The 57,671-nt window shown below is 48.7% G+C and carries 55 protein-coding genes, 1 pseudogene and 1 riboswitch (1 of these 57 running past the window's edge); of the genes and pseudogenes, 46 read left to right on the top strand and 10 right to left on the bottom strand.

Translation table 11 applies throughout. The features are described 5' to 3' along the window. Both pheA and ilvE read left to right on the top strand, forming a co-directional pair. On the top strand, positions 1-700 hold the 3' portion of the coding sequence (gene pheA, locus H1R82_RS08730) for a prephenate dehydratase (protein WP_181731756.1). The gene continues 194 nt to the left of window position 1, outside the view; 700 of the gene's 894 nt are visible here — the last part of the coding sequence; the start codon falls outside the window, past its left edge; its stop codon occupies positions 698-700. A 254-nt stretch (positions 701-954) separates the two neighbouring features. Next, complete coding sequence (gene ilvE, locus H1R82_RS08725; protein ID WP_255516959.1) at positions 955-1,866, top strand: branched-chain-amino-acid transaminase; 912 nt, start codon at positions 955-957, stop codon at positions 1,864-1,866. A gap of 42 nt (positions 1,867-1,908) precedes the next feature. Here ilvE and H1R82_RS08720 read toward each other — a convergent pair whose 3' ends face one another. From H1R82_RS08720 to H1R82_RS08710, 3 genes are read right to left on the bottom strand one after another with little or no spacing between them, the layout of a single operon-like run. Further along, the gene (locus H1R82_RS08720; RefSeq protein WP_181731755.1) at positions 1,909-2,892 is read right to left on the bottom strand and encodes a DUF2705 family protein; all 984 of its coding nucleotides are present in this window, start codon (positions 2,890-2,892) and stop codon (positions 1,909-1,911) included. After that, a complete protein-coding gene (locus H1R82_RS08715) occupies positions 2,889-3,818 on the bottom strand; it encodes an ABC transporter ATP-binding protein (RefSeq protein WP_181731754.1) in 930 nt (309 codons plus the stop codon). Before H1R82_RS08715 ends, H1R82_RS08720 begins: the two co-directional genes overlap by 4 nt. After that, positions 3,796-4,617 (bottom strand): GDSL-type esterase/lipase family protein, encoded by an 822-nt coding sequence (locus H1R82_RS08710; RefSeq protein ID WP_181731753.1) that lies wholly within the window; start codon positions 4,615-4,617, stop codon positions 3,796-3,798. The genes H1R82_RS08715 and H1R82_RS08710 overlap by 23 nt, the downstream gene beginning before the upstream one ends. Before the next feature lie 124 nt (positions 4,618-4,741). On the opposite strand from H1R82_RS08710, the gene H1R82_RS08705 reads away from it, so the two are divergent. The 13 genes from H1R82_RS08705 to yajC all read left to right on the top strand — a co-directional run bounded on the left by H1R82_RS08705 (position 4,742) and on the right by yajC (position 14,437). Next, positions 4,742-5,362 (top strand): LysM peptidoglycan-binding domain-containing protein, encoded by a 621-nt coding sequence (locus tag H1R82_RS08705; protein WP_181731752.1) that lies wholly within the window; start codon positions 4,742-4,744, stop codon positions 5,360-5,362. 116 nt (positions 5,363-5,478) lie between these two features. Continuing rightward, the gene (locus H1R82_RS08700; protein WP_181731751.1) at positions 5,479-6,327 is read left to right on the top strand and encodes a phosphotransferase; all 849 of its coding nucleotides are present in this window, start codon (positions 5,479-5,481) and stop codon (positions 6,325-6,327) included. Positions 6,328-6,398: 71 nt separating this feature from the next. Next, the gene (locus tag H1R82_RS08695) at positions 6,399-7,250 is read left to right on the top strand and encodes a nitrilase-related carbon-nitrogen hydrolase (RefSeq protein ID WP_181731750.1); all 852 of its coding nucleotides are present in this window, start codon (positions 6,399-6,401) and stop codon (positions 7,248-7,250) included. Between the two features lie 2 nt (positions 7,251-7,252). Continuing rightward, a complete protein-coding gene (locus H1R82_RS08690) occupies positions 7,253-8,104 on the top strand; it encodes an NAD+ synthase (protein ID WP_232333874.1) in 852 nt (283 codons plus the stop codon). 22 nt (positions 8,105-8,126) lie between these two features. Continuing rightward, a complete protein-coding gene (locus H1R82_RS08685) occupies positions 8,127-8,885 on the top strand; it encodes a YebC/PmpR family DNA-binding transcriptional regulator (protein ID WP_181731749.1) in 759 nt (252 codons plus the stop codon). A gap of 221 nt (positions 8,886-9,106) precedes the next feature. Continuing rightward, the gene (locus H1R82_RS08680) at positions 9,107-9,280 is read left to right on the top strand and encodes a hypothetical protein (protein WP_181731748.1); all 174 of its coding nucleotides are present in this window, start codon (positions 9,107-9,109) and stop codon (positions 9,278-9,280) included. A gap of 146 nt (positions 9,281-9,426) precedes the next feature. Beyond that, positions 9,427-9,936: a crossover junction endodeoxyribonuclease RuvC gene (gene ruvC / locus H1R82_RS08675; RefSeq protein ID WP_181731747.1), complete on the top strand. Its 510-nt coding sequence runs from the start codon at positions 9,427-9,429 to the stop codon at positions 9,934-9,936. Continuing rightward, on the top strand, positions 9,933-10,535 hold the full coding sequence (gene ruvA / locus H1R82_RS08670; protein WP_181731746.1) for a Holliday junction branch migration protein RuvA: 603 nt from the start codon (positions 9,933-9,935) through the stop codon (positions 10,533-10,535). Before ruvC ends, ruvA begins: the two co-directional genes overlap by 4 nt. Before the next feature lie 11 nt (positions 10,536-10,546). Then, on the top strand, positions 10,547-11,545 hold the full coding sequence (ruvB, locus tag H1R82_RS08665; protein ID WP_181731745.1) for a Holliday junction branch migration DNA helicase RuvB: 999 nt from the start codon (positions 10,547-10,549) through the stop codon (positions 11,543-11,545). Then, positions 11,542-11,760 carry a DUF2905 domain-containing protein gene (locus tag H1R82_RS08660; protein ID WP_181731744.1) on the top strand — a complete coding sequence of 73 codons (219 nt, stop codon included), beginning with the start codon at positions 11,542-11,544 and terminating at the stop codon, positions 11,758-11,760. Before ruvB ends, H1R82_RS08660 begins: the two co-directional genes overlap by 4 nt. A 51-nt stretch (positions 11,761-11,811) precedes the next feature. Next, positions 11,812-12,846, top strand: a complete 1,035-nt coding sequence (queA, locus tag H1R82_RS08655) for a tRNA preQ1(34) S-adenosylmethionine ribosyltransferase-isomerase QueA (protein ID WP_181731743.1) — start codon at positions 11,812-11,814, stop codon at positions 12,844-12,846. 107 nt (positions 12,847-12,953) lie between these two features. Beyond that, complete coding sequence (tgt, locus tag H1R82_RS08650; protein WP_181731742.1) at positions 12,954-14,090, top strand: tRNA guanosine(34) transglycosylase Tgt; 1,137 nt, start codon at positions 12,954-12,956, stop codon at positions 14,088-14,090. 14 nt (positions 14,091-14,104) lie between these two features. Further along, entirely contained in the window at positions 14,105-14,437 is a 333-nt protein-coding gene (gene yajC, locus H1R82_RS08645) for a preprotein translocase subunit YajC (protein ID WP_181731741.1), read from the top strand. Positions 14,438-14,491: 54 nt separating this feature from the next. Here the strand turns inward: yajC and H1R82_RS08640 are convergent, their stop codons facing one another. Beyond that, positions 14,492-14,887 (bottom strand): TIGR04086 family membrane protein, encoded by a 396-nt coding sequence (locus tag H1R82_RS08640; RefSeq protein WP_181731740.1) that lies wholly within the window; start codon positions 14,885-14,887, stop codon positions 14,492-14,494. Positions 14,888-15,055: 168 nt separating this feature from the next. Here H1R82_RS08640 and H1R82_RS08635 point away from each other — a divergent pair, with 168 nt between their 5' ends. Next, the gene (locus tag H1R82_RS08635) at positions 15,056-15,667 is read left to right on the top strand and encodes a DUF421 domain-containing protein (RefSeq protein ID WP_181731844.1); all 612 of its coding nucleotides are present in this window, start codon (positions 15,056-15,058) and stop codon (positions 15,665-15,667) included. A 5-nt stretch (positions 15,668-15,672) separates the two neighbouring features. Here H1R82_RS08635 and spoVB read toward each other — a convergent pair whose 3' ends face one another. Continuing rightward, positions 15,673-17,238: a stage V sporulation protein B gene (gene spoVB / locus H1R82_RS08630; protein WP_309544809.1), complete on the bottom strand. Its 1,566-nt coding sequence runs from the start codon at positions 17,236-17,238 to the stop codon at positions 15,673-15,675. A gap of 190 nt (positions 17,239-17,428) precedes the next feature. On the opposite strand from spoVB, the gene H1R82_RS08625 reads away from it, so the two are divergent. From H1R82_RS08625 to H1R82_RS08590, 9 genes and pseudogenes are all read left to right on the top strand, one after another. After that, positions 17,429-17,743 carry a post-transcriptional regulator gene (locus H1R82_RS08625; RefSeq protein WP_309544808.1) on the top strand — a complete coding sequence of 105 codons (315 nt, stop codon included), beginning with the start codon at positions 17,429-17,431 and terminating at the stop codon, positions 17,741-17,743. Between the two features lie 107 nt (positions 17,744-17,850). After that, positions 17,851-19,981: pseudogene (secD, locus tag H1R82_RS08620) on the top strand (protein translocase subunit SecD). Between the two features lie 117 nt (positions 19,982-20,098). After that, positions 20,099-22,519, top strand: a complete 2,421-nt coding sequence (gene recJ, locus H1R82_RS08615) for a single-stranded-DNA-specific exonuclease RecJ (RefSeq protein ID WP_181731738.1) — start codon at positions 20,099-20,101, stop codon at positions 22,517-22,519. After that, positions 22,458-22,973, top strand: coding sequence for an adenine phosphoribosyltransferase (locus tag H1R82_RS08610; protein ID WP_037993958.1), 516 nt, complete (start codon positions 22,458-22,460; stop codon positions 22,971-22,973). The genes recJ and H1R82_RS08610 overlap by 62 nt, the downstream gene beginning before the upstream one ends. Before the next feature lie 204 nt (positions 22,974-23,177). Further along, the gene (locus H1R82_RS14660) at positions 23,178-23,306 is read left to right on the top strand and encodes a hypothetical protein (protein WP_255516960.1); all 129 of its coding nucleotides are present in this window, start codon (positions 23,178-23,180) and stop codon (positions 23,304-23,306) included. Positions 23,307-23,453: 147 nt separating this feature from the next. Next, the gene (locus H1R82_RS08605) at positions 23,454-24,104 is read left to right on the top strand and encodes an FMN-dependent NADH-azoreductase (protein ID WP_181731737.1); all 651 of its coding nucleotides are present in this window, start codon (positions 23,454-23,456) and stop codon (positions 24,102-24,104) included. A 90-nt stretch (positions 24,105-24,194) separates the two neighbouring features. Then, complete coding sequence (locus H1R82_RS08600; protein ID WP_181731736.1) at positions 24,195-24,827, top strand: FMN-dependent NADH-azoreductase; 633 nt, start codon at positions 24,195-24,197, stop codon at positions 24,825-24,827. Between the two features lie 394 nt (positions 24,828-25,221). After that, positions 25,222-26,394: a homogentisate 1,2-dioxygenase gene (locus tag H1R82_RS08595; RefSeq protein ID WP_181731735.1), complete on the top strand. Its 1,173-nt coding sequence runs from the start codon at positions 25,222-25,224 to the stop codon at positions 26,392-26,394. Further along, entirely contained in the window at positions 26,394-27,056 is a 663-nt protein-coding gene (locus H1R82_RS08590; protein ID WP_181731734.1) for a flavin reductase family protein, read from the top strand. The genes H1R82_RS08595 and H1R82_RS08590 overlap by 1 nt, the downstream gene beginning before the upstream one ends. Before the next feature lie 38 nt (positions 27,057-27,094). Here the strand turns inward: H1R82_RS08590 and typA are convergent, their stop codons facing one another. Beyond that, a complete protein-coding gene (gene typA / locus H1R82_RS08585; protein ID WP_181731733.1) occupies positions 27,095-28,912 on the bottom strand; it encodes a translational GTPase TypA in 1,818 nt (605 codons plus the stop codon). 122 nt (positions 28,913-29,034) lie between these two features. On the opposite strand from typA, the gene H1R82_RS08580 reads away from it, so the two are divergent. Both H1R82_RS08580 and H1R82_RS08575 read left to right on the top strand, forming a co-directional pair. After that, positions 29,035-30,768 carry an ABC transporter ATP-binding protein gene (locus H1R82_RS08580; protein WP_181731732.1) on the top strand — a complete coding sequence of 578 codons (1,734 nt, stop codon included), beginning with the start codon at positions 29,035-29,037 and terminating at the stop codon, positions 30,766-30,768. A gap of 23 nt (positions 30,769-30,791) precedes the next feature. Beyond that, entirely contained in the window at positions 30,792-32,537 is a 1,746-nt protein-coding gene (locus H1R82_RS08575; RefSeq protein WP_181731731.1) for an ABC transporter ATP-binding protein, read from the top strand. 1 nt (position 32,538) lies between these two features. Here the strand turns inward: H1R82_RS08575 and H1R82_RS08570 are convergent, their stop codons facing one another. Further along, positions 32,539-32,730: an H-type small acid-soluble spore protein gene (locus tag H1R82_RS08570; RefSeq protein WP_181731730.1), complete on the bottom strand. Its 192-nt coding sequence runs from the start codon at positions 32,728-32,730 to the stop codon at positions 32,539-32,541. Positions 32,731-32,889: 159 nt separating this feature from the next. Between H1R82_RS08570 and H1R82_RS08565 the strand changes: the two genes are divergently transcribed. The 9 genes from H1R82_RS08565 (at position 32,890) to H1R82_RS08525 (ending at position 40,474) form a co-directional block, all read left to right on the top strand. Continuing rightward, positions 32,890-34,212: an anti-phage deoxyguanosine triphosphatase gene (locus H1R82_RS08565; protein WP_181731729.1), complete on the top strand. Its 1,323-nt coding sequence runs from the start codon at positions 32,890-32,892 to the stop codon at positions 34,210-34,212. Between the two features lie 104 nt (positions 34,213-34,316). Continuing rightward, entirely contained in the window at positions 34,317-34,688 is a 372-nt protein-coding gene (locus H1R82_RS08560) for a hypothetical protein (protein WP_181731728.1), read from the top strand. 129 nt (positions 34,689-34,817) lie between these two features. Further along, positions 34,818-35,606, top strand: a complete 789-nt coding sequence (locus H1R82_RS08555) for a transporter substrate-binding domain-containing protein (protein ID WP_309544807.1) — start codon at positions 34,818-34,820, stop codon at positions 35,604-35,606. 111 nt (positions 35,607-35,717) lie between these two features. After that, positions 35,718-35,900, top strand: a complete 183-nt coding sequence (locus tag H1R82_RS08550; RefSeq protein ID WP_181731727.1) for a hypothetical protein — start codon at positions 35,718-35,720, stop codon at positions 35,898-35,900. 116 nt (positions 35,901-36,016) lie between these two features. Beyond that, entirely contained in the window at positions 36,017-37,555 is a 1,539-nt protein-coding gene (zwf, locus tag H1R82_RS08545; protein WP_181731726.1) for a glucose-6-phosphate dehydrogenase, read from the top strand. Between the two features lie 16 nt (positions 37,556-37,571). Then, positions 37,572-38,201, top strand: a complete 630-nt coding sequence (locus tag H1R82_RS08540; RefSeq protein ID WP_181731725.1) for a cyclase family protein — start codon at positions 37,572-37,574, stop codon at positions 38,199-38,201. 143 nt (positions 38,202-38,344) lie between these two features. Further along, a complete protein-coding gene (locus H1R82_RS08535) occupies positions 38,345-39,028 on the top strand; it encodes an amino acid ABC transporter permease (RefSeq protein ID WP_231564574.1) in 684 nt (227 codons plus the stop codon). A gap of 15 nt (positions 39,029-39,043) precedes the next feature. Then, positions 39,044-39,787 carry an amino acid ABC transporter ATP-binding protein gene (locus H1R82_RS08530; protein WP_181731724.1) on the top strand — a complete coding sequence of 248 codons (744 nt, stop codon included), beginning with the start codon at positions 39,044-39,046 and terminating at the stop codon, positions 39,785-39,787. 75 nt (positions 39,788-39,862) lie between these two features. Continuing rightward, positions 39,863-40,474 (top strand): class I SAM-dependent methyltransferase, encoded by a 612-nt coding sequence (locus tag H1R82_RS08525; RefSeq protein WP_181731723.1) that lies wholly within the window; start codon positions 39,863-39,865, stop codon positions 40,472-40,474. Positions 40,475-40,535: 61 nt separating this feature from the next. On the opposite strand, the gene H1R82_RS08520 is transcribed toward H1R82_RS08525, so the two are convergent. Both H1R82_RS08520 and H1R82_RS08515 read right to left on the bottom strand, forming a co-directional pair. Continuing rightward, positions 40,536-41,342, bottom strand: coding sequence for a YqhG family protein (locus H1R82_RS08520; RefSeq protein ID WP_181731722.1), 807 nt, complete (start codon positions 41,340-41,342; stop codon positions 40,536-40,538). Beyond that, a complete protein-coding gene (locus H1R82_RS08515; RefSeq protein WP_181731721.1) occupies positions 41,323-43,050 on the bottom strand; it encodes a DEAD/DEAH box helicase in 1,728 nt (575 codons plus the stop codon). Before H1R82_RS08515 ends, H1R82_RS08520 begins: the two co-directional genes overlap by 20 nt. A gap of 165 nt (positions 43,051-43,215) precedes the next feature. Then, positions 43,216-43,308, top strand: a riboswitch (glycine riboswitch). Between the two features lie 162 nt (positions 43,309-43,470). On the opposite strand from H1R82_RS08515, the gene gcvT reads away from it, so the two are divergent. The 10 genes from gcvT (at position 43,471) to H1R82_RS08465 (ending at position 56,578) form a co-directional block, all read left to right on the top strand. Then, the gene (gene gcvT / locus H1R82_RS08510; protein WP_181731720.1) at positions 43,471-44,568 is read left to right on the top strand and encodes a glycine cleavage system aminomethyltransferase GcvT; all 1,098 of its coding nucleotides are present in this window, start codon (positions 43,471-43,473) and stop codon (positions 44,566-44,568) included. Positions 44,569-44,590: 22 nt separating this feature from the next. Beyond that, a complete protein-coding gene (gene gcvPA, locus H1R82_RS08505) occupies positions 44,591-45,940 on the top strand; it encodes an aminomethyl-transferring glycine dehydrogenase subunit GcvPA (protein ID WP_181731719.1) in 1,350 nt (449 codons plus the stop codon). Further along, positions 45,937-47,397, top strand: coding sequence for an aminomethyl-transferring glycine dehydrogenase subunit GcvPB (gene gcvPB, locus H1R82_RS08500; RefSeq protein ID WP_181731718.1), 1,461 nt, complete (start codon positions 45,937-45,939; stop codon positions 47,395-47,397). The genes gcvPA and gcvPB overlap by 4 nt, the downstream gene beginning before the upstream one ends. A 213-nt stretch (positions 47,398-47,610) precedes the next feature. Then, positions 47,611-47,895: a hypothetical protein gene (locus tag H1R82_RS08495; protein WP_181731717.1), complete on the top strand. Its 285-nt coding sequence runs from the start codon at positions 47,611-47,613 to the stop codon at positions 47,893-47,895. After that, complete coding sequence (locus H1R82_RS08490) at positions 47,874-49,352, top strand: MFS transporter (RefSeq protein WP_181731842.1); 1,479 nt, start codon at positions 47,874-47,876, stop codon at positions 49,350-49,352. Before H1R82_RS08495 ends, H1R82_RS08490 begins: the two co-directional genes overlap by 22 nt. A 175-nt stretch (positions 49,353-49,527) precedes the next feature. Further along, complete coding sequence (gene glcT / locus H1R82_RS08485) at positions 49,528-50,373, top strand: glucose PTS transporter transcription antiterminator GlcT (RefSeq protein ID WP_181731716.1); 846 nt, start codon at positions 49,528-49,530, stop codon at positions 50,371-50,373. Positions 50,374-50,544: 171 nt separating this feature from the next. Then, positions 50,545-52,491, top strand: a complete 1,947-nt coding sequence (gene ptsG / locus H1R82_RS08480; RefSeq protein WP_181731715.1) for a glucose-specific PTS transporter subunit IIBC — start codon at positions 50,545-50,547, stop codon at positions 52,489-52,491. 124 nt (positions 52,492-52,615) lie between these two features. Next, on the top strand, positions 52,616-53,593 hold the full coding sequence (locus tag H1R82_RS08475; protein WP_181731714.1) for an NAD-dependent epimerase/dehydratase family protein: 978 nt from the start codon (positions 52,616-52,618) through the stop codon (positions 53,591-53,593). Between the two features lie 50 nt (positions 53,594-53,643). Next, positions 53,644-54,459 (top strand): octanoyltransferase LipM, encoded by an 816-nt coding sequence (gene lipM / locus H1R82_RS08470; RefSeq protein ID WP_181731713.1) that lies wholly within the window; start codon positions 53,644-53,646, stop codon positions 54,457-54,459. Positions 54,460-54,769: 310 nt separating this feature from the next. After that, a complete protein-coding gene (locus H1R82_RS08465; RefSeq protein WP_181731712.1) occupies positions 54,770-56,578 on the top strand; it encodes a serine/threonine-protein kinase in 1,809 nt (602 codons plus the stop codon). Between the two features lie 130 nt (positions 56,579-56,708). Here the strand turns inward: H1R82_RS08465 and dat are convergent, their stop codons facing one another. Continuing rightward, a complete protein-coding gene (gene dat / locus H1R82_RS08460) occupies positions 56,709-57,554 on the bottom strand; it encodes a D-amino-acid transaminase (RefSeq protein ID WP_181731711.1) in 846 nt (281 codons plus the stop codon). Between the last annotated feature and the right edge of the window lie 117 nt (positions 57,555-57,671).

The following is a 57,671-nucleotide window of genomic DNA, read 5'->3' as shown; positions in this document are numbered from 1 at the left end:
TTCCACACTGGATTGGTTGATTCACCATGTGGATCTGCCGGTTTGCGCCGAATTGGTTTATCCGATTGCCCAATGCATCATGGGGCATCCGTCTGTCATCCACCGGGATCCGCATCAGATCCAGCGCATTTATTCCCATCCGCAGGGAATAGCCCAATGCGAGTTAAACCTCAGAAAACGGTATCCTTGTGCCGAGTACAAGATGATGGAAAGCACGGCGCAAGCGGCGGAAATGGTTGCGGGGCATCCCGGGGAACCGTGGCTTGCCGTCGGTCCGGAAGCTGCCGCCAAAGAGTACGGACTGCAAATCATCCAGGAACATGCGGAAGATCATCCGAACAATTTCACCCGTTTTTTTGTCGTCAGCCGCGAAGATTCCTCTTCGTTCCCGGACTCCGACACCCGCAAAACCAGCTTGCAGGTCATTTTGCCTTCCGACTATCCGGGGGCGCTGTATCAGGTGTTGGCGGCTTTTTCCTGGCGCAAGGTGAATTTGACGCATATTGAGTCCAGGCCGACTAAAACGGGGCTGGGTAATTACTTCTTTTGGATCGATGCCGAGTTGCCGGTTGAACATGTCTTGATGCAGGGTGCCATCAAAGAGATTGAAGCGTTGGGATGCCAGGTTCGTGTTCTGGGTTCGTTCCCTTGTTTTTTCAAAGAAGTCGGAAAAACATTAGCGATCCAGCAGAGAAGCTGAGAAATTGTTTGACATCTGCAAACCGGCGGGGTATAATGATTGAAAATTTATCGATAATGAATTTTCAGTTTAATCAGAAGGGTGCCTAGGGTTCCGTTCTTCGGTTGAAGAAGTCTGGACCGAGCGGCACCAACACCAACCGGTGTACACCGTGGGGATAAAAGCCTCCAGCGGCAGGTTCTGATTCGCAAGGATTGGAATTTGCCTCTGAGGGGCTTTTTATCATAACATCCATTCCATAAGGAGTGTTTATTTTGACGGGGACTGAACGATGGATTTTCATGAATGGGGAATACAAGCGAAAAGAAGAAGCATTCATTTCCGTTTTTGATCACGGTTTTTTGTATGGTGACGGTGTTTTTGAGGGAATTCGCGCTTATGACGGAAAAGTTTTCAAGTTGAAAGAACATATTGACCGTTTATATGATTCAGCCAAATCCATTTTGTTGACGATTCCATATTCGAAGGAAGAAATGAGCCGCTTGGTTTGTGACACCGTGCGCCGGAACCGGCTTCAAGATGCTTATATCCGTTTGGTGGTGTCACGGGGAGTGGGGGATTTGGGACTCGACCCGAAAAAATGCTCCCAATCAAGCGTCATCATTATCGCGGACCAAGTCCGGTTATTTCCCAATGAATTTTATGAAAAGGGAATTTCCATCATCACTGTTCCCACAAGGCGAAACATTCCCGATGCCCTGGATCCCAAGATCAAATCGCTCAATTACCTCAATAACATCCTGGTGAAAATCGAGGCGAATTTGGCCGGGGTTTCCGAAGCTTTGATGCTGAATTCCGAAGGATATGTCGCGGAAGGGTCCGGTGACAACATTTTCATCGTCAAAAACAACGTCTTATATACACCGCCCAGTTATATCGGGGCGCTTGAAGGGATCACCCGCGCCACCATAATGGATTTGGCCCGGCAAAAAGGGTATGAGGTCAAAGAACAGCCGTTTACCAGACATGATGTGTATGTGGCGGATGAAGTGTTCCTGACCGGAACGGCCGCCGAAGTCATCGGGGTTGTGAAAGTGGACGGACGAACCATCGGGGATGGGGTTCCCGGAAAGGTGACGAAAGAATTAAAAGAAGAGTTTGCGCAATATGCCCGCCAGGAAGGGGTTCCTGTCTACGAAAACAAAAAATTCGGAGTCGTGGGTTAATCTTCCCTTTGGCCATGCTCAAAAGAGCATGGCTTTGCTTTTTCAAGATAAAATGTCTTTCCGTACAAAGGTGATCCATGAAATGCACAAAGCGGCCAAAGCCCAGATGCTTAAAATGAACAGGGAAAAAGGGAAACTCATGTCTTCCATCATTATCGGTTTTCCGGCCAAATAATCCGTCAGGCTTAAATGCGTGAATGCAAAGTATTTGAGGATCTTCCACGACGGAGCCATTTGCATCAGCAGGTTGCCGGAGATGATGGCGGCCAACAAAATGCCGATGCCGGCCGCCGTGCTTCTTACCAAAACGGAAACCATAAACGAAAGGGTACCAACCACGATGCTTGAAAACCAAACGAGCCCGAAAGCCATAAAAATGTATTTCCATTGCGGGATGAGACGGACATGTCCGGTCAACAGCTGATCCCCCTGGATTTGAAAACCGGTTAAAACCGGCAGGGACCATCCCCGGTAACCAAAGGCGATGCCGGAGATGGCGTATCCGGTGACCGCCGTCAAAAGCAGCAAAAGCGAAATGCCCAGCAACAGCGCAATATATTTGCTGAGTAAAATTTTCCACCGCGGCACCGGCCGGGTTAAAAGCAGCTTGATGGTTCCCCGCGTATATTCCCCGGAAACGATGTCGGAAGCCAATACGACCACCAATAACGGCAGGAACAGGGAAGATGACTGTTCGATGAATTTTCTGAGGAATGTGGGAGCGCCCGGTGCTGCCGGATTGATGTTGTGTTCCAAGTAATATTGTTGCTGTTCAATATTGATTTTGGCCCATGTTTTCCACTCTTCCGGAATTCTGCTGGATGCCAGGCGGTTTTGCTGATCCACGATTTGTTGCTGCAATAACAAGCGCCAGTCGTCAGTTCCCGATTGTTTGATTTGTTCCGCTGTATTTCGGTATTGCGCGTAAGTGAAAAGAGGGATTAAAATAAACAAAATCAGCAATATCACCAAAATCCGTTTGTTTTTTATCATTTTCAGGACTTCATTGTAAATCAAACGGTTCAAGGAGCATCCCCCTTTGTCAGGTTCATGTAAAGATCCTCCAAGGTTTGTTTTCGGGGCGTGATTTCCCACACCTGAATCTGGTGATTTAATAAATATTGGTTGGTTTCGCTGATTTTCCCGGCAGGCATCTCCACCGACAAACGGGAGCCGGGTTTTTTCCTGATGTTTGTAACATAGGGGAGTTGTTGCAAACAATGCATCCCTTGGTTACAAGGAGTCACTTTCCATTCCACCCGTTCAAGGTCGCCGGCGGGGGGATGGACCGGACCGGTATAGATGAATTGGCCGTTTTGGATAATGGCCACCCGGTCACAGAGGGCTTGGATTTCATGCAAAATGTGGCTGGATAGAAACACGCCGATCCCTTCTTCACGGGCAAGCCGCCGGATGAAAGACCGCAAGTCGTGAATACCGGCAGGGTCGAGCCCGTTGGTCGGCTCGTCCAGAATTAGCAACTTTGGCCGGTTTAACAACGCCTGGGCAATCCCCAGACGTTGTTTCATGCCCAGCGAATAGGTTTTGACCGGATCGTGAATCCGTCCGGACAAACGCACTTGTTCGATTACTTCATCAATCCGTTTTTTTGGAAGACCGGCCATGCGCGCGAAGAATTCCAGATTTTCATACCCGGTTAAAGATGGGTATAATTCGGGATTTTCAACGATACACCCGACATGGGAAATGGCTTTGGTAAACGATTTTTTCAGGTCATGGCCGGCAATATGGATGCTTCCTTCACCCGGGCGGACGAGTCCGACCAGCATGCGGATGGTGGTGGTTTTTCCGGCGCCGTTCGGGCCTAAAAAACCGAAGATTTCTCCCGCACGGACTTCAAAGGAAAGATTTTGGACAATGGGCCGGCCGCGGATAACTTTGCCCAATCCTTGAACCGACAGCACCGTTTCATGAGTCGGCTTGTTCTGCATGGGATTTTCCCACCTCCGGGGATTCAAGGGTCATCACTTGCCACAACCGGTCGGCAATGTGTCTGTATCCCTGTTGGTTTGGATGAAAATGATCACTGTAAAGAAACGATTTTGGATGTTTCCAAAACAAATCATACACCGGAATGACGGTGACTTGCGGAAAAGATCGGGCGGTGGCCGTCAGGGTATCATTCCAGTCCGCCACGATTTTGAATGTCAGTTCATTCCCTTTTAAATCGGCAAACGGATTGTAGAGGCTGAGAAGATAAACGGAACCGTCCGGATTCAACCGCTGAATGTCTGACAAGATGGACACGAGATTGTTCCGGAAATGGTTTTTCCTTTCCAAAATGGCTTGGGGATCGGTTTTTGCCAAGTCTTCGCTTCCGTGGAACAAATCATTGCCGCCGATGGTGATCACCAGCGCATCCGCTTCTTTGACAAATTCCCGGATGTGTGCTTTTTTTAATTGATCCCGCAAATGTTGGGAAGTTTGTCCCCGGATGCTCAAATTGATGGATTGGGAACCGGGATAATGGTGTCGCCAATTTTTTTGGATGATTCCGAAGTAACCTTGTCCGCTGTGGTCACCGACTCCGCGGGTCAAGGAGTCGCCGAGGCCGAGCAGCAGTTTTTTGCCTGGTTCCGAAGAAAGGGAGGCCGTTTCGGAAGGGGAATGGCTGTTTTCAGGCGGTTTCACCATCTCACGGATGGCCCATCCGAAACCGGCCAGCATGAGACACAGGGATCCCCAGGTGAGGAAATAGACGGACTTCAACCAGATGGTTTTGGAATTCATCCCGGGCTCCTCCTTATTGGTTCTTGCAAAAGATTTTTATGAAACGCCTTATTTCTTTAAGCAAGAAAGTGTTTGTTTATGCATAGGATGATATTGATTCAGCCTTTATGAAGGGGGTTGTCCAATGAAAATCCATATTGCCCGTGAGGGGGAGACATTGTGGGATATTGCTCAAAAGTATAATATACCGCTGGAACGGTTACAAGAATGGAATGCGGATTTGGCGGATACAGAGAAATTGAAAAAAGGGGAGAAAATCCGGATTCCCACCGGCAAGATTCCCCTGGCCGTTTCCAGACAGGACACCCGGGGAACCACCGGACCGTCGGAAGTGAAGGAATCACCCAAGGGAGAGGAGGAAGAACTGCTTTCCCGAAAGGAGTCCTCCGAAAGCAGCGGGTTTGTGACAGAAGAATTGCCCAAGCCGCCGTCCGTTGGTGAATTTTCGGAGTGGTCACCGGAGGTGTTGGACGATTCTTCCTCGTTTATGGCGGATTCGTCGTATTATGATGATGAACCGAATCTTTCCCATTTGGATTCGCCGGTCCCTTATCCTTCTTATTGGCATGGTTTTGCCCCGATGTTCCCGGTTCCGGTGTTTCAAGATCCCTTTATGATAAGCAGCGGATGGCCTTTGCAACCTTGTTACCCGCCGCCCGTTCCGATGAATCATCCCGATGCCTTTGGCAACCGCATTGCCATGGAATACAGGGAATGGAAAGAAAGTTCTTCAAGTGTAGGATAAAGAATGAGGGAGAGCCGATGATTCAACCCCATCCACTTCATATCCAAAAGTTATTACATACACCAGTCCGGCGTATCAGTCCATATCGAAACAATTGGTGTATTGAGACCGATTTTATGTGGTGGATCGCAAAGCCTTTTGACGGCCTGAAAGCCAGTTGGCTGATACAAGTGGATCGCGAACTGAGAGAGCGCGGCTTTCAGTCGATGCTCCCGATGATTACCGATGGTGAAAGTTGGATTCTTACTCCGTTTATTCAGGGGAAAACTTGCAATTATAACAATGTCAGTGAAGTGATCCGGATGATTCATACTTTGGCGTTTTTTCATCAGGCGGGCCGATATCTGAAAACGCCGCCGCAATCAGGGGCGGCGTTTCTTTTGATTCACCGGTTGCAAAGGAGGTTGCAAAAATTTTATCAAATCCTCACACGAGCGGATCAAATCGAAGACCAACGGTTACGGGATCTTTTAACCGAAGCCGGAACGAATTTTTATTTGGACGGCATCAAAGCCTGGGAGCGGCTGGAGCAAATCCCCTTTCGGGAATGGGTGGAACATGAGCGAATGCAACACATGCTGGCCCATCGCGATCTGGCCAGCCATAATTGGATGATGGATCAAGCGGGAAGACTGTGGTTGATCGACTTTGAAACGGCGGATTATGATGCGCAAGTGGGGGATCTTTGGCAAATGACGATGCGAATCTTGGCTGCAAACCAATTTCCGGATCAAGGATTGGAGACGGTCCTTCAGGCATACCAGTCCGTTCGCCCTTTAAAGCCGGTGGAAAAAGAGATTTTGGCTTGCTTATTCTTGTTTCCAAATGAATTTTTTCGGGAAATGATCGGGTTGGTGGAAAGAAAAAGAGGATATGAAATCAAGGCTTCTTATCCATACCTCAAACAAATCGCGGCCAATAGAAAGAAATGGAAAAAACAAATTGCCCAATTCTTGTATTGGTAGTCTGATCGCGCTTATGTTATGATGTAGAGTGATTTTATCGAAGCCTTGTTCTTGCTTGAGGAGGCAAAAGAATGAGAGTAGGACTTGCACAAATCAGACCACGCTTGGGGCGAGTGGATTTAAATCTGGAATTGCACGAGGAAATGATCCATCGGGCCCGGGAGGAACAGGTGGATCTTCTTGTTTTTCCGGAACTCAGTCTGACAGGATACCAGTTGTTGGATCTGACATACGAAATGGCCAGAGATCCTTTTAGTCCTGAAATACAAGGGCTGATCCGATCCGCAGGCGATATGGATCTGGTGTTTGGATTCGTGGAGCACAGCCCTGAACATATCTTGTATAACTCTGCAATTTACGCGACGGCCGGAAATTTGCATTATTTGCATCGAAAAGTGTATTTGCCTACATACGGAATGTTTGATGAAGCGCGTTATTTTGGGAAAGGCGAATGGATTCGCAGCTTCCCGACCCGGTTTGGACAATTCGGCCTGTTGATTTGTGAAGACGTTTGGCACAGCTCGGCCCCTTATCTGTTGACTCAGGATGGGGCGCAGGTGATGATTGTGTTGTCCAATGCGCCGGTGCGGGATGTCACAAGCCCGGTGCCGGGTTCCAAAAAATCATGGGACTTGATGCTGAGAAACAACGCTGTTTGCCACGGAAGTTACATGATTTATTGCAATCGCGTGGGAACCGAGGACGGAGTCACTTTCTTCGGCGGTTCTCAAGTGGTGGATCCGTTCGGGGAAGTGGAAGCGCAAGCGGAACTGTTTACAGAGGATCTCATCATTGTTGATTTGGATCTGGACAAGATCCGGAAAGCCCGGTTCCAACTTCCTGTGTTGCGGGATGAAAATTTGGATTTGACCATTCGTGAATTAAATCGCATCAGGCAGAAGCGGACTGGAGGGGGAAGCTGATCATGCAGATGATTGATGAGATGTTGGAAAAAGCGCCTTTTTTGCGTTTGGATGAAGAAGTGGCGACCCGTCTCTTGACAACCGCTTTGCGTGAAGAAGTGAACAAGGCTGGATTCGATAAAGTCATTGTCGGCTTGTCGGGGGGAATCGACTCTGCTTTGTCCTTGTATTTGTGTGTCAAAGCTTTCGGCGCGGAAAACGTGATCGCCGTGCGGATGCCGTATAAGACAAGCAGTCCGGCGAGTTTGGAAGATGCGCAACTGGCCATTGACGATACCGGTGTGGAAAGCTTGACCATTGATATCACCCCGCAGATTGATGCGTATTTTGAACGCATTCCGGATGCGACGCCTTTAAGGCGCGGCAACAAGATGGCCCGGGAGCGCATGTCCATTTTATATGACTTGTCCGCTCAATACGAAGCTCTGGTGATCGGCACAAGCAACCGGACGGAGTTGTTGCTGGGTTACGGCACCCAATACGGGGATTCGGCCTCGGCCGTCAACCCGCTCGGGGATTTGTACAAAACCCAAGTCCGTCAGCTGGCGGCTTATTTGGGCGTGCCGGAGCCGATCATCACCAAGCCGCCGAGTGCCGATTTATGGGAAGATCAAACCGATGAAGACGAACTCGGGTTTAACTATTTGGATGTTGACCGGCTCTTGTATTACATGATTGACCGGCAATATACCCTGGAACAGTTGCTTGCCCTCCAGTTTGATGATGCATTTATTCGTCAGGTGAGTCAACGGATCATCCGCAATCAGTATAAACGGACGATGCCGGTGATTATCAAATTGAGCGAACGGACGGTCGGCATCGATTTCCGTTATTTACGGGATTGGGGATCGTAATTTGCAAGGGGAGTGATGGACGATGGCAGGGCATTCCAAATGGAAAAACATTCAACATCGCAAAGGGCGTCAGGATGCACTGAAAGGGAAAATTTTTGCCAAACTGGCACGTGAGATCTATGTGGCCGCCCGAAACGGGGATAAAGATCCCGAAAACAACCACCAGTTGCGGATTGCAATCGCCAAAGCCAAAGCCAAAAACATGCCCAATGAAAACATCGAACGTGCGATTAAAAAAGCCGCAGGCGGCGGAACGGGCGAAAATTATGAAGCGATTACTTATGAAGGTTACGGTCCGGGCGGAACGGCCATCATGGTGGAAGCTTTGACGGACAACCGGAACCGGACTGCGGCCGATTTACGCCATATCTTTTCCAAAAACGGCGGAAACTTGGGGGAGTCCGGTTGTGTTTCGTGGATGTTTGAACGGAAAGGATTGCTGGTGATTGACCGGGATCATACCGATCTGGATGAAGAGGAACTGATGCTGACCGTTTTGGAATGCGGTGCCGAGGATATAGAATCCACCGGGAAAAGCTATGAGGTGACCACAACACCGGAAGAGTTTGAAACGGTCAAAGAAGCGTTGGAGAAAGAAGGGTTCTCTTTTTCCACGGCGGAAGTCACCTTTGTTCCGTCCAACAAAACAGAAATTCACGGAGACATCATCAAAAACGTGATTTCGCTCATTGACGCGTTGGAAGATCATGATGATGTGCAAAATGTTTATGCCAATTTTGAAGTGGACGATGAGGAATTGGCCGAATACATCCAGGATTGAAGCCGTGTATATGCACACGGTCGCCTTTTGAGAAGACCATCTGCCATTGATGGTCTCTTTTTTGTGCCGGGGGACGGGCGCAAATGTTTTTGCCGGGGCGCAGGGAAGTACGGACTAATACATGGGCTGTTGGAGAAAAATAAAAAGAAACAAAGTTCATGTCGTGTGCTTCTCTTCCATAGAATATACTGTAAGCCATATTTGGAACAGGGGTTTTCAGGATGGGAAGGATTTATTGGAACTTTGTGCTTGAAAAGGCGATTCAAGAAGCTTTGAAGATACAAAGCGGTCAAGGGACCTGGGAAGAATGGGAAAGCAGATGGCCGAAAGACGTGAGGGAACAAGCCAAAAGGGAATTAAAAATTTTTGACATGTTGGGATGGAAGAAACGCTGACCTTTTCGGGAAGCGTTTTTTTATCGGGCTTTTTGCCGGAGGAATCCGTGGTGGAAATCTTTGGCCAATTTGGATGGAGACTTGTGATATAATTAGTCGTGGTTTAAGAATAAACGTTCGCTTTGTTCTGGGGAGGAACCACTGAGATGCGTATTATGGGCATAGATCCGGGGATCGCCATCGTGGGATACGGCATCCTTGACAAGCAGGGGGGTACCCGGCTGGTGGATGTCGATTACGGCAGTATCCAAACGCCGGCCGGGATGCCGGTCCCCGCGCGGTTAAAGGAAATTTATGATGCTTGTACATTGCTTTTTTCCAAATACCGGCCGGACGTCGTGGCCATTGAAAAATTGTATTTCAACCGGAATGTGACCACGGCATTTACCGTCGGACAAGCAAGGGGCGTGATGATGCTGGCTGCGGAAGAAGCCGGGATCCCGATCACGGAATACACCCCTTTGCAAGTGAAAATGGCTGTGGTGGGTTACGGGAAAGCAGACAAGAAGCAAGTGCAGGAAATGGTGAAATTGCTGCTTCATTTGCCGTCCGTGCCAAAACCGGACGATGTAGCGGATGCGCTGGCGATTGCCATCTGTGAAGCACATTCTTCCGGAACGGTGCAAAAATACAAAAAGTGGGGATTGAAGCGATGATCGACTTTGTGAAAGGGAAAGTTCATTATCTGGAAGAGGATTATGTGGCGGTGGAAACGGGCGGGATCGGTTACCAGGTTTATGTGACGAACCCGTATGCCTATGATCCGGAGGCGGAAGTATTTTTGTACACCCATTTTGTGGTGCGGGAAGATGCCCAATTGTTATACGGATTTGACACCAAACAAGAGCGGGATTTGTTCCGCCTGCTGTTGGAAGTCTCCGGCGTCGGACCGAAAGCGGCAATGGGTATGCTTTCCGGAATGAAACCGGATCAGTTGGTGCAGGCGATCCAAACGGAGGATGTCAAACAATTGACCCGTTTGCCGGGAGTGGGGAAAAAAACGGCCCAACGCCTGGTGTTGGATTTAAAAGACAAGTTGAAAAAAATGCATTTTCCGGATCTTGTGGCTGTATCCCCGGTGCCCCTGTCCGCGCCGGATGCGGGAGAAAGGGATGTGATTGAAGCATTGAAGGTCCTTGGCTATAATGAAGAAGAAGCAAAATGGGCTGTACAGGAAGCGTTGAAAGGATCGGAAGAAGAGTTGGACACCGAAACATGGATTAAACAGGCATTGAAGATCATGATGAACAGGTAGGAGGGTCGGACATGGAAGAGAGGATCATCTCTGCCAAGGCGAACCATGACGATGAGATGGTCGAATACAGTCTGCGCCCTCGGTATTTTCACGAATATATAGGGCAAAAGCAGGTAAAAGAGAATCTGAAAGTATACATAGAAGCGGCCAAGATGCGCGGCGAGTCATTGGATCACGTGCTGCTGTACGGTCCGCCGGGGCTCGGGAAAACCACGCTTTCCCAAATCATTGCCAATGAAATGGGCGTAAACATCCGGGTCACTTCCGGCCCGGCAATTGAACGTCCGGGGGACCTGGCGGCGATTTTAACCAATCTGGAACCCAATGACTTGTTGTTTATCGATGAGATTCATCGTCTGAATCGCTCGGTGGAAGAAGTGTTGTATCCGGCGATGGAGGATTTTGCTTTGGACATTATGATCGGGAAAGGACCCAGTGCCCGTTCGGTCAGGCTGGATCTTCCCCCGTTCACCCTGGTTGGGGCCACCACCCGGGCCGGCTCCCTGTCTTCGCCGTTGCGGGACCGGTTTGGGGTGATGAGCCGTTTGGAATTTTATTCGGTGGATGAGTTGGCTTTGATTGTGGAGCGGGCGGCCGATCTGTTAAATGTCCGGGTGGTTGGAAACGGAGCGAGAGAGATTGCTTCCCGGGCACGGGGAACGCCGCGGATAGCCAACCGGCTGTTAAAAAGGGTCCGGGATTTTGTCCAGGTTGAAGGAGACGGTTTGATAACGGAAGAAGCCGCCCGGGATGCATTGGATCGCATTCAAGTGGATAAAATGGGGTTAGACCATGTGGATCACCGGCTCTTGCTGACCATCATCGAAAAGTTCCGGGGCGGCCCCGTCGGCTTGGATACGCTGGCGGCCACGATCGGGGAAGAAGCGCACACGATTGAAGACGTATATGAACCGTATTTGATGCAAATCGGTTATTTGGAGCGCACCCCGAGGGGCCGGATGGTGACCAAACGATGTTACGAGCATTTTAACATGGAGTGGCCGAAATGAATCCTTTTGCAAAAACGTTGATTGTCATGGGATTGGTTCTCGTGGTGATCGGGCTTTTTTGGCAGGTGGGCGGGAAGTATTTGCAGTTGGGCAAACTTCCCGGGGACATTGTGATCGAAAAAGGAAACACGCGGTTTTATTTCCCGATTGTCACTTGCATTGTGATCAGCATTGTCTTATCGTTATTAAGCTATTTGTTTCGCCTGTTTCGATAGGAACGGGCTTTTTTCTTTGAGCTTGGATGGAAGAAGGAAGGGAACGACGAAATGGATGTATCCTTGTACGATTATCATTTGCCGAAAGAATTGATTGCACAAACTCCGGCCGAAAAGAGGGATGCCTCCCGGCTGATGGTGGTGGACCGGAAGACATCACAAATCCGCCACGCCAAGTTTACCAATATCCTCGACTATCTGAATCCCGGGGATGTGCTTGTCTTAAATGACAGCCGTGTCCGCCCGGCCCGGTTGATCGGTGTGAAAGAAGAAACCGGTGCAAAGATTGAGCTGCTCTTGTTAAATCCGCTCGGAAATGACCGGTGGGAAGCGCTGGTCCGTCCGGCAAAAAGGGTCAAACAAGGGACCGTGATCCAATTCGGGGAAGGCCGGTTGAAAGCCGTCGCCCAAGAACAGACGGAAGTGGCGGGAGGAAGGGTGTTTCAGTTGCAGTATGAAGGGGGAGATCTTGAAAAGTTGTTTGAACAACTGGGGCAAATGCCTCTTCCCCCGTATATCCATGAACAGCTGGACGACCCGGAACGGTACCAGACCGTTTTTTCCAGAGTGGTCGGATCGGCTGCGGCCCCGACGGCAGGACTTCATTTCACGGAAGAGTTATTGGCCGCCATTCGTGAAAAAGGAGTCAAAGTGGTTTTCATCACGTTGCATGTGGGGCTGGGAACCTTTCGTCCCGTGACGGTCAAGCGGATTGAGGATCACCGGATGCATGCGGAATACTATGAGTTAAGCGAAGAAACGGCTCAAGAAATCAATGCAGCCAAAAAACGGGGGAACAAAGTGTTTGCCGTGGGGACCACCTGTGTGCGCACTTTGGAGACCGTGTACCGGAAATTAAACGGGGAAATCAAAAAAGATCAGGGTTGGACGGATATTTTCATTTATCCCGGGTTTCAGTTCGGTGTGGTCGACGGTCTCTTGACGAATTTCCATCTTCCCCAGTCCACTTTGCTGATGCTGGTGAGCGCTTTTGCTTCGCGCGAACTGATTTTGTCGGCTTACGAGGAAGCGGTCCGCAAGCAATATCGTTTCTTCAGTTTCGGGGACGCCATGCTGATCCTTTAAAAGAGTTTGCCGGAAAAAGGTTGTTCTCGTTCGTGGTGTTCTCTATAATGTTTAGAAGGAGTATGACATTTTTGTCAGAATGGTTAATTTAAGTAGGAGGAAACACCTTGGCTGTAAAATATGAACTCATTAAAACGTGCAAACAGTCCGGCGCCCGGTTGGGTCGCTTACATACACCACACGGAACCATCGATACTCCTATTTTTATGCCGGTGGGAACACAGGCAACCGTAAAGACGATGAGCCCGGAAGAACTCAAAGAAATGAATGCGCAAATTATTTTGAGCAATACCTACCATCTGTTTTTGCGTCCGGGGCATGATATTGTCCGGGAAGCAGGGGGATTGCACGCATTCATGAACTGGGATCGTCCGATCTTGACGGACAGCGGCGGGTTTCAGGTGTTCAGTCTGAGCAAGCTGCGCGACATCACAGAAGAAGGAGTGACGTTCCGTTCCCATATCAGCGGGGAAAAGCTGTTTATCGGGCCGGAGAAGGCCATGGAGATCCAAAACGCATTGGGAGCAGACATTATCATGGCGTTTGACGAATGTCCGCCATACCCCGCTGACCGTGAGTATGTCAAAGCTTCAACCGAACGTACATACCGGTGGTTGAAACGATGCATGAAAGCGCATCAGCGTCCGGCAGAGCAAGCCTTGTTTGGCATCGTCCAAGGCGGGATGTATCAGGATTTGCGGGAGGAAAGCGCCCGTCAGCTCGTGGATTTGGACTTGCCCGGTTATGCAGTGGGCGGGCTCAGTGTGGGTGAATCCAAGGAGCTGATGTATGAAGTGCTTGACTATACCACTCCTTTGTTGCCCGAGCACAAACCGCGCTATCTGATGGGGGTCGGATCACCCGATGCGCTCATTGAAGGATCCATCCGGGGGATCGACATGTTTGACTGTGTATTGCCGACAAGAATTGCCCGCAACGGGACGGCAATGACCAGCCAAGGGCGTGTTGTGGTGCGCAATGCCAAATATGCTCGTGACTTCACCGCACTGGATCCGGAATGTGATTGCTATACTTGCCGAAACTATACCAAAGCATATCTGCGGCATTTGATCAAAGCGGATGAAACCTTCGGCTTGCGTCTGATCACATACCACAATCTTTATTTTCTGCTTGAATTGATGAAACAGGTTCGCCTGGCGATCCTGGAAGACCGGCTGCTTGATTTCCGTGATGCATTTATGATGAAGTATTACGGAAGTTTGCATCCGGAAAAACCTTTTTGAAGGAGGACCAATTTATGGGACAATGGGGTACGTTGATACCGCTTATTCTGATGTTTGTCGTGTTTTATTTCCTGCTGATCCGCCCTCAGCAAAAACGGCAAAAAGAACGGATGGCCATGTTGAATGCTTTGAAAAAAGGGGACAAAGTGATCACCATCGGCGGGATTCACGGAACGATTGTGGATTTGACGGAAGACCGGGTGACGTTAAAAGTCAGTGACAATACCCGTTTGGTTTTTGAGCGCTCTTCGGTGAATTCGGTGGTAACCGATGAGGATGCATCCGCAGAGAAAGAAGAGAAGAAAAAAGAAGAGAAAAAAGAACAAGCCAAAGAGGAATCCAAATAAGGCCAAAAAGCTTCTGATCACAGGATCAGAAGCTTTTTTGGTTTTTCCGGGGATTTAATCCTGTTTGGTTTGCACCCCCATGATTCCGCCCAGTGCGCCACCGCCGAAGGAAAACAAGGAAAGCCAAAGCGGATGAATGGACGTCAGGCTGTCAAAAGCCAGAAAGGCAATGAGCAAGATGATCAGGGCATAGATGATTCCTTGAATCCCGCCAGCCATCCATCCGCGGTACTCCGATTTGCGCGCGGTGACAAATCCCCCGCTTAACAAGGCGGCGAAATTCAACGCATAGGCAATCATCGGGAGGCGGTGGGAGGACAAGGTGGAGTATTGCAGAAACAAAGTGACGATCAACGAGCCCAAAAGGACAATTCCCCAGATGACGCATTGCCCGATGAGCCAAGGAGACCGGACGCCTTTTTTGGCGGAGTCGAAAAAAGCTTCTTTCATTGCTTTTCCTCTCCTTTCTTGATTAATACATCCTTATGCCTGGTATTTTTTGAGCATTCATAAAGAGGCGGCATTTGGTCAAACTATGTTTTGAAAAGGAGGTGACCCGGGTTGATATGGACCATCATTTTACGCACGGTATTTATCTATTTTTTCTTGCTTGTGATCATGAGAATGATGGGAAAAAGGGAGATCGGCAAATTGTCGGTGTTTGATCTGATTGTTTCGTTCATGATTGCCGACCTTTCCGCGATGGCGATCGATTCGGAAAAGCCCATGTTTATCGGCATTATCTCCATATTGACCTTGGCGATCTTTCAAGTGTTTATTTCATATCTTTCTTTAAAAAGCAAAAAAATCAGAGAATGGGCGGACGGGAAGCCGGTGGTCATTGTCGAAAAGGGAAAAATCCTGGATGATCAGATGGCCAAAGCCCGCTATAACATGGATGATCTGATGGTTCAACTGCGGGAGAAAAACATTGCCGATGTGTCCGATGTGGAATTTGCGATTTTGGAAACCACCGGGAAGTTGAGTGTGTTTCCAAAAGAAAAAAAGACCTGCGAAGAAGGTGTACATAACTCCCTGCGACCGTTTCAAATGCCCGTTCCGCTCATCATTGACGGAAAGGTCCAGGATGAAGGATTGAGACAAATCGGGAAAACCCGTTTCTGGCTGAAAAACGAGATTCAAAAACAAGGGTACCGGGATTTCAAGGAAATTTTTTATGCTTCCGTGAACAGCAACGGAAAATTGTTCATCGACCGGAAAGATTCATAAAATCCTCACTTGGAAAGGATCCGGGCAACCCACTTTCCGATCAAAGGAATGCGCAAGACATCGTTTTTTTGGATGAGTGAAAAAAGAATCAAGCAGATCCCATAAGCCAACAGGGTGATGCCGGCTTGGGTGACGGTTTGGATCAGCATCGAATCCGAACCGCTGAAATTGCTGAAGCGGAAAACCACCGCGGCAATGAAAATGGTTAGAGCCAGTTTTGCCCATTCTTTTACTTTCAGGTGAAACGGAACCAGCTTGACGATGTCGATGAAATGCAACGTCGTGACGATCAAAATGCCGCAGTTGATGGCAAGCGCCACTCCGTCGATGCCAATTTCCGGCCGGGATGCGAGCAAAAGAATGAGAATGGTTTTGAAAATGGCCCCGATGATGGAGTTGCGCATGGGTGCTTGTGCTTTGTCCAATCCTTGCAAGACTGATGCGAACGGGCCTTGCAAAGCGTGAATCATGGTAAAAGGGGCCATGATCCGGATCAGCCGGGCGACATCCGGCTCGCGATACAACAGAATGGAAAGCGGTTCGGCCAACAGATACAAAATCAGGGCACAAGGCGCGGTGACAATAAAAGATAACCGGATCGCTTGTTGCAACCGGTGCTCGATCAGCCGGGCATTTTTTTTTGCGGCCGCTTCACTGACCGCCGGGACCAATGACACGGACAAGGCATAAGTGATGAAAGCGGGAAAAAAGGTTAACGGGACCGCCATCCCTTCCAATTGCCCGTATAAAGCGGTCGCTGTTGTCGTGGCAAATCCGGCCATGGCCAAACTTTGCGCCACGACAATCGGTTCGATGGCGTAAGAAAAAGAACCGACCATGCGGCTGGCTGTCACCGGAGCGGCCAAACGCAAAAGGTCGCGGAAAGTTTGCCGGAAAGGTTTCCAACCCGGTTTGAACAAGGATTTGTCCAGTTTCGGGCGGGTCGGATCTTTTTTGAAGGAACGGATCAAAAACATCATGCCGGCGAATTCTCCGACCACCATTCCGAGCATGGCTCCGGCCGCGGCATATTCCACGCCGAATTTCAATAAATAACCGGCGATGAGAAGGACGGTGAAGATGCGGACAAATTGTTCGACAATGGTTGAAATGGCATAAGGGCTCATATTCTGCCGCCCCTGAAAATAACCGCGAAATATGGATGATACGGCAATGATCGGAATGATCGGGGCGATTCCGAGCAAAGTGTAAATGGCCCGTTCATCCGTGAGGAGCATTTGTGCAATCCACGGGGCACTGATGAGAACGCCGCCGGTGACGATGGTGCTCGTTATGATGACGATCAATATCGAAATCATGAGAATGGAACGAATTCTTCCTTCTTGCTGTTTTGCTTCCGCTTCGGAGACGAGTTTGGAGATGGCCACCGGCAGTCCGGCGGTGGTGATCACGATGGTGAAGGACAAGATCGGAAACGCCATTTGAAACAGTCCCATTCCCTCATCGCCGATGATTCTGGACAGGGCAATCCGATAGATAAATCCGAGAATTTTGGTGATAAACCCGGCGCTGACCAAAACAAAAGTGCCGTATAAAAATCCTTTGCGCACTACCACGCCCCTCCTTCGCTGATTCCTATTTAAACGTATGAGTTGCTGGGACAACTCATGACAAAAATGTTTAACAGCAAAATTTTTCAACAGGGCTTGCATGAATGCCCGCAGAGTTGTTAACTAAAATAAGTAGGATTTTTGGGAAACCTTTCAGAATAATACCTTTAAAACGGGAAGTGAATGAGAAGTGAGAAAGAAACATGGTTCTTTGAAACCGGTGGGAAGCCATCAGAAGGATTCGGTCGAACTGATGCCTGAGCATGAGCTGATGCAATGCATTGAAGAGTTGTGTAACAGCAAAGCCAGGGAATTTCGGATGTATGGTTATGAAAATGTGACAGGAGAGCAGGTTTGGGCCTGTGTCTCGGAAAATTACCGGAGGGGATGGCCCCGGCTGAACCGGCTGGTGAATGACATCATTTCATTGAAAGCAAACCGCTTTATGAATTGGTTGATGTTATCGGTATACAAGGATGATGATGACAAGAATGAAAAGAAATAAACGACAGCCACAATCCCGCTGTCGTCTTTTTTTGCAAAATTGACATGACTTTCGGATGCAGGGATAATTAAAATTACGGTGTTTTATACATAAAAGGAGGACAAGGAATGAGGGTGCGAAAAGTCAATATCGTCGTATTTATCCTCCTGGTGGTTGCAATTTTCGGCTTGGCGGCCACAACTACCGGTTATATATGGAAACATGTCACGTTGGGCCTGGATTTGCAAGGCGGATTTGAAGTGTTATATGAGGCGGAGCCCGGACAAAAAGTGAATACGGGGATTTTGAAAGACACTGCCGCGGCCTTAAACAGCCGGATCAATGTCCTGGGGGTGTCGGAACCGGATATCACCATTGAACCGCCCAATCGCATCCGGGTGCAACTGGCAGGAGTCAAAGACCAAAACAAAGCACGGGAATTGCTTGGAAAACAGGCCAAGCTCACCTTCCGCGATGCTTCGGGGAAAGTGTTGCTGGAGGGAAGCGACTTGAAGGAAAAAGGGGCAAAAGTCGATTATGACCAGATGGGACAGCCGGTTGTCACGTTGCAACTGAAAAATGCGGATAAATTTGCCAAGATCACCCGTGAGCATCTGGGACAACCGATTGCCATTTATTTGGACGAGCAACAGCTAAGCGCCCCTGTGGTCCAACAAGTGATCACCGGGGGAACGGCACAAATCACCGGCCAAAAGGATACGGAGGAAGCACAACAGCTGGCCGATTTGTTGAATGCCGGCGCCATTCCGTTGAAAATGAAGGAAATTCAAAGCCATTCCGTGGATGCCAGCCTCGGGGAAGACTCCTTGAGGGACAGTCTCATCGCAGGGGCTTATGCCGTGATCGCGATCTTTATTTTCATGATCGGCTTTTACCGGTTGCCGGGATTTGTGGCGGTCACGACCTTGGTGGCTTATTCGTATTTGTTGCTGTTGACTTTCATGGTGATGGACGTGACCTTAACCCTGCCGGGAATTGCCGCGTTTATTCTGGGGATCGGAATGGCGGTGGATGCCAATATCATTATGAATGAACGGATTCGTGAGGAGATGCGGGTTGGCAAAAGCATGAAAGCAGCCGTCCGTGCCGGTTCCAAACGTTCTTTCCTGACCATTTTCGATGCGAACATTACCACCATCATCGCCGGAGCGGTGTTGTTTATCTTCGGAAGTGCCGGTGTCAAAGGATTCTCGGTGACGCTGATTGCCGGGATTCTCGTCAGCTTTGTGACAGCGGTGGCACTATCCCGGATCATGATGAATTTGCTGGTCCGGTCCAACTTGCTGAAAAGCCCGGTTTGGTTCAGGGTGAGAGAGGATGAGATCAGTGATCTATAAGTTTGATATTGTGAAGCATCGAAAAAAGATTTTTATCCTGACGCTGTTGATTGTGGCGGTTTCCATCATCTCGCTGTCCGTTCAGGGACTCAACCTGGGAGTCGATTTTGTGAGCGGAACCCGGCTGGACATTCATGTGAAGCCGAATGTGGATCTGGAAAAAGCACGGACCGTTTTGACCGGACTCGGGTATCACGATCCGGATGTCCGCACGGGCGGATCGGAAAATGAGTTTGTCTTTTTTCGGGTCAGCCATAGCATGGAACGGAACCAGATCAATCAGATTGAGGCGGCTTTTGAAAAAGCTTTTCAAACCGACGTGAATATCCAGGCCCAGACCGTGAGCCCGGTGGTCGGTCGGGAAACGGCCATGAATGCCATCAAAGCGGTTCTCATCGCCTCCGTTTTCATCATGATTTATGTGGCGATCCGTTTTGAATACCGGTTTGCTGTTTCGGCCGTATTGGCTTTGCTGTATGATGTCCTGTTTGTGGTCGGAGCCTTTTCCCTCTTTCAGATCGAAGTGGATTTGGTTTTCATCGCCGCGGTGCTGACCATTGTGGGATATTCGATCAATGATACGATTGTGATATTTGACCGGATCCGTGAAAACATGAAACAGGAGAATCCTGCCAAATGGGATGACTTGGCGGCGGTTGTGAATAACAGCATCATGCAAACGCTGGTCCGTTCGATCAACACCGTGTTAACAGTGGCGTTTGCCGCCCTTCTGTTGTGGTTGTTGGGCGGGGAAAGCATCCGGAATTTCTCGCTGGCCCTGCTCTTGGGATTGATTTCGGGCGCTTATTCTTCCATCTTTGTGGCCAGCCCGCTCTGGGTCACTTGGAAATGGAAATCGATGCAAAAAAAGCATCCTTCCAAAAAAGCCGTGACGGAATAAAAATACACCGGAGAAGCCATGGAAAGGACATGGCTTCTTTTTTTGGGCGTTTTTTCTGTCTTCTGCCTGTTTTTCTTTGTGCTATAATGGTTAGCGCAAAGAGTGAGGTGTTCGGTCATGTTGCATGCAAGAGCAAGGTGGGATGTGGAGCCGGTGGACGAGGATTTAAGCGAGGAGATGTCCAAAGAGCTGGACATTCATCCCATCATTTCAAAAATGCTGATTCGCCGGGGGGTCAAAGAAATCCCGGAGGCCCGCCGTTTTTTAAATCCTTCCCTTGCCGACCTGAATGATCCTTTCCTGTTGGATGGAATGGAAACCGCCGTGCAAAGGATCCGCCAGGCCATCAGGGACAAAGAGCCGATTCTGGTTTACGGGGATTATGATGTGGACGGCGTCAGCAGCACCTGTTTGATGCTGAAAACGCTCCGGCGGTTGGGGGCAACTGTGGATTACTATATCCCCCATCGTTTCCGGGAAGGATACGGGATCAATCAAGAGGCCTTAAAACTAGCCAAAGAGCGCGGGTTCCGCCTGATTCTTTCGGTGGACACGGGGATTGCCGCCGTCAAGGAGGCGGCTTATGCCAAAGAGTTGGGGTTGGATCTCATTATTACCGATCACCACGAACCCCAGGAAACGCTGCCGGATGCGTTGGCGGTGATCAATCCGAAGAAGCCGGGATGCCCGTACCCTTTTAAAATGCTTGCTGGGGTCGGTGTTGCTTTCAAACTGGCCACGGCCTTATTGCAAGAGGTGCCGGAAGCGTGGATGGACATCGCTGCGTTGGGAACCATTGCCGATCTGGTTCCGCTGGTGGAGGAAAATCGCATTTTGGCCTGCTACGGATTGAAGAAGATGAGCCAGACGGTGCATGTCGGATTGAAAGCGTTGATTCAGGCTTGCGATATTGATCATGACGTGTCGGCCAGTCATGTGGGATTCCTGCTCGGTCCCCGGATCAATGCATGCGGACGGTTGGACACGGCGGACACGGCGGTCCGTTTGCTGATGACGGAGGACCCGGAAGAAGCGGAAGCCCTTGCGGGAGAATTGGATATGCTCAACCGAAAGCGGCAACAATTGGTGGATGAGATGACCCTGGAAGCAGTGGAAGAGATTGAGAAGAATCCGGACAAGCACAAATATGTGATTGTCGTTGCCCGCCCGGGCTGGAATGTGGGTGTGGTCGGCATTGTCGCTTCCCGGTTGGTCGAAAAATATTACCGGCCGGTTGTGGTGTTGGGGATCGACGAAGAAAAACAAACGGCCAAGGGATCGGCGAGAAGCATTCAAGGATTTCATTTGTTTCAAGCGTTGTCAGAGTGTAAAGAATGGTTGCCCGAATTTGGCGGACACGAAATGGCTGCGGGAATGACGCTGGAAGCCCGAAACATTTCCAAACTGCATGAGCGGCTTTCGAGGTTGGCGAAAGAACGGATCCGCCCGGAAGATTACGTGCCGCTCAAATGGGCGGAAGGCGAATTGGATGCCGAGCAAATTGAGGAGGACCTGATTGAACAGCTGGAGATTCTGGCTCCGTTTGGGGTCGGGAACCCACAGCCGCTCTTTATTGTAAAAGAAATGCCTGTCGCGCGGATTCAGCGCATGGGAAGGGAACAAGAACATGTCAAATTGTATTTGAAGCGGAAAAACGGAATGTTAAGCGCGGTCGGTTTTCGCCTGGGGAATCAGGCCGATGGGCTCAGTCCCCACGGACGGATCCGTTTGCTCGGCGAGCTGGAGATGAATGAATGGAACGGCCACAGAGCCCCCCAAATCATTATCCGGGATATGGAGGTCCGTCATCTGCAAGTGTTTGATTTAAGAAGCAACCGGAAAGAATGGTCGCAGCTGGCCGGATTGAACCCGGAAGAAATATGTTTTATCTGTTCCAGCGGCTCCGCACTTTTTAAACAATTGTCCCAATCGACGAATCGAATCGTGGTGACATGGGAAGAGCTGATGGATAAAAAGCAACAGGAAAGCATGAAGCAAGCCAAACATTTGGTTTTGGCGGAATCGCCCCCGACATTGGAGGTGTTTCGCAACCGCTTGAAAGACGGACGGGAAGCGGAACGGATTTATGTCATGTTCGGGGATAAAGAGTTTGATCATTTGTTGCCGAAAACCCCGTCCCGTGAAGATTTTTCAAAGCTGTACCGGGTGATTGCAGGGAAAGGGAAGATCTCCCTGCGCAAATATTTGTCTTCGCTGATGCGGGTGACAGGATTGCAAAAACGTGTCATTTCTTTTATGATTCAAGTGTTTGAAGAATTAGGGTTTGTCAGCTTGGATCAGGAAGATTTGATCGTCCATGAAAACCCGGCCAAAAGGCCGCTGACGGAATCCAGAACATATCAACACCAAAGAGAACGGGAACGGGTTTTGGAGACACTGGTTTATTCAAGCTATAAAGATTTGTGCCGTTATTTGTTTGAAACGATTTCTTTTACACACATGGGAGGATATACAGATGGATTTCAAAGAAAAGATTCGAGTGATTCCAGACTTTCCGCAACCGGGGGTGCGGTTTAAAGATATCACCACGCTGTTGAAAGATGGAAAAGCTTACAAAGAAGCCATTGATCAAATTGCCCGCCAACTGGAAGGAAAAGAGATTGATCTCATTGTCGGGCCCGAGGCGAGGGGGTTTGTCATCGGCGCTCCTTTGGCGTATGCCTTGGGAGTGGGATTTGTACCGGTGCGCAAGTCTGGAAAGTTGCCGTATGAAACGGTGGAAACCACATACAGCTTGGAATACGGAAAAGATGCGTTGGCAATGCACAAAGATGCCATTGTTCCAGGACAAAAAGTATTGGTTGCCGATGATTTGCTGGCAACGGGCGGAACCATTTCCGCCACGTTGGAATTGATTCAGCAATTGGGCGGAGATCCGGTGGGAGCGGCCTTTTTTGTGGAACTGGGATATCTCGGCGGAAGAGATAAATTGAAAGGATTGGATATCATTTCATTGGTTCGCTATGATTGAAGCCGGCAGGTCCCCGGTTTGATCCGGCTGTTTTTGCATGGCCATTTCACGCACATGGCAGATTCGTCTGCATGTGCGTTTTTTTGTGCCTGTTTTGCAAGGGTTTATAAAAAAACAGAATAATGTATTATAACAAACTGTTGCATAACAGAATCTGTTATAATATAATATGTTCAAATACAACATTCGGATGGAGGGGTTTTCGTGGAGTCCCAACATGCTCCTGAACAACAAGAAGTCCGTTGCGAACAGTGCGGGGCCGTTTTGAAACAAGAAGAGGAATCCAGTCCGGAAGAACAGGTTCATTATTACTTGTTGAAATATTACGAATAAAACCAAAAAGCATTCCCTTTTGATAAAAAACCGGCGTTTTGCCGGCTTTTTTTATTTTTGTTGCTGGTTTTATTCTAAAAGAGTGGTATATTTGATGAGTACAGAAATTGTTCCGTGTATTTTTTTAAGATTTGGGGGTTGTCATCCATGGCTACTCTGCTATATATCACATCAAACCCGAAACAGGAATCGGAATCGGTGAGCTTGCAAATAGGCAGGGCGTTTTTAAATGCCTATGAGCTTTCCAACCCTTTTGATGAAATCATTAAATTGGACGTTTACCGGGATGAGATCCCGCTTTTGGATGTGGAAGTGTTTGATGCGTGGGCCAAAATGAAAGAGAGTGTTCCGCTTTCTTTGTCAGAAAGGAGAAAATTGGCCAGAATCAATGAATTGGCCGACCAGTTTGTCATGGCCGACAAATACGTGTTTGTCACACCGATGTGGAATTTCGGGGTGCCTCCCATGATGAAAGCTTATATTGACCTCATTTGCATGGCTGGAAAAACCTTTCGTTATACCGAAGAAGGATCCGTCGGCTTGTTGGTGGGAAAAAAAGCGGTACATATCCAGGCGCGAGGGGGGATTTATTCACACGGGGCGATGAAAGCGATGGAATATGGAGACAGTTATTTGCGCATGGTGCTCGGTTTTATGGGAATCTACGACGTAAAATCAATCATAGCGGAAGGCACGGCTGATCCGTCCCAATACCAGGAGATTATCAATCAGGCCAAGAAATTGGCAAAGCGAACGGCGGCGGAATTCGCCAAACCCGTGGGCAGAAGCATGGCCTGAGGAAGGAAATTTTTTTAAGTTGACTTGATTAATTATATATATTAAGCTTCTTACTAAAGGTTAGTTTATATAGAAACAGGAGGAACAGCAGTGGCTAAAATTTTATACATCACAGCTAATCCGAAACCGGAAAACGAAGCCTTCAGCTTGCGCTTGGGAAAAGCGTTCATGGAAAAAGTAAAAGAAATCAGTCCGGAAGATGAAATCATCGAATTGGATTTATACAAGGCTGATATTCCGTTTCTGGATGAAGATGTCTTTAACGGATGGGGAAAATTGGCGCAAAATCAAAGCCTGACCCCGGAAGAAGAACAAAAAGTCAACCGGCTTAATGAATTGGTTGATCAATTTGTGGATGCGGACAAGTATGTGTTTGTCACGCCGATGTGGAACTTGTCCTTCCCCCCGCGCTTGAAACTGTATATTGATGCCATTTGCATGGCCGGCAAAACATTCAAATATACGGAAAACGGTTCGGTTGGTCTCCTTGAAGGGAGAAAAGCCGTTCATTTACATGCGCGCGGCGGCGTTTATTCCGAAGGTCCCGCCCGGGAATTGGAGTTTGCGGATCGCTACCTCCGTGCGATTTTGGGCTTTATCGGAATCACTGATGTTCAGTCCGTTATTGCCGAAGGGATGGCAGCCAATCCGCAAGAAGCTGAGTCCATTTTTGCCAAAGCTTTGGAACAAGTGCCACAAGCAGCCGCCCGGTTTGTTGAATGAGACATTTGTTTTTGCGCCTTCAAAAGGCGCGTTTTTTTTATGGAACGGTTGTTTCGCTTGTGGCAGGAACTTCGATCTGATCGGCGGTGAAAGGTTTTGTCGGATTTGAAAGAAAAATCATGCAACAGGCGATGAAAACCAAAAATCCCAACGACAAACCGGAAATAATCAGATCTTTATTCACATTGAAAACCTGCCTTTAAAATGGTTTTTGTTTTATTTAGACTGATTTTACCCTGGCCGGGTTGCAGCAAAAATGAAAAAATTGTTGCGGTCCCTGTGTCGCTTGCGGAAGATGAATTATCAGAATCATCGATTTAGACAAAAAACTAAATATTTTGTTAAAATAGAAATTAGATCTGACTATTATGCAAATGAATGGGGAGGCGAGGCAATGCCCTTTTACCATCGTTTGGGACAATTGCCCCCAAAGCGGCATATTCAATTCCGCCAGCCTGACGGCAGTCTGTACCGGGAGCAGGTGATGGGGACCAAAGGATTTTCCGGAATCCAATCCATTTTGTATCATATTCATCCTCCGACACAGGTGAGGGAAGCCAAGTGGATCCGCCCGTGGTCGATTCCGGTGGAGGAAGAAGGTGCCCACCGGCACCGGCATTTTATCACTTTTCAAACCGAAGCGGGAAAAGACCCCGTGGATGGGCGCGTGTATTGGCTGGCCAATGAGGATGTGGCGATTGCCACGGTCCGGCCTGTGGAAGAGATGAATTATTTTTTTCGCAACAGTGACGGCGATGAAATCCTTTTTGTGCATGAAGGTGAAGGGGTGCTGGAGACGGTTTTCGGCGACCTTCCGTATTCCCCCGGGGATTATCTGGTCATTCCCGTCGGAACCACCTGGCGGCTGAACATGAAAGATCAAAACCAGCGCTTTTTGGTGATCGAATCAACCGGGGAAATCACCATCCCCCGCCGCTACCGCAATGAGTTTGGCCAATTGTTGGAACACAGTCCGTTTTGTGAAAGGGACATACGGGTGCCGGAGACATTGAATCCCCGGGTTGAAAAAGGGGAATTTGAAGTCCGGGTCAAGGTGCGCGGCGGGCTTCATGCCTATATTTATGACTTTCACCCGTTTGACGTGATCGGATGGGACGGCTATTTGTATCCATGGGCCTTCAGCATTCATGATTTTGAGCCGATCACCGGCTCCATCCATCAGCCGCCGCCGGTCCATCAAACGTTTGCCGGCACCAACTTTGTGGTTTGTTCCTTTGTCCCGCGCATGTATGATTATCATCCGCTGGCAATCCCGGCTCCTTATTATCACAGCAATGTCCACAGCGATGAGGTGCTGTATTATGTGAAAGGAAATTTCATGAGCCGGCGCGGCATCCATGAAGGTTCCCTGACGTTGCATCCTTGCGGTTTGCCTCACGGTCCGCATCCCAATAAAGCCGAGGAGAGCATCGGAAAAGAAAGAACGGAAGAGTTGGCGGTGATGATTGACACATTCCGGCCGCTGAAAGTGACCAAGGCAGCCTTGGGCATGGAAGACCGGCAATATATGTACAGTTGGCTGCCGGAATCAAAAGGGGGAGTATGATGCAGCTGGATCCCGGGCGGTTGAGTCAAAAGGAAAATTATAAATGGTTGATCGGAACGGTGTTGCCCCGTCCCATTGCCTTTGTGACGTCCATCAGTGCTTCCGGGGTTGTGAATGCGGCCCCGTTCAGTTTTTTTAATGTGGTGGCCACCGAACCGCCGATGGTGGGGTTTGCCTGCATGCGCAAGCCGGACGGGGAAATGAAAGACACGGCAAAAAATATCATCGGCCAACGGGAGTTTGTTGTTCACACCGTGAGCGAAGAAAATGTGGCTTTGGTGAATGAAACCGCCGTTGACTTTCCGCCGGATCAAAGTGAAGCGGAAAAAGTCGGTCTTCATTTGCTCCCGTCGGCCGTGGTTCGCGTCCCCCGGATTCAAGAGGCGAAAATTCACATGGAGTGCAAATTGCACCGCCATGTTCCGATCGGAGGAAACGGCCGGCATCCCAATGCGGATTTTCTGATCGGGGAAGTGGTTAGGGTGCATCTGGATGAGGGGTTGTATGATCAAGGGAAAGTGGACACCGGTGCACTAAAACCGGTGGGGCGGATGGCCGGAAGGTCATACGTGAAAGGGGGAGAGATGTTTTCCATGCCCCGGCTTTCCTATGATGAGTGGCTGATAAAACATGAAAAAAGCCGGGGGAGTAACCCCGGCTGACGGCGAACGGATTCGGCCCGGATGGTTATGGTCCGGATTCACTGCTTGTGTTTGCGGGCCCGGTCCCGTTCGTTTTTCTTCAGTAACTTTTTGCGTAAGCGGAATGTTTTGGGGGTGATTTCCAAAAGTTCATCCTCTTTCATGATTTCAAGTGCATCGTCGATGGAAAGTTGGCGCGGCGTGTCCAGGCGGAGCGCTTCTTCCGCAGTGGCGCGCCGAATGCTGGTCAAATGTTTTTTCTTGCATACATTGACTTCCAGATCCGTTTCGCGGATATGTTGCCCCACAACCATGCCTTCATACACTTCCGTGCCGGGAGTGATGTAAAGCTGTCCGCGTTCCTGGGCGGCATGAAGGGCGTACGTGGTGGCCGTTCCCGATTCCCAGGCGATCAGGGAGCCGTGATCATATGCCTCGATGCCTCCGGCGTAAGGTTCATAGCCATGGAACATCGTATTGATCATCGCTTCCCCGTGCGTCGCCGTTAAAAGTTGCAACCGGAAGCCGAGCAATCCCCGTGAGGGGACTTTGTATGTGAATCGGATGTTTCCACTGTCCAACACCACCATATCCTGCAATTGTCCTTTTCGTTTTCCGAGCAATTCCACGACAGCTCCTTGTTGCTCCGAGCTGGTTTCAATTTCTACGATTTCATAAGGTTCCAGCTTGATTCCGTTCTCTTCTTTCAGGATCACTTCCGGCTTGCTCACCTGGAATTCATATCCTTCCCGGCGCATGTTTTCGATCAAAATGCTTAAATGCAGTTCACCTCTGCCGGATACCAGGAAGTGATCCGCCGAATCCGTCTCTTCAACACGCAATGCCACATCTTTTTCCGTTTCACGCATCAGGCGCTCACGGATTTTTCGCGATGTGAGAAATTCACCGTCTTGCCCGGCGAAGGGGCTGGTGTTGATCCCGATCATCATGCGCAAAGTGGGTTCTTCCACTTTGATGGGAGGAAGCGGTTCCGGATGTTCCGGATCGGTGATGGTGTCTCCGATTCCGACTTCACCAAGGCCGGTGATGGCAATGATGTCTCCGGCGCTGGCCCGTTGGACTTCCATGCGGTTCAAACCTTGGTGTGTGAAAACTTGTCCTGCTTTCACGGTGCGTTTTTCTCCGTTTTGCGGAAGCAAGGCAAGGGTTTGGTTCTTTTGAATCGTTCCCCGGTTTAAGCGGCCGATGACAATCTGCCCTTTGTAATCGTCATAATCCAGCAAAGTGGCTTGCATCTGTGCAGGACCGTCCGGATCGGCCGCAGGAGCCGGAAGTTGCTCGATGATGGTGTCCAAAAGCGGCTCCATGGTCGGTTTCAGCGCATCCGGAGCAAAACCGGAGGAGCCGGTCAGGCCGCTGGCGTACACAATGGGGAAATCACATTGTTCTTCCGTGGCCCCCAAGTCGATAAACAGGTCGAATGTCTGGTTGATCACTTCTTCCGGTCGGGCGCTTGGACGGTCGATTTTATTGACGACCACAATGGCTTTGTGTCCGCGTTCCAGTGCTTTTTTCAACACAAACTTCGTTTGCGGCATGGGCCCTTCGGTGGCATCCACAAGCAACAGGACGCCGTCGACCATATTCATCACCCGTTCCACTTCTCCGCCGAAGTCGGCGTGGCCGGGGGTGTCGACAATATTGATTTTGATGTCTTTATAATGAATGGCTGTATTTTTAGACAAGATGGTGATCCCGCGTTCCCGTTCCAAGTCGTTGGAGTCCATGACCCGTTCTTCGACTTGTTCGTTTTCCCGGAAGATATGGCTTTGTCTTAACATGGCATCCACAAGCGTTGTTTTTCCATGATCCACATGAGCAATGATCGCGATGTTTCGAATGTTTTCCGGTTTCATTCTGTTGTGGGGTCACACGGACCCCAACCCCCTTTTCCTTTAACTTGAAAAATATTTACAAACGAAATCGTATCACAGGATATGATTTCGCGCCAGCAGGATGATGGAGGGTGTGGAGAGGATTGGATCGGTATCAATACTTGAGATGGTTTTTTCAAAGGGAAAAAAAGAGCTATTTGTTGGGGATTATCGCACTGCTTTTGATTGCGCTGATACAATTATTCCCGCCTTATGCCGTGAAGGAAGTCGTGGACTTGATGGCAAGCCGCACACTGACCGCCCGGGATTTATGGTTTTGGACGGGGTTGTGCCTTCTGGCCGCGCTCATCCGGTATGTGCTCGGATATGTCTGGCGGATCGCGTTGTATGGAGCGGCAAACCGGCTGGGGAAATGGCTCCGGAATCAAATTTTTGTCCATTACACCCGGATGTCGCCGTCGTTTTTTCACCGGTGGCGAACCGGGGATTTGATGGCCCATGCCACCAATGATATTCAAGCCATTGTCGCAACCGCCGGGGACGGGGTTTTAACACTGGTTGATTCGTTGATCACCGGCGGACTGGTGGTCTTGACAATGTTTTTCTTTATTGATGAGTCGTTGACAGCAGTGGCGTTATTGCCGATGCCGGTGATCGCCTGGGTGACCCGGAAATTCGGGAAGATGATGAACCGCCGTTTCCGGAAGGCCCAGGAGGCCTTTTCGAGGATGAATGGCAAGGTGCAGGAAAATATTTCCGGTGTGCGGATGGTCAAAGCATTTGGCATGGAGGAAGCGGAGAAAGAAGCGTTCAGCCGGATCACCGGTGAAGTGGCGGACAAAAACATCGCGGTGGCGAGAGTGCATGCTTTGTTTGATCCGACCATCATGTTGTCCGCCGGTTTTTCCTTTTTGTTCAGTATATCTTACGGATCTTATCTGGTTGCCGGAGGAACCCTGACGATCGGCCAGCTCACGCAATTCACCATCTATCTGGGTCAATTGGTGTGGCCGATGCTGGCGTTCGGCTTTCTCATCAATCTGGTGGAGCGGGGAAGAGCTTCTTATGACCGTGTGATAAAGCTTTTGGAGGAAGAATCGGATGTAAAAGACGGACCGGATCCCGGGCGGGAGATTCCGGACGGAGACATCATCATCCGGGTAAACCGGTTCCATTATCCCGGACAAAAAATGCCGGCTTTAAAAGATATCCATCTATCCATCGGCCGCGGGGAAACGATCGGAATCACAGGGAAGACCGGGAGCGGGAAAACCACCCTCATCCGGTTGTTGCTGCGGGAATTTGATGTGACCGACGGGGAAATCCGGTTTGGATCCTTTCCTGTTGACCGGGTGTCACCGGCATCGCTGAGGAGAAAAATGGGTTATGTTCCGCAAGAACATATTTTGTTTACCGGATCGGTTTATGAAAATATTGCATTTGCCAAACCGGACGCAAAGCCGGAGGAAGTGGAAAAGGCAGCCAAAATCGCGTCCGTTCACCAGGATGTTTTAAACTTTCCCGATGGTTATGAAACGATTGTCGGCGAACGGGGCGTCGCTTTGTCAGGGGGGCAAAAACAACGGATTTCCTTGGCCCGGGCGCTCATCATCGATCCGGATGTCCTGATTTTGGATGACGCTTTGTCCGCCGTGGATGCACGGACGGAATACAACATCTTGAAACAGCTTGCTGAAAACCGCAAGAACAAAACCACGTTGATCATTGCCCATCGGATCAGTGCGATCGAATCGGCCGATTGGATTATCGTGTTGGATCAGGGGCAAATCGCCGAACAGGGAGATCATGCGTCTTTGATGAGAAAAAACGGTTGGTACCGTCACATGTATGAGCGGCAACAATTGGAATTGTGGTGAATGTGGGGAGGAATGAGTGGATTGTGGTGTTTCGACGCCTTTTGCGATATTTGAAACCTTACCAAAAGCGGTTTTGGCTGGCATTTGCGGCCTTGTTGGCCGGATCGGGCGCGGAAGTGACCGTGCCGCTATTGGTCAGCCATTATCTTAATGAATACCTGGTTCCCGGGCGATTTGACCTTGCCGTCTTAATTGTTTACGGATTGGGGATCCTTCTATTGCAAAGTGTTGCGGCGGCATTCGACTACTACCAGATGCTTTCTTTTCAAACCGTGGCGCAGTGGGTGGTAAGATCGTTGCGCAAGGATGTGTTTTCGCATGTCCAACGCTTGGGGCTCCGGTTTTATGATCAGGTGCCGGGCGGTTCCCTGGTTTCCCGGATCACCAATGACACGGAGGCTGTGAAAGATTTTTATGTGCACGTTTTGGCTTCTTTTTTGCAAAACACGGTGTTTATTCTTTTTGTTTTTGCCGGGATGTTTTGGCTTGATGTCACTTTGGCTTCTTGGTTGACCCTCGTGCTTCCCGTTATTTTTTGGTTGATGAAAAAATATCGCGATCTCAGTTCCCCGTCTTACCGGGAGTCGAGACATCAGCTGAGCCGGATGAATGCCAAATTGAATGATTCCATCGCAGGGATGAACATCATCCAGGCTTTTTTGCAAGAGCGGCGGTTTATCCGGGAATTTTCCCGAATCAATGAATTGCATTACCGGGCCGGAATGAGAAACATCCGCTTCTTTGCATTGATGTTGCGGCCGGCGACACAGTTTTTATCCGTCGCTGCAACGGTTGCGGTGTTGTTGTATTTCGGCTTTGTCTCCCGGGATGGAGCGGTTCAATTGGGGATCTTATACGGATTTCTGAATCTGATTGAAAGAATTTTCGAACCGGTCAATGAAATCATGATGCGTTTGTCCCCGTTGCAGCAATCGCTCACAGCAGCGGAAAGAGTTTTTGAACTGATGGATCAGAAAGAGTTTGCCCCGGGAAAAGAGGGGGATAGCTCCCCCGAAATCAAAAAAGGGCACATCCGGTTTGACCATGTTTCCTTCTCTTATGACGGAAAGACGGATGTGCTGAAAAATATCACTTTTGAAGTCAAACCCGGGCAAACCGTCGCGTTGGTGGGGCATACGGGAAGCGGAAAAAGTTCGATCATCCATTTGCTGATGCGTTTTTACCGGGTGAAAAGCGGAGAGATTTTTATTGACGGGGTGCCGCTTCGTTTTTATGACAACGGGGAATTGCGCCAAAAGATCGGTTTGGTGATGCAGGAGCCATTTTTGTTTGCGGGGGATGTGACCGGCAACATCCGCCTTCATCATCCGATGAGTGAAGAGCAAGTGAAAAAAGCCGCCCGGTTTGTCCAAGCGGATGACTTCATTGAAAAATTGCCCCGGGCTTGGGAAGAACCGGTTGTCGAGCGGGGCGCCACGTTGTCCGGCGGACAGCGGCAGTTGATCTCTTTTGCCCGGACCATGGCGATGGAACCGAAAATCCTGTTGCTGGATGAAGCCACCGCCCATGTGGATACAGAGACGGAAGAAGCGATTCAAACGGCGCTGAAAAAGATGCGCCGGGACCGGACGACACTGGTCATTGCGCACCGGTTGTCGACCGTCCAGGACGCGGATTTGATTTTGGTTTTACATCAGGGAGAAATTGTGGAGCGGGGAACGCATCAGGAATTAATGGCCCGGGAGGGGTTATACCGGAAAATGTACCGGTTGCAAAAGGGAGGATCCTCTTTTTTTTGGCCCCGGTAGGTCAGTGCACTTCTTTTTTCTCTTCCAGATCCCAAACCGGGATCTTTTTTACGTCATCGGGGTTGGATTCGGAATGAACCTGTGCTTTTTCAGCATTTTCGTCCACCATGTCAATCCAGACCGGTTCTCCTTGGTACAAGACCGTGATTTTTTCCGACGATTGCAAAATCTGTTTTGCGCGTTCGATTTCCATGTCCATCGCTCCTTTTCTTAAGGTTCTGCTTTTATCATGTTTGGAAAAATGAAAAACTATGCAAAAAGAAAATTGATGACGCGCGAAGGGATTTGGAAAAAAACCAAGAAATGTTAAAAGCGTTTGTAAAGAAAGAACGGATGGATAAGGGTGGAGCGTATGTTGATGTATCGTCCGAAGGAAAATCAATTGTATCTGCCTGAGGATATTGAACGGCGGAAAGCTTCCGGTACAAGAAATTTCAAAGATGTCCGGGATGATTTTGAAAAAGATTACGGACGGATTGTGCACAGTGCGGCGTTTCGCCGTCTCCAGTCCAAAACCCAGGTGTTTTGGCAAAGTGCCGGGGACTTTCACCGGACCCGTTTGACGCATTCCATGGAAGTTGCCCAAATCGCCAGGGGCATTGGCATTTATCTGAACAAGCATTCTCCTTTTTTTTCGGAAAATCAGGCGCTGGATATTTCATTGTTGGAAGCGGCGGCATTGGCTCACGATTTGGGGCATCCTCCCTTCGGCCATCGCGGGGAAGAAGCGTTGCATGAATGCATGTTGGACTATGGCGGGTTTGAAGGCAATGCGCAGACATTCCGGATTTTAACGAGGCTGGAAGGGGAAGCGCATGCCGGGGGATTAAATTTGACACGTGCGTTGCTTTTGTCCGTGATGAAATATCCCATCTTTCTGGATACCGCCATGAAGCGAAAACGGGGTGGGGATGATCCGTCTCTTCCGCCGAAAGCCAGCATGTTTCGCTGTGATCAGGAAGCGTTTGAATGGGTGGTGTCGTCCCTGAGCGAAGAAGAAAAGGCTTATCTGATGAAGACCCGAGATGCCGGCCGCCGCCTGACCGTTCATCAATCGCTGGAGTGTTCGATTATCGATTTGGCGGATGATATAGCTTACGGCACGCACGATGCAGAAGATGCCGTTCATTTGGGATTTATCCGGCTGGCCCATTTGAAAGATTTGTTGATGCCTTTCGGTGAAAACCCGGCTTATCAGGAGTTGCAAAAAGCTTGCATGATCCTGGACCGGACGGACCCGGAAGATCCCCAGTTGAAATACCGGCTGAAAAAAGTGTTTTCCGGATTGATTTCCACGCTGATTACCCATGTCAAAGTGAAAAAGAACGATCTGGATGTCCGGTCGCCGCGATTGAAATATTCGGTGATGTTGCCGGATGATTTGCGGGATTTATTGGACCGGCTGAAAGAATTGGTATCCGAGAAGGTGATTCTCTCCCAACGGGTTCAAACGATCGCATGGAAGGGGCAGCAAATCATCCGTTCTTTGTTTCAGGCATTGCTGTCGGAAGAACGTTTGTTGACCGAACATGACCGGATGCTGTTGAACCAGTCTTCCACGGAAGCAGAGCGGGCCCGCGTGATCTGTGATTATATTGCCGGAATGACGGATTCGTTTGCGATGAGGATGTATGGCCGTTTGTACGGGCTGAGTCGCAATTTTTTTGATTTTTGATCATCCGTCATTGCAGGATGGTGAAAATTGGTGATATAGTAGACGTGATTTTGTCTGGCTGACCAGGCTCTTCAACGGTTTCTGCAAGAAACAGGGGTGGTGACATGATCTTTAATGTGAAACCGTGTTCCCGTGAATGCAATCCATCCAATGAATTGGGAGAAATTTTGATCGGCATTGATGAAAGTGTCCGCCAGTTGAATGAAGTTTCGGAGTTGCACCGGAAAACCGCGCAAATACGCAAGGTTCAGCAGAAAGTGGAATGGATGTTGGACCGGGTCCAAAAAAGAGAATGGGAAGGCATTCATCCCCAATTGGAAGAGTTGGTGTATTACTTGGAACTGTGTTGTTTCAGCTGGCTGAACATGACGGGGGAATCTTTCCAAACATACTTGGAAGAAGTGAACCAGAGGTATCGCAAGTTGCTGTGGAGACTGATGATATTTCACCGGCAACAGAAGAGAAACGATGATTGACAGGAGAAATTTATGTTCTTTCGTTGTATAATCACTTCTTGACAAGGGGATCAATAGTAAGTAGCATAAAATTACTTTATCCGTTAAAAATAGATCGAAAAACTTGTGTTTTGATAGGAGAGACGCTCTGTGAAGTGGTTCAGACATGGTTTGGTTTATTTGCTGGGTTTGATGATCCTTGTGCAACTGACCGGATGCAGTGTGCAAACAGACGGGGACTTGCTGAGTCAGATTAAAGAGAGGGGAACTATCCGGATTGGAACGGAAGGGACTTATAAACCTTTTAGTTTTCATGATCCCAAAACCAATCAGCTGACCGGTTTTGATGTGGAAGTGGCACAGGAAGTGGCCAAGAGGCTCGGCGTGAAAGCGGAATTTGTGGAAATTCCGTGGGATGGGCTGTTGACCAGTTTGCAAACCGGAAAAATCGATATGGTGGCCAATCAAGTGGGGATTAAACCCGAGCGGCAGAAGAAGTTTGATTTCAGCAAGCCGTATACCATTTCTTATGCACAGCTTGTGGTACATCAGGATAATCAAACCATCCGCACGCTTGAAGACATCAAAGGAAAAAAAGCCGGGCAAACCCCGACAAGCAACTACGGCAAGATGGCAGAAGAGCATGGCGCTCAAATCGTCGCTTATGAAGATATGATGGGGGCGATGCAGGATGTGGCTGCCAAGCGCATCGATCTCTCCCTCAATGATAAATTGGCGATTGCGGAAATGTTGAAAAACAATGATTTGCCGTTGAAAGTCATCGACATCCAAAGTGACCGGGCCGAATCGGCATTTCCGGTGCAAAAAGGCAATGCCGAATTGGTAAAGGCTATCAACAAGGCTTTGGATGAGATGGAAAAAGACGGAACGCTGATAAAAATATCCAAAAAATGGTTTGGCACCGACGTGACCAAATAATGAAAAGAAAGCCCTTTCCTTACAAGGAAAGGGCTTTTTGTGAAGCAAAACGCTGTCCCGGCCAAAAAGGAAACCGGATCGTTAAAAAGAGTCGAATGAGGAAAAATTTAAATGGAAAAAGAAAAAACACGCGCATCAGGAATCATGCGGGACGGCTGGTTTCAGGGGGCGGGCAAGGGAGATGGGCAATGTTCGGATGAAAGCGGGGAAGGAGGGTTATTTTATAAATCTTTTCTGCCATCAAAAAAAACAATGAGAAAGAAAGTTAAGAATTATATGCTTTTCGTTCTTTGAATCCATTGGTTGATGACATTTGTTAGAATTGAAAATATGTGTTTCAGAATGACTGCATCACATGAAACACATATTAAGGATGAATGTTGGTTTCTGGTTGAAAGGATGGGAGTAGAATGACTTCAAATAGATCTGTCGGTTCTTTTTCTTTGGTGATTTTCGGAGCGACGGGTGATTTGGCGAAACGGAAATTGTTCCCGGCATTGTTCAGCTTATATAAAAGAGAACAGTTGCCGGAGGATTTTCAGGTGATCGGAATCGGCCGCTCGATCCGAAACGTCGGGGATTTTCACCAAGCCGTGAAAGATTCCGTCCATTCGTTTGGAAGAATTAAAGCCGAAAACGAAGAGGAATGGTCCCGGTTCATCCGGCACTTCCAATTTGTCACTTCCAGTGTCGACGATCCGGCCGGCTATCAACAAATGAAGACATTGATCGATGAAAAAGAAAAAGCTTGGCAAGGAGCAGGAAATGGGAATCGTCTGTTCTATCTTGCGATTGCTCCGGATTTATACGGAACGGTTTCCTCACATTTGAAAGAATCCGGATTGACCCGGACCAACGGCTGGAAACGAATCATCATCGAAAAACCGATCGGGCATGATTATGAATCGGCCAAGCAACTGAATGAACAGATCAAAAAAGCCTTTACCGAGGAAGAAATTTACCGGATTGACCATTACTTGGGCAAGGAAATGGTGCAAAACATCGAAGTGTTGCGGTTTGCCAATTCTTTGTTTGAACCGATCTGGAATCATCAATATATTGAATCCGTCCAAATCACGGCCAGTGAAACGGTGGGCGTTGAGCAGCGGGCCGGTTATTATGATCAGGCCGGGGCGTTGAGGGACATGGTGCAAAATCATATGCTGCAGATGTTGATGATGGTCTGCATGGAGCCGCCCAGCCGGTTGAAAACGGAAGCGATCCATGATGAGAAAATCAAAGTGTTGCGCTCGCTCAGACGTTATGATCAAGAGGAAGTGGGAAAATACTTTGTGCGGGCTCAATATCAGGAAGGAGTCATGGGGGAAAAACCGGTGCCTGCTTACCGGGAAGAAAAAGGCATCGATCCCCGTTCCATGACGGAAACATTTGTCGCGGCCAAACTTTTTGTGGATAATTTACGTTGGGCCGGTGTTCCTTTTTATATCCGGACCGGCAAGCGCATGACGGAAAAAGTGACGCAAATTGTGATTCAATTTAAGGAAATGCCCCGGATTTATTTCAACAAGCAAAATAATTTGCGGCCCAATCTGCTTGTCATCAGCATCCATCCCGAAGAAAGCGTCAAATTGGTGCTAAACGCCAAAGAAGCCGGATCCGACCATCAAATTGTGCCCGTTGCACTGGAATTCTGCCACAACTGTGAACAGCGTTCGCCGGAAGCATACGAATCATTGATTTATGATGCGATTGTCGGGGATCAGACCTTCTTTACGCATTGGGAAGAAGTGGCGCTGTCATGGAAGTTTATTGATCCGGTGCATCAAGCCTGGACGCAGGAACAAGATTCCCTCCATTTTTACAAAAGTGGAACCTGGGGTCCGCAAGCAGCGCATGATTTGTTGGCGGAAGAAGGACACCATTGGTGGCCGCCCATCCTTCAAAACGATCCTCAGGTGGTCACGGCCGGTGAATTGAAAACTACATAACAAGGGAGAGTGTGCCATGAAAATTTATGATGTTTCCATGCCGATTGTACCGGACATGCCTGTTTACAAAAACAAAGAAACGAAGAAGCCGTTGATCCAAGTCGTGCAGGATTTTGACACAGCCGCAGCCAGAGAATCCAAAATCACGATGGATGTGCATTGTGGTACCCATGTCGATTCGCCGCTTCACATGCTTCCGGACGGGGGAACGATGGAAACCATTCCCCTGGAACATCTGGTCGGAAAAGCGAGGGTGTTGGATTTTTCCGAGGTGGAAGGAGGCATCGGCAAAGAGGATCTTGAAGCCAAAGATATCCAACCCGGCGAGTTTTTGTTGCTGAAAACCAAAAACTCCGGGAAAGACGAATTTGATTTTGAATTTGTTTATTTAAAAGAAGACGGAGCCAAGTTTCTTGCAGAGAAGAAAGTAAGAGGCGTGGGGATTGATGCGCTCGGGATCGAACGCTCGCAACCGGGGCATCCCACTCACAAATCTTTGTTCCAAGCCGGTGTGATCATCATGGAAGGGTTGTGGTTGAAAGAAGTGCCGGAAGGAACTTATTTTATGGTGGCTCTGCCGATTAAATTGATGGAAACGGAAGCCGCTCCGGCGCGGGTGATCCTGATGGAAGGGATCCGGGCATAACGAAGGAAAAAGAGGCGACTTCGTGTCGCCTTTTTTGCTTTGACACGGAGTCAGGGTCTGATTATGATAGAATCATCCACCTTTAAATAAAAGTAAATTGATAGACTTAGAATATATTTACGATGGAGTGTCAAAAAATGGATGTGTTAACGCAAATTCGCTGGGAACAATTATTTGACCTTGAATTGGCGGTTGAAAGCGCGCCTTACATTTTGGAAGGGTTGGCGGCCACAATCTGGATGAGCTTGGTGTCCATGGCAATCGGGCTTTTGCTCGGCTTAATCACCGCCGTCGGCCGCATGTCCAAAAACTTTTTGTTTCAGTGGATTGCCCGCGCCTACATCTCCATTATCCGCGGGACGCCTTTGTTGGTGCAATTATTTATCTTGTACTTCGGGCTTCCGGTGATCGGCATCAAGCTAACGGCCACGCTGGCAGGGATCATTGGTTTGTCGCTCAATGTCGGGGGATACTCCGCGGAAACAATCCGGGGATCCATTCTCTCCATTCCCAAAGGGCAGTGGGAAGCCGCATCGTCCCTCAACATGACTTATTGGCAAACGATGCGCCGGGTGATTATTCCGCAGGCGGCCCGGGTGGCTCTCCCGTCTTTGGCGAACACCTTTTTAAGTTTGGTGAAGGATACTTCTTTGTTGGCGATGATCACGGTGAACGAAATGTTTTATCATGCCAAAATCGTCGGTGCCCGCGCTTTTGATTACATGACGGTGTACATTTTGGTCGCATTCTTTTATTGGGTGATTTGTACATTGCTGAACATTGTCCAGGAAAAACTGGAAAAACGGTATGGACGTTATGCGGCATAGAAAGGGGGAGCAGCTGTGATCGGGATCAAAGATCTTCATAAATCGTTTGGTGATGTGGAAGTATTGAAAGGGATTGAGTTGGAGGTCCGCCAGGGGGAAGTGGTTTGCATCATCGGTCCGAGCGGATCGGGAAAATCGACCCTGTTGCGTTGCTTGAATCTGCTGGAAACCCCCGACCGGGGACAATTGACCATTTCCAATGTCACACTGTCGTTCGGAGACCGGAAAATCGCGCCGGCGGAAATCCGGAAGTTGCGCGAAAAAACCGGGATGGTATTTCAGGGATTTCACTTGTTTCCGCATCGTACGGTGCTGGAGAATGTGATGGAAGGGCCGGTTGTGGTCAAAAAGGAATCAAAGCAAAAGGCACGGGAAAAAGCCGAACAATTGCTTGAAAAAGTGGGATTGTCCGACAAAAAGCATGTGTTTCCGAGCCAGCTTTCCGGAGGGCAACAACAGCGCGTGGCCATTGCCCGGGCGTTGGCGATGGAACCGGAGGTGCTGCTTTTTGATGAACCGACTTCGGCGCTGGATCCGGAGCTGGTCGGGGAAGTGCTGAAAACGATGAAAGAGCTGGCCCGGGAGCAGCAAACGATGCTGATTGTCACCCATGAGATGTCTTTTGCCCGTGACGTGGCGGACCAAATCATTTTTATGGATCACGGAAAAGTGATCGAATCGGGATCGCCGGATGAAATTTTTGTGAATCCCAAAGAGGAACGCACCCGTCAATTTCTGTCCAAATTACTGAATCCGTGACGTGGTTTCTTTTTTAAAGGAAAAGGGAATATAATAATTTTGTCATTTCATTATTCACCAAAATGGGGGATGGAGATGGACTGGAATCAAGCTTACGAAACCGGCGACTTTAAAAACTGGGATTTTGGAACAGCTTCATCGGAACTGGTTGCGTTATTTGCCGTCAAAGGGTTGCCACCAGAGGGAAAGCGTGGGGTGGACATCGGTTGCGGCGGCGGATGGGAATCGATTTTACTGGCGAAATGCGGATTTGATGTCACCGGGGTGGACTTTTCGTCCAATGCCATTCAACTGGCGAAAAAACGGGCGGAAGAAGCAAAGGTTAAAGTCGATTTCAAACAAGGAAACGCTTTGGCGCTTCCCGTTGAGGATGAATCGGTTGATTTTGCCAATGACCGGGGTTGCCTGCATGTGATTCCGGAAGAAGACCGGCCCCGGTACGTGAAAGAGATTCTGCGCGTTTTAAAACCGGGCGGACAATTGTTATTGCGGGGTTGCCGCGAATTGACCGATAAGCTGAAAGAAGCGGCCGGCGAAAGGGAAATTGCCATTAAACCGCTGGCCAAGGAAACGATTGAGTCGCTGTTTTCACCCGATCATTTCACTCTCGGCCCCATTCTTCCCTTGCGCCTGATGGGACAGACCAACGGGATCCCGGGGAATATCGTCTTGATCACCAAACGTTAAAAGTTACATAAGGCCAAACGGAAACAGGGTGTGTGCCGGGTTTAAGCCACACCCTGTTTTTTCATGATTCCATGTAAAACAGTCCGGCATTGACCACCTCCGCTTCGATGCGGGGATGGAATTGCCAAACCAATTCTTGTTCCCGGTTTTTCTTTTCCAGCCGGATTTCTTCGCCTTGGTTTTCCTCATCATCCGGATAAAAGGCATTTAATTGCTCCAGTTCCATGCGCAATCGTTCTTTTGCTTTGGTTGCCCATGTCTGGTCTTCTTCTTTCAATTGGTCTTCCAGATAGTATTCCAATTCGCCGACGGCTTCAGTCAAAGACATTCCCTGTGCAGGGAGATAGCGGTGGGGAGGCAGGCGGTTCAACCATTTTCGGTTTTTCAGACGGTCATAAAACGACTCGGCAATTTCCCCGTTTAACAAATTGATGCCAAGGGAACACAAGCGATCCTTTTTCTGGTCACAAACATAGGAAAGCTGATAATTGACCAACAGCCAGGGCGTGTAGGGCTTGGATGGCGAGTGGCTTGGTTGCCAGCCGGGATCTTCGTACAAACGGACAAATTTTCCGTGTTTTTGCGCGGATTGGAGCATTTTTTGGAAACGGGGGGACCCGTAATGCAGTATTTCCCCCCGGATGTCAGGAGGATGGTTTTTTGGATCGAAAATAAAGCAAAGTTGGACCGGTTTGGGCGGAATGTTCATTTTTTCAACGTACATCCAGTAGAAGGGACGGTTGAGCAAATCTTTATCGGCTTCGACCGATAATTGTGTGATCAGATAAGAAGGGCCCGATTCAATGACCGGGCATTGATAAAGCTTCAGGTATTTCTCTGTCCACTCTCTAACTTGGGCTGGATCCATAAAGCAACACATCCTCTTTTTCCTTCCGATCTTTCAGGACCGCTTTTTTCGTTTCAAAAAAGGCATCTCCCCATTTGCTCAGTTGCTTGCGGACTTCCCCGTCATCTTTCGCTTCCAGCCAAACCCGCATAATGTTTTGTTCCACGTCTTTTTCCCAATCCATTTTTTCCAAAATGACTTCCAGTTCGCCGATGACGGACCGGAAAAGATCGATTTTTTCATGCAGCAACCAGATGATATGCTCCTCAATGGTGTTTAAGGTGGCAAAATTATAAATATACACATCGCTTTTTTGCCCCAACCGGTGAATCCGGCCGATTCGTTGTTCCACCCGCATCGGGTTCCAGGGCATGTCATAGTTGATCATATGGCGGCAAAATTGGAGATTGATGCCTTCGCCGCCTGCCTCCGTCGCGACAAGAACCTGGGCCCTTTTTTGGAACAGCTCCATCATCCAGTCTTTTTTATTCCGGTTAAATCCGCCGCGAAAGGGGACGGCTTGAATCCCGGCATTGAGTAATTCCCGCATCAGCATTTCCTGGGTTGCGCGGTATTCCGTAAACAACACCACTTTTTCCGGGGACAGGCGGCGGATTAATTCGACGGCGGCTTTGGCTTTGGAAGAATATTTTATGCTTCTTAAAAGCGTGATCAGATTGGAAATCTCCGGCGAAATTTCGGATTGACCTTTTGCCTCTTTTTGCAGTAGTTTAAATAAAGTATGAAACACCGCGTCCCGGCTGCTGCAAATTTCTTTTTGCAAAACCAAAAGGGAAAGCGTGTTTTGCATGTCGGATGATTTGTGGTATCTTTGGCGTACAAAGTTTGTGATGCCGTCATACAGAGCCCGCTCGGCACCGGAAAGTTCGATAGAAATGGTTTGAACATGCCGTTTGGTCAACGGTAGTTGCTGATCGGAGCGGCGGTTTCGGATCAACACGCGTTGAATTTCCTCTTTCAGTTGGGCCTCATTTTTGGCTTTTCGTTTTCCTGCGACATAATCGCTGTTAAAATCGGACTGTTTTCCCAGGTGCCCCGGTTTTAAAAGGGTCACCAGGTTATATAATTCCTGTATCTCATTTTGAATAGGCGTTGCCGTCAGCAACAGACAATATTTTTTTTGCAACTGGTTAATAAATTGCCAGTTTTTCGTACGCCGGTTTTTCAGTTTGTGGGCTTCATCGATAATGACCAGATCATAATGCTTGTTCAACACATGTTCGCGGTGGGGGGTTCGTTTGGCGGTGTCGATGGAAGCGACTAAAAAGTCATATTTGTCCCACATCCAGACTTTCTTTTGGGCCATGACCGGGATGTCAAATTTTTGATTCAATTCCCGGGTCCATTGCAATACTAAAGATGAAGGCACCAAAACCAAAGCCCGCTTGACCAGTCCGCGGATCAGATATTCTTTGAAAATCAAACCGGCTTCAATGGTTTTTCCGAGTCCCACTTCATCCGCCAGGATGGCACGGCCGCGCATTTCGTTGATGACACGCCTTGCGACTTCAATTTGGTGCGGAAGCGGTTCAAACCCTTGAATTTGTTTCAAACATTGGATAGATTCAAAAGAAGGGATGATCTTTTTTTCGGCCGCTTCCACCGCCAATTGGAAGCGTTCCCATGTGGACCAGTTTTGGTCTGTTTCCGCTTGGGTCAGAAAGGATTGAAGCCATGTTCGGTCAAAACGAATCGGGGGTGAATGCATCCGTCGATCCACCTTTCTGATAGTCATGAATCCTGTTATAGTATGGTTCAAACGAAGTAAATGAATGCATGGGGAAATAAAAACGAACTTTTTTATATAATAACCTCGAAAATAATCGTGAATTATGGCAAAATGAGGGGTAGATAACCAAATATCGTTCGGCGGTTGAAGGCGGGAGGAGAGACCACATCCGTGGCGCCGAAGGAGCAAGCCTTGAAAGAAGGCGAATCTCTCAGGCAAAAGGAGGCCCGCTGGACGCACCTCTGGAGAGTGCTGGTCTTTTGGATCACAGCCACCAAAGGGGCAACTTTGCGTTCATTTCGCAAAGCAACTCTCAGGTCATAAGGACAGAGTGTTTTTCCCGTGACAGGGGACATTCTGTCTTTTTTTCATGACCCATGAAGTAAGGAGGAACCAGACATGAGTGAGCTGAAAAAAACTCCGTTGTATGAAGTTTACAAAGATGACGCCAAAATGGTTGCTTTTGGCGGTTGGGAAATGCCTGTCCAGTTTTCCGGCATCAAACAGGAGCACGAAGCGGTCCGAACCAAAGCCGGATTGTTTGATGTTTCCCACATGGGAGAAATCATGGTCAGCGGGCCGGGTGCTTTGGATCTGCTGCAAAAGCTGACCACCAATGATGTTTCCAAGCTGAAACCGGGAGCCGCGCAATATACCATCATGTGCAAAGAGGATGGCGGAACCATCGACGACCTGTTGATTTACCGGACAGGAGAAGAAACATTCATGCTGGTGGTGAATGCTTCAAATATCGATAAAGATTACGACTGGATCAAACAACATGCTTCCGGACAAGTGGTTGTGGAAGACATTTCCGAGAAAGTGGCGCTTCTTGCTTTGCAGGGGCCGCTGGCGGAACAGGTATTGCAACGCTTGACGGAAACGGATTTATCATCGATTTCATTTTTCAAATTCCAACAGGAAACCGAGATTGCCGGAGTCAAAGGATGTCTGGTTTCACGAACCGGTTACACCGGGGAAGACGGGTTTGAAATCTATTTTTCCGCTGAGGACGCTCCCGGGTTGTGGAAGGCGATTCTGGAGGAAGGAAAGCCGGAAGGTGTTTTGCCTTGCGGATTGGGAGCACGGGACACCTTACGCTTTGAGGCCAAACTCCCGTTATACGGACAAGAACTGTCCGAAACGATTACCCCGGTCGAAGCAGGGTTGGGCTTTGCCGTCAAACCGGATAAAGGGGAGTTCATCGGGCGGGACGTCTTGGCTTTGCAAAAGAAAGAAGGCGCTCCCCGCAAACTGGTCGGACTGGAAATGGCGGAGCGGGGAATTCCGCGCACCGGCTACCCTGTTTACCGGGGGGAAGAAAAAATCGGGGAAGTCACCACGGGAACACAGTCCCCCACGTTAAAAAAGAATATCGGGTTGGCATTGATCCGTTCAGAATATGCCAAAACCGGTGAAGAAGTGGAAGTGCAAATCCGCAAGAAAAAATTGAAAGCGAAAATCGTCAAAACCCCTTTTTATCAGCGCGAGAAGTAAAAGAGAAAGGCGGAGGTCGGATATGACAAAGTTTCGTTATTTGCCGATGACGGATCAGGATCGGAAAGAAATGTTGAAAACCATTGGAGTCGGATCGGTTGAGGAGTTGTTTGCAGAGATTCCCGAAGAAGTGCGCTTTCAAGGCGAATTAAACCTTCCCCAAGCGATGAGTGAGCCGGCTTTGGTGAGGCATATGGCCCGTCTGGCCGGAAAAAATGCTTCGTTGGACCAATATGTTTCTTTTTTGGGAGCCGGCGTGTATGAACACCATATTCCCAGTGTAGTGAATCATGTCATCTCGCGGTCGGAATTTTATACCGCTTATACCCCTTACCAGCCGGAAATCAGCCAAGGGGAACTGCAAGCCATTTTTGAATTCCAAACCATGATTTGTGAACTGACCGGCATGGAAGCGGCCAACTCATCCATGTATGACGGATTTACCGCCTTGGCGGAAGCAGCCAGTGTGGCGGCAGGGGCCTCCCGTCAGAAAAAAATGATCGTTTCTGAAACCATCCATCCGGAGGCCGTCCAGATTCTTCAAACCAATGCCAAAGGATTCGGATGGGAGATTGTCATGGTGCCGGCCAAAGACGGAGTGACCGACATCGAAGCGCTGCGGCAGCTGGCGGATGAAAAAACGGCGGCTGTCCTTGTCCAATCCCCGAATTTCCTTGGGAACATTGAAGACTTAAAGGGGATTGAAGAAATTGCCCATGCGCATAAAGGCTTGTTGATTGTCAGCACCAATCCGTTGTCTCTCGGCATTTTGAAACCGCCCGGCCAATATAAAGCGGACATTGTTGTCGGGGATGCACAACCTTTGGGAATCCCGGCTTCTTTCGGAGGCCCCCACTGCGGGTTTTTTGCGACGACAAAAAAGTTGATGCGCAAGATTCCGGGACGGATTGTGGGGCAAACCGTGGATGAAGACGGGGTGCGCGGATTTGTTCTCACTTTGCAGGCCAGGGAACAACACATCCGCCGCGACAAAGCGACATCCAATATCTGTTCCAATCAGGCACTGATGGCCCTGGCCGCCAGCGTTTACATGTCGGCATTGGGGAAAAAAGGCATGCAGGAAGTGGCCTGGTTAAACACCAAAAAAGCCCATTACGCGCAAAAACGCCTGTCACAGGTTCCGGGGGTTCGACCGGTTTATCAGCAACCGTTCTTCAATGAATTTGTGATTGAACTCAGCCGCCCGGCCGCAGAAGTCAATCAAGCCCTCCTCCGCCACGGAATGATCGGCGGATATGATCTTGGAAAGTTGAACCCGGCTTGGGAGAAACAGATGCTGATGGCAGTGACCGAAGTGCGGACCAAAGAAGAAATCGACCAGTTGGCAGAAAGATTGGAGGAAATCTTATGAAGAACAAAGAGAAAGCCTTGATTTTTGAAATGAGCCGCCCGGGGCGTGTGGCATACAGTTTGCCGGAGTCGGATGTGCCCGACGTGGATGATCTGCCAGCAGAGTTGCTTCGGGAAGAACCGGCGGAACTCCCGGAAGTGTCCGAACTGGATTTGATGCGTCACTATACGGAATTGTCCAGACGCAACCACGGTGTGGACAACGGCTTTTATCCCTTGGGATCGTGCACCATGAAATACAATCCGAAAGTGCATGAGGACGTGGCCCGTTATCCCGGATTTGCCCAAATCCATCCTTATCAGCCGGAAGAAACGGTTCAAGGCGCTTTGCAACTTCTGTATGAATTGCAAAACGACCTGGCCGAAATTACCGGAATGGATGCCGTGACGTTGCAATCAGCCGCCGGAGCGCAAGGGGAATGGACCGGCTTGATGTTGATTCGTGCTTACCATGAATCGCGCGGGGAAAGCGGGCGAAACAAAGTGATTGTTCCGGATTCGGCACACGGAACCAACCCGGCCAGTGCCTCCGTCGCCGGATTTCAAACCATCACCATCCCTTCCAACGAAAAAGGCCTGGTGGATGTGGAAGAACTGAAAAAAGTTTTGGGGGAAGATACAGCAGCCCTGATGCTGACCAACCCCAACACCTTGGGCTTGTTTGAAGAACAAATTCTGGAAATTGCCGACCTGGTTCATGAAGCGGGCGGGTTGCTGTATTATGACGGGGCCAATGCCAATGCGATTTTGGGGATTGCCCGTCCCGGAGATATGGGATTTGACGTGGTGCACTTAAACTTGCACAAAACGTTTACAACCCCGCATGGAGGTGGCGGCCCGGGAGCCGGACCGGTCGGGGTGCGAAAGGAATTGACGCCGTTTTTGCCCACCCCGGTCGTGAAAAAGGATGATGAGGGAAATTATTATCTCGATGAAAATATTCCCGGCTCCATCGGCCGCATCAAAGGGTTTTACGGAAACTTCGGGATTTTGGTCCGTGCATATGCCTATATCCGGACGATGGGGCCTGCCGGTTTGCGCCGGGTGTCAGAAGATGCCGTATTAAATGCCAATTATCTGATGCGTCGGCTCGAGCCTTATTTCGACCTGCCGTATCCGCAACATTGCAAACATGAATTTGTCTTGTCCGGCAAAAAACAGAAGAAATTGGGGGTACGGACCCTGGATATGGCCAAACGATTGCTGGATTTCGGCATGCATCCGCCGACGATTTATTTCCCGCTGATCGTGGATGAGTGCCTGATGATTGAACCGACCGAAACAGAAAGCAAAGAAACCTTGGATGCCTTTGTGGAGGCCATGATTCAAATTGCCAAAGAAGCGGAAGAAAATCCGGAGATCGTGCAGGAAGCCCCGCACCATACCGTATTGAAAAGATTGGATGAAGTGCAGGCGGCAAGAAAGCCGGTCGTGCGTTGGACGAAACCGGACCAATGAATAAAATGAAAGCACAAACGGGGGCGTGCCCTTCGTTTGTGCTTTTTTATTGGGAGCCTGATTTTCCAGAGTTTCCGCAATTTCACGTTTATTTGCCGCCAAAAGAGGTATATATATGTGAGGGAAGGTGAACGGGATGAATGGACCAGGACGTTTTTCACGGGTTCGCCGGTGACCGATGGACAAACCGGAACAAGGAAAATCAAATAACGTTTGGATGAAGGAATACTGGAGCGATGGTTGGATTACAAAGCGGAAAGTCTTAGGTGCAAGTGGCAATCAATCCTTGGGCGGATTTTGGCTGATGGCGGTTTTCTGATGAGAATCAAATTGGATAAACCAATGACTGAAGAGCCCTTTCCAATTGGAAAGGACTGTTTTTTTGACCGGGGTTTGCCGGTTTTAATTCTGTTGAAATGCGGACACATTAAGATTAACCGACTGCCAAAAGGAGGAATTGCCGGTTGGAAGAAAAAATGGAGCAAAGAAACCGATTGAGAAAAAAGTTAAAGATGAAACTGAAAAAAGACGACATTACCGTGGTGGATGCCAAGGAATCCAAGCGCGCGGTCATGGCCACTTCCGCCGGGAATGCGATGGAATGGTTTGACTTCGGGATTTATTCCTACCTGGCAGCCACCATCGGACAAGTGTTCTTTCCGGAGGCAAGCGGAGTCATGCAATTGGTCTATTCGTTTGCCACATTTGCCATCGCTTTTCTCGTGCGGCCCATCGGCGGGATCTTCTTCGGCATGTTGGGAGACCGGTTCGGAAGAAAGAATATTCTGTCGGTCACTTTGATTATCATGGCCGTTTCGACACTGAGTATCGGTTTGATTCCGGGTTATGCCTCCATCGGATCCACCGCAACGATTTTGTTGCTGTTGGCGCGTTTGGCCCAAGGCTTTTCCACCGGCGGAGAATATGCCAGCGCCATGACGTATATCGCCGAATCCACGCCGGATAAAAAAAGAGGGTTTATGTCCAGCGGTTTGGAAGTGGGAACCCTCGTCGGATATATTGCCGGGGCCGGATTGGTCACGGTGCTGACCTATCTTTTGGGTGAAGAGACCATGTTGGCGTGGGGATGGAGAATTCCGTTTTTGGTTGCCGCGCCGATCGGACTGATCGGTTTTTATCTCCGGAACAAGTTGGATGAAGCGCCGGTTTACGAGGCGATGGAAAGTGACAAACCGGAGGAAGAAAATGATGAACATGCATCCGTCAAAGACATCCTCCGGCTTCATTGGCGTCCGATTCTCATTGGGTTGTTTGTGGTATTCTCCTATAATGTCATCAATTATACGGTTTTATCCTACATGCCTTCGCATTTGACCGCCGTGCTTGGTTACGGGGAAGCCGAAGGGCTGCTGCTGATTGTGGTTGTGATGCTGATCATGATTCCGATCGTCTTGTTGATGGGATATGCCAGTGACCGGATCGGAGCCAAAAAAATCGTGCAGGGCGGTTTGGTCGGGTTGATCCTCTTATCCGTTCCGGCGTTTTTGCTCATCGGAAGCGGCAATGCCATCCTTGTGTTTGCCGGATTGATGCTGTTGGCGGTCTTTTCTTCCACATTTCAGGGAACCATGCTGTCGGTCTTGCCTTCTTTGTTTTTTACCAACGTACGCAACGGGGCATTGGCGATCACTTATAACATTTCGACCTCCTTGTTCGGAGGGACGACACCGCTTGTTGTTTCCTGGCTCATCAGTCAGACGAATAACCGGATGGTTCCGGCGTATTACCTGATTTTCGCATCGGTGGTGGGAATGCTGGTGGTCACCTGGTTCGTGAAGGAAACATCCGGAAAAGCGCTCCGGGGATCGTTGCCGGTTGTGGAAGAACGTCACGAAATCAAGGAAATTATGGAAAATCCTGAAGAAGCATTATGGTGGCAGGAAGAAGCCCGTCAAATCCATGAAAAGAAAGAAGAACTGACCGGACAACCATAACGTTTTCCTTGAATTCATCTTGTTCATTTTTCCGTTTGGAAAAGTTCCTTTCAGGGTAGTTCCCTTAAAAGGAACTTTTTTTATTATCGAGTATGGTTACACTGTTATTGAAAAGAAAATCATGTTCACGTATACTCAAAGCACATAGGCAACGAGTAAAGTGAGGATGGAAAAAGTGAGCGGATTGTTTCGTATAAAAAAAATATTGAATAACAATGTGGTCATAGCCGTTCACCCGGTCTTTGGAGAAACGGTTTTAATCGGGAAAGGCTTGGGATTCCATAAAAGAGCCGGCGCCGTTATCGATGAAAAAACAGTGGAGAAATGTTTTGTCTTATATGATCCGAAGGAACAAGAACAATACAAGCAATTGCTGAACCAAGTGGATGATCGGTTGGTGGAAGTGATGAATGAAGTGGTTCAGCATATTCAGGACCGGTTTCAATCCCCTTTGAATGAGCATATTCATGTCGCTTTAATGGACCACATTGCTTTTGCGATCAAGAGAACCGAGCAGGGGCTTTCTTTTCACAACCCTTTTCTGATCGAAACGCGAACGTTATATCAAAAAGAATATCAGGTTGCCGAAGAGATTGTCCGGTGGATCAACCTGCGGCTGGATGTGCATCTGCCGGAAGAAGAAATCGGTTTCATTGCCCTTCACATTCACAGCGCTTTGACGAGGCGGCATTTGGCGGAACTTCAGAAATATTCCAAATTAATCTTAAAATTGATTCGATTTGTCGAAAATACGCTGGGTCAAAAACTGGACAAGCAAAGTTTATCCTATATGCGTTTGGTCACACACTTGCGTTATGCCATTGAACGGACGGAAAAAGGGGAAAGTATTTCGGAACCCGAAGGGATGAATGAAATGTTGCGAACTCAGTATCCTTTGTGTTACAATATGGCTTGGAAACTAGCCAAAGTGATGGAAAAGGAACTGAACAAACCGGTGTATCCTGCAGAGATCAGTTATTTGACCTTACATCTGCAACAACTTTGGTCTGATAAAAAGTAAATATTCCTGTTTTTGTTCTTTTACCACGTGTTACTGATTCGATCAGGCATGAGTGGAAAAAGCTGCGAGAGCGGTTTGCACCTTGTGCAAGCGCTTTCTGTCTGCTTTTTTTGCTCATGCCTTTTTGCGTGAGAAAAGGGCAAAATAGGAGAAACAGAGGAGGTAATTTGCATGTTCAAAAATTTGTTTGGCGTCTTGCAACGAATCGGAAAAGCATTGATGCTGCCCGTTGCGATTTTGCCGGCTGCCGGATTGCTTTTGGCATTCGGGAATAAGCTGGACATCAGCATTTTGGAAAGTGCAGGAAACATCATTTTTCAAAACCTCGCATTGATTTTTGCCATCGGGGTGGCGATCGGTTTGTCCGGCGGGGAAGGGACAGCCGGATTGGCTGCCGTCGTCGGGTATTTGATCATGAACACCACCCTGGGGGAAATGGCAAAGTTAAATCAAGTGGAAACCGTCGATGTGCTGGGAATTCCCACTTTGCAGATGGGTGTGTTCGGAGGAATCATCATCGGGGCGGTTGCCGCCTATTTGTATAACCGTTTTCACGATATCGAACTGCCTTCGTTCCTCGGCTTTTTCGGAGGAAAACGTTTTGTTCCGATTGTAACGGCTGTTTCGGCGTTTTTGCTTGGATTGATCTTTTTCTTTGTATGGCCGCCGATTCAGGATCAAATCGATAACCTGTCCAAAATTGTGACAACCCAAAATACGGCGGTTGCGGCTTTCATCTTCGGTTTGATCGAGCGTTCCCTCATTCCGTTTGGATTGCATCATATTTTCTATTCACCGTTCTGGTTTGAGTTTGGACAATATGTCACTGATACGGGCCAAATAGTCAAAGGGGATTTGAACCGTTTCATGGTCGGAGACCCGACGGCCGGAACGTTCATGTCCGGGAAATTTCCGTTCATGATTTTTGGTTTGCCGGCGGCTGCGTTGGCGATTTACCACACGGCCCGCAAAGAAAAGAAAAAATTGGTTGGCGGGATCATGTTGTCGGCCGGTTTGACCTCATTTTTGACCGGGATTACCGAACCGATTGAGTTTTCGTTCTTGTTTGTGGCCCCGGTCCTTTATGCCATTCACTGTGTGTTTGCCGGTTTGTCCTTCATGATGATGGATATTTTGGGCGTTAAAGCCGGAATGACCTTCTCCGGCGGTGTGATCGACTTGATCATGTTCTGGGGGCAGGATACCAAGCCTTGGTTAATCATTCCGGTCGGGCTGGTCTTTGCGGTGATCTATTATTTCGGATTCCGCTTTACCATCCAGTTCTGGAACCTGAAAACACCGGGCCGGGAAGATGATGCGGAAAGCGACGATGCAACGGCTGCGTCGCCGACCGGGGAACTTGCGGCCAATGTCTTGGAAGCGTTGGGCGGAAAAGAAAACATTGCCAACTTGGATGCTTGCATTACCCGGCTCCGGATTTCGGTCCATGATGCCGGACAGGTGGACAAAGACCGCCTCAAAAAACTGGGAGCTTCCGGTGTCCTGGAGATGGGAAATCACTTCCAGATCATTTTCGGGCCGAAGTCAGATAACATCAAGGAACAAATGAAGCGCATCATGATGGGAAAAAGCCCGCAAGTAACGGAGAAAGACAAAGAAAAAGACACCAAAAAAGAAGAACCGGCGACGGTTCAACATGACCAAGAGGAAACGTTGGTTTCGCCCATGACCGGGAAACTTCTGCCGATTGAAAAAGTGCCGGATGAAGTGTTCTCGCAAAAAATGATGGGAGACGGATTTGCCGTCGAGCCGGCTGAAGGAGTGGTTGTTTCCCCCGTGGACGGTGAAATCATCAATCTTTTCCCGACCAAGCACGCCATCGGCATCCGCACTCCGAACGGTCGTGAAGTGCTGATTCATATCGGAATTGATACCGTGAAGTTGGAAGGAAAAGGATTTGAAAGCTTTGTACAGGAAGGCGATTCCGTCAAAGCAGGGCAAAAATTGCTGGAGTTTGACTTGGATTTTGTGAAGGAGAATGCGCCGTCGCTCATTTCTCCGATCGTATTTACCAACCTGGAAGAAGGGAAAACCGTTCAGATCGAAAAAGAAAATGTCACCCGGGGGGACAAAGAGATCATCTCCTTCAAGGGTTAAGGGAAGACAAAGCGCTGCATGCACATGCATGCGGCGCTTTGTTTATTGGCTGAACCACTTGTTTTTTGCCCGGATGGATATGAAATAATGGATCATGGAACATCTTTGAATGGGAGGGGTTTGGATGAAGGTATTGGTCACCGGCGGCACCGGTTTTGTGGGGAGAAACCTGGTGCATTATTTATGGGAACAAGGGTATGATGTCACCGTCCTGCACCGGGAAACATCCCGTTTGCATGATCTCCCGGTAAAGATTTCGCTTCGCACCGGGGATTTGACCCGTCCGGATACGATTGCCGGTTGTTGTGAAGGGATGGATTGGGTTTTTCATGTGGCGGGGGAAGTGACTTGGGGAAAAGCCGGAAAAAAGCACATGTTCCGGATCAATGTCAACGGGACGCAACATATAGCGGAAGAAGCGCTGAAAAGCGGGGTGAAAAAATTTATCCACACCAGCTCGGCGGCTGCAGTGGGACTGCCTTTCAATGAAATTGCCGATGAATCCTACCCGTTTAACGGGGACCGCCTGAAAGTCGGCTATTCCATGGCAAAAAAAGCAGGCGAAGAGGTCGTGCTGCAGTATGTCAAAAAAGGGCTTAATGCGACCATTGTTAACCCCACGGTCATCCTTGGCAGAAGGAATTATGCTTCCAATTTTGTCCGTTCCGTGTTGCAAGGGCGATTGTTTGTTGCACCGGAAGGCGGCATGAACGTTTGTGATGTGGATGATGTGGCAAAAGGCCACCTTATGGCGGCATTGCACGGCAAAAAGGGAGAGAGGTATCTCTTGGGGGGGACCAATCTGCCCTTGCGGGAGCTGTTTCAGAGGATCATCCGCTTGGCAGGAAGCAACCGGACGGTTTATCCGGTTCCGGCTCCGTTGGTGAAAGGTGTTTCGTGGCTGGGGGAAGGTTTATCCTGGCTGATCGGGAAGGAACCGCCTTTTGCTTGGGATTTGGCCAAATTGACCGGGAGAACGATTTATTATTCCTCGCAAAAAGCGGTTCGGGAGTTGGGTTATCATGCGACACCGCTGGATGAAACGCTGCAAAAGGTATTGGAATGGGAGAAGCGGCAACGGTCGCATGCAGATTTTGAATAAGTGTTGTATCATGAAAAGTAAACGGATTTGATGACAAAGGTGTGATGGAAATGACAACATGGCGATTTTTGCCTTACCAGGCATATTCCGCCGCGGAAAATATGGCGATTGATCAAGCGGTCATGGAGCTTGTCGCGGAGAAAAAGGTTCCCCCGACTTTGCGTTTTTACGGTTGGCAGGTTCCGACTTTGTCGATCGGTTACTTCCAAAAAGCCAAAAAAGAAGTCAACCTGTCTTACATAAAGGAAAAAAATCTGGGCTTTGTCCGGCGGATGACCGGGGGACGGGCGGTTCTCCATGACAAGGAGCTGACCTACAGCGTGATCGTGCCGGAAGAGGATCCGATCATGCCCAAAACCGTCAGCGAGTCCTACCGGGTCATCAGCCAGGGACTGTTGGAAGGATTTAAAGCGCTGGGGTTGAACGCTTATTTGTCCGATCCGCAAAAGACCAAAAAAGAACACATGTCGGCTGCTTGTTTTGATTCCCCGTCGGATTATGAACTGGTGATCGACGGAAAAAAAGTGGCCGGAAGTGCACAAACCCGGCAACACGGAGTGGTTCTCCAGCATGGTTCGATTTTGATGGATTTTGATGAAGATCTGTTGTTCTCCTTGCTGGTATTTCCTTCCGAACGGGTCCGGCAAAGGCTGAAAGAACAATTTTTGCAAAAAGCGGTGGCCATCAACCGGATTTTGTCCCATCCGGTTTCGTTGGATGAAGTTATCCAGGCTTTTTACGAAGGGTTCCAAAAAGGAATCGGCGTCAAATTGGAGCCGGGCGAATTGACACCGGAAGAAAAAGAGCGGGTCCAAGCCCGCATCCGCGAGCGCTATGATTCCGATGATTGGAACTTGCGCAGATAAGAGGGGATGTATGTTTTCGGCTTTCCAATCATTTCGGTTGGAAAGCTTTTTTGTTTGAATATGAAATTTTCATGAAATTTATGTTGCTATTTCTTCTTATTTCGATATATGAATTGATTTATTTTTTTGGACAGAGTATCATCATAATCGTAAGTTTTTTTCTGAATTTTCCTTTGAGATCAATTGGGACTGGTGAGATCATCCTGCTTGATTTTTCGAGTTCTTATGATAGCATATAGATTGCTGATTATAATTGCTCTAATCCATTTTTTGATCATAATAAACTTTTATAAGTTAGGGGAAAATGCTGTTGAAACAGGGAAGTCGATTAAATCGTCGTTATTACGAGAGATTTCAAGTGGAAGACGTGATTAATTTTTTTTCCGGACAACTTCTGCAAGCAAAATCCCCAGATGGTGCTCAGGTATTCCTGCAATCCATCAAAATCACCCGTCGACCTTTACCGTCCGGTTATCGCGAATCCTTTCGCCGTTTGCAGCATCCTAACTTGGCACCAATTCTGGATGTCATGGAAGAAAAGGATCAAATCATTTTGGTTCATCCGCCTTTTTCTGGGGATCCTTTGCCCTTGATCGTGAATAAAGAGCGGGCGATGGAGCCGGAAGTTGCCGTTCGCTTGGTGAACCGGTGCTTTAAAACATTGCTTGATTTATCCCGTTTGCCACTGCCGTTAAGCGCAACGCTGGATCCGAAAAACATTTTGCTCAACGGGCAAAAACCGCTGTTATTGTTCTATTACATGAAAGATCCGGAAAAGCCGAGATATGATGAGAAATGGCGTGAATTGTTGTTCTATTTGTTGACCGGCCAGTCGCCGATAGGCGGACACAAGTCGGCAGAAAAGATTTTAAACGAAAAGAAAATCCCGCAGAAGATTGCCAAATTGGCGTTGTTTGCCTTGAACCGGCAACGCAATTTTGAAGAAGTTGCCGAAAGCATCGAGAATTATCTTCAGCATCATGCGGATGAGGCCGGATTGTCCCGCTCAAGAAAAGAAAAGAGTAACCGGAAGAAAGTTTATGCAACCGTGACGGTGGCTGCGGCGGCATTGGTTCTGGTATCCTTGGCGGTGGCCCAATGGCAGCCGAAGGACAGCTATTCATCCGACAATCCTTTGGCCGGTTTGTTTGTGTCCAGCGGGGATAAAGCAAATCAGGCAAAAGGGGAAAATCAGCTGATCCAGTTCACAAAAGAAAAGGATCAGTATACCTTGTCCAAAAGCATCCAGGGCAACTCCGTTTTAAAAGGGGATTTCATCCTGAAAGAAACCAACACGTTTCTGGGATATCTGGAAGCAGAAGACAAGTCTTCCATTTACGGTTTGTATATTGATGAAAAAGGGGAAATCGGTCTGTTCCATCAGGTTGGCGGAGATAAAGTCACGACGATTGCAAAATCCGGCAATCAATATCGTATTTCCCCCAATAAGAAATACCATTTCGAGATCTATTATCTCTCCGGAAATCCTGTACATATCTCGCTTCAGGAAGAAGGGAAAAAAGAGAAATGGATCGCGGTCGGTATCACTCCGATGCGAGGGGAAATGAAGCTCAAATTCCGCGGTGATGAAGGGGCCCGGCTGAATGCGCCGAAAGTGGATGGCATCAGCGATAAATCATCCGCACTGCGCGACTGGTTGAACCATCAGCCTTGGATCATTGATTTCGGTCAGGCCATTTTGTCGGTGGATGAGCAAAACCGCAATTACCTGGATGTGTTTCCAAAATCCCAAGTCCGGTTGGATGCGGGAGCGGCTTCCGGCTTTTTGATCCAGCCTCCGCCAAATGAATCGTTTGCCATGGATATTCAATCCGTGGGGGATGAGCGGTTCCGTTTGGTATGGTCGGATAAAAAGGACCAAGTGGAGCTTTTTGATGTCAACGGGAATATGAAAAAAGTGGCCGAACAGCGGATGGACAATTATGATGGCAAAACACCCCTTCAGGTGGCCGTCACAACAACGCTGAATATTTTAAACATCCAGTTGACTCATGGTTCGAATGTCACCGAGCTCAATCATACGGCGGAAAACCCTGTATTGATCAAAGATGTCACGCTACGGAACACCGGATTTAAAATCATTGAGGCGAAAAAATAAAAATGATCCGAAAACAGCCAAGGAAGACCGGATTTGATGGGTCTTCCTTGGCTGTTTCTGGAGAAAGTGTGATTTTTCATCTTTTTTTCATTTGCGGAACCTCATGAGAAACCGGGCGGAAAGTGGGCGTTCAAGCTTCGGTTTTTGACGGGATCAGCCGTTTAAAAGCTTCTTGCAACCGTCGGGTGAGCGGACCGGGGCACCCGTCGCCGATGGTTTTTCCGTCCACTTCCACCACCGGGCAGATTTCCATGGTGGTGCTGGTGATAAAGATTTCATCGGCATCAAAAAGGGATTCTTTGCCAAATTTCTTTTCGCTGACAGGAATTTGCAATTGATCCGCTAATTGTAAAGTGATCTTTCGGGTGATTCCGTGTAAAATGAAATGGTCGGCCGGATGTGTGAGGAGCATGCCGTCTTTTACCATAAAGAGATTGGTGGAGCTTCCTTCCGTGACAATGCCGTCCCGGATGAAGATGGCTTCTTTGCAGTGCTTGTCATGAGCTTCTTGCTTGGCCAACACGGCTCCGAGAAGGTTTAAGCTTTTGACATCACACCAAAGCCAGCGGATGTCTTCCGCCGTGATGGCACGGATCCCTTCCGTTTGTTCTTTGACGGGGCGTTCGGCCGGTTGGGTGTATGCTATGAGAAGGGGGGCGCTGTTTTTCGGGAAAGCGTGGTTTCTCGGGGCGGTTCCCCGGCTGACTTGTAAATAAAGATTTCCTTGTGTAAAATCGTTTTGTTTGATTAATTGGTTTAACCGATCCTCCAGCTCGTCCAAGGAATAAGGGAGGTTTAATCTTATTTTTTTGGCACTTTTCTCCAGTCTTTCTAAATGTTCTTTCAAATAAAAAGGTTTTCCATCATAAACCCGGATCACTTCATAAATTCCGTCGCCGAATTGATAGGCACGGTCCTCAATGTCAATACGCACATCTTCGCGTTTTTTGAATTGATCATCATACAAAATCATCATGAGGTTTCATCCTTTCGCGTGTTATATGTATAGTTTGCAAGACAGGAAAAAAAAGAACAAGATATTTCACTATTTTTTTATTTGATGTCTTTTGATTTTCAATATATAGTAGTATTA

It is taken from the genome of Thermoactinomyces intermedius, from assembly GCF_013912365.1.
In the GTDB taxonomy this organism is placed as follows: domain Bacteria; phylum Bacillota; class Bacilli; order Thermoactinomycetales; family Thermoactinomycetaceae; genus Thermoactinomyces; species Thermoactinomyces intermedius.
The sequence above is the reverse complement of the archived record's forward strand: the minus strand, read 5'-3'. Positions and strand labels throughout refer to the sequence as shown.

Bases quoted from the DNA above. Each gene is read 5' to 3' on its own strand.
- dat (WP_181731711.1), bottom strand. From the start codon at position 57,554: ATGATGATTTTGTATGATGATCAATTCAAAAAACGCGAAGATGTGCGT.
- H1R82_RS08705 (WP_181731752.1), top strand. From the start codon at position 4,742: ATGAAAATCCATATTGCCCGTGAGGGGGAGACATTGTGGGATATTGCT.
- H1R82_RS08590 (WP_181731734.1), top strand. From the start codon at position 26,394: ATGCAGCTGGATCCCGGGCGGTTGAGTCAAAAGGAAAATTATAAATGG.
- H1R82_RS08715 (WP_181731754.1), bottom strand. From the start codon at position 3,818: ATGCAGAACAAGCCGACTCATGAAACGGTGCTGTCGGTTCAAGGATTG.
- typA (WP_181731733.1), bottom strand. From the start codon at position 28,912: ATGAAACCGGAAAACATTCGAAACATCGCGATCATTGCTCATGTGGAT.
- H1R82_RS08690 (WP_232333874.1), top strand. From the start codon at position 7,253: ATGCAGATGATTGATGAGATGTTGGAAAAAGCGCCTTTTTTGCGTTTG.
- recJ (WP_181731738.1), top strand. From the start codon at position 20,099: ATGTTGCATGCAAGAGCAAGGTGGGATGTGGAGCCGGTGGACGAGGAT.
- H1R82_RS08595 (WP_181731735.1), top strand. From the start codon at position 25,222: ATGCCCTTTTACCATCGTTTGGGACAATTGCCCCCAAAGCGGCATATT.
- H1R82_RS08635 (WP_181731844.1), top strand. From the start codon at position 15,056: ATGAGAATGATGGGAAAAAGGGAGATCGGCAAATTGTCGGTGTTTGAT.
- H1R82_RS08560 (WP_181731728.1), top strand. From the start codon at position 34,317: ATGATCTTTAATGTGAAACCGTGTTCCCGTGAATGCAATCCATCCAAT.
- gcvPA (WP_181731719.1), top strand. From the start codon at position 44,591: ATGACAAAGTTTCGTTATTTGCCGATGACGGATCAGGATCGGAAAGAA.
- H1R82_RS08710 (WP_181731753.1), bottom strand. From the start codon at position 4,617: ATGAATTCCAAAACCATCTGGTTGAAGTCCGTCTATTTCCTCACCTGG.
- H1R82_RS08640 (WP_181731740.1), bottom strand. From the start codon at position 14,887: ATGAAAGAAGCTTTTTTCGACTCCGCCAAAAAAGGCGTCCGGTCTCCT.
- H1R82_RS08565 (WP_181731729.1), top strand. From the start codon at position 32,890: ATGTTGATGTATCGTCCGAAGGAAAATCAATTGTATCTGCCTGAGGAT.
- H1R82_RS08540 (WP_181731725.1), top strand. From the start codon at position 37,572: ATGAAAATTTATGATGTTTCCATGCCGATTGTACCGGACATGCCTGTT.
- zwf (WP_181731726.1), top strand. From the start codon at position 36,017: ATGACTTCAAATAGATCTGTCGGTTCTTTTTCTTTGGTGATTTTCGGA.
- H1R82_RS08550 (WP_181731727.1), top strand. From the start codon at position 35,718: ATGGAAAAAGAAAAAACACGCGCATCAGGAATCATGCGGGACGGCTGG.
- ruvC (WP_181731747.1), top strand. From the start codon at position 9,427: ATGCGTATTATGGGCATAGATCCGGGGATCGCCATCGTGGGATACGGC.
- ptsG (WP_181731715.1), top strand. From the start codon at position 50,545: ATGTTCAAAAATTTGTTTGGCGTCTTGCAACGAATCGGAAAAGCATTG.
- H1R82_RS08605 (WP_181731737.1), top strand. From the start codon at position 23,454: ATGGCTACTCTGCTATATATCACATCAAACCCGAAACAGGAATCGGAA.
- H1R82_RS08490 (WP_181731842.1), top strand. From the start codon at position 47,874: ATGGAGCAAAGAAACCGATTGAGAAAAAAGTTAAAGATGAAACTGAAA.
- gcvPB (WP_181731718.1), top strand. From the start codon at position 45,937: ATGAAGAACAAAGAGAAAGCCTTGATTTTTGAAATGAGCCGCCCGGGG.
- H1R82_RS08685 (WP_181731749.1), top strand. From the start codon at position 8,127: ATGGCAGGGCATTCCAAATGGAAAAACATTCAACATCGCAAAGGGCGT.
- ruvA (WP_181731746.1), top strand. From the start codon at position 9,933: ATGATCGACTTTGTGAAAGGGAAAGTTCATTATCTGGAAGAGGATTAT.
- H1R82_RS08570 (WP_181731730.1), bottom strand. From the start codon at position 32,730: ATGGAAATCGAACGCGCAAAACAGATTTTGCAATCGTCGGAAAAAATC.
- H1R82_RS08660 (WP_181731744.1), top strand. From the start codon at position 11,542: ATGAATCCTTTTGCAAAAACGTTGATTGTCATGGGATTGGTTCTCGTG.
- H1R82_RS08695 (WP_181731750.1), top strand. From the start codon at position 6,399: ATGAGAGTAGGACTTGCACAAATCAGACCACGCTTGGGGCGAGTGGAT.
- H1R82_RS08680 (WP_181731748.1), top strand. From the start codon at position 9,107: ATGGGAAGGATTTATTGGAACTTTGTGCTTGAAAAGGCGATTCAAGAA.
- yajC (WP_181731741.1), top strand. From the start codon at position 14,105: ATGGGACAATGGGGTACGTTGATACCGCTTATTCTGATGTTTGTCGTG.
- ruvB (WP_181731745.1), top strand. From the start codon at position 10,547: ATGGAAGAGAGGATCATCTCTGCCAAGGCGAACCATGACGATGAGATG.
- lipM (WP_181731713.1), top strand. From the start codon at position 53,644: ATGACAACATGGCGATTTTTGCCTTACCAGGCATATTCCGCCGCGGAA.
- H1R82_RS08520 (WP_181731722.1), bottom strand. From the start codon at position 41,342: ATGGATCCAGCCCAAGTTAGAGAGTGGACAGAGAAATACCTGAAGCTT.
- H1R82_RS08700 (WP_181731751.1), top strand. From the start codon at position 5,479: ATGTGGTGGATCGCAAAGCCTTTTGACGGCCTGAAAGCCAGTTGGCTG.
- H1R82_RS08525 (WP_181731723.1), top strand. From the start codon at position 39,863: ATGGACTGGAATCAAGCTTACGAAACCGGCGACTTTAAAAACTGGGAT.
- H1R82_RS08475 (WP_181731714.1), top strand. From the start codon at position 52,616: ATGAAGGTATTGGTCACCGGCGGCACCGGTTTTGTGGGGAGAAACCTG.
- H1R82_RS08515 (WP_181731721.1), bottom strand. From the start codon at position 43,050: ATGCATTCACCCCCGATTCGTTTTGACCGAACATGGCTTCAATCCTTT.
- H1R82_RS08610 (WP_037993958.1), top strand. From the start codon at position 22,458: ATGGATTTCAAAGAAAAGATTCGAGTGATTCCAGACTTTCCGCAACCG.
- gcvT (WP_181731720.1), top strand. From the start codon at position 43,471: ATGAGTGAGCTGAAAAAAACTCCGTTGTATGAAGTTTACAAAGATGAC.
- queA (WP_181731743.1), top strand. From the start codon at position 11,812: ATGGATGTATCCTTGTACGATTATCATTTGCCGAAAGAATTGATTGCA.